This is a genomic window from Paenibacillus psychroresistens, assembly GCF_009728935.1.
Lineage (GTDB): Bacteria > Bacillota > Bacilli > Paenibacillales > NBRC-103111 > Paenibacillus_AC > Paenibacillus_AC psychroresistens.
This window is the reverse complement of sequence record NZ_CP034235.1, coordinates 5,051,286-5,108,956: the sequence shown is the minus strand read 5'-3', so window position 1 is coordinate 5,108,956 and position 57,671 is coordinate 5,051,286. Positions and strand designations below refer to the sequence as shown.

Sequence of the window (57,671 nt, the reverse complement as noted above, 5' to 3'; positions counted from 1 at the left end):
CGGCTTCGTCGGTTTTGCGTTCGGGATTATCTTCTTGTTGATCCATTTGGTAACGCTTGAATCCTTCGGAACGCCATACTTGAGCCCTATAGCCCCATTCGACGGCAAACGGATTAAAGATATTATTATTCGCTATCCCTTCTGGATTAAGAACGGCCAGAATAGAAAAGGGCGTCAGAGATGATTCGATTCATATTTATAACATCCGTCTCTCTAATCGTTATTATGTCCTCTTTCGGCTGTACTGATTTTGTCGAACCCAATCAATTGGCTTTCGTCATCGGTTCGGCGATTGATGACGCGGGTGACGGAGAGATTGAAGTTAGCCATCAGATCGTTATCCCTTCAAAACTGAATAGCCCTGCCAAGGGGGGAGGCTCCAGTGAATCGGAGAGTTTTGTCGTCATATCGGCCAAAGGCAAGGATATATTTCAAGCCAGTCAGAACATCCAGAGGAAAATGTCCCGCAGATTGATGCTGAACCATCGCATTCTTATAGCGATAAGTGAAGAATATTTCAAGAAGAACGACGTAAGCAAGTTATTCGATAAACTGAATAGAGATCCTGCAAACAATTTAAGGGATATCTCCATTCTGATTAAAGGGGGAAGCGCCAAGGAATTCCTTATGCTCAAGCATCCCTTGGAACATCTCTCAAGCATAGCTGCTGGAAAAGAGCTGCAGCTCAACGGAATGAGAAGCTTCTCTTCGAGGCAACTCGCAATCGAATATCTCTCTGAAGGGATCAGACCTCTTATACCGGTTCTACAAATCGGGAATTCCAAGCCGAACAATAAAGAAATGTTGCCGATCGCGGTGTTCTCCGGTTTCGCCGTCTTAAACAAAAAGCTTAAAGTTAGAGGATTTCTAGATAATGTCGAAGGTACAAGAGCAGCCTGGATGTCGGGGAAAGGAACCCTTCAAGGGGTAACGATTCCATGGAAGGACGGAAATGGCACTTTATCATTTAGATTTACTCATCTTCAACGCCGGGTTCAATCTGTTCGCGGCAAGGATCCCACACATATTGTATTATCCGTTAAAGCGCAAGCGTATCTGCTTGAAAACACGACCTCACTAGACATGTCTGATGTAGATAATATGATTAACGTCCAGAAGTATTTAAATGAGCAAATGCAGAAAGAATTGCAGCTTACGATGGATAAAGTTCAGCATTGGGGACCTGATGTATTTGGAATTGGTGAGCACCTTCATCGTAAGTATCCTTACTGGTGGAAGTTACAAAAAGATGATTGGGATGAAAAATTCAAGAAAACCGATGTTAGCATTAAGGCGAATATTCTACTAAGGTCAATCGGAACAAGCGGTGAGCGCTTAAAATGAATTAAGGAAAGAAGTGGCAACGAAGTATGAAAATAAGTGGCTATCAAATGTTCTGGTTGGTTAGCATCTCCTCTATGATCATGATATCCTACCTTCCCATTAAATTAGCTGCGGAGGAATCACTTCAGGACTGTTGGATTTCCATTTTGCTTGGGGGCATGATCATGATGGCCATTACTTGGATTATGCTCCGGGTATGCATGCAGAATAAGGACAAAACGATAGTTAATTTCCTGAAAGACCTTTTAGGTACCGTGTTTGGCAAAATAATTGTCATCTTTTATTTCTTGGCTTGGTTTTTGCAGATGGCCACGACTGCAAAAGGCTTGGCAGATTTTCAAAATTTAGTACTGCTCCATAACACGCCAATGATTATCATCCTATTGTGTATGTTGTTTCTCGTTACTTATGTGGTGTATAGAGGGGGGATTACGGCAATTAGCCGCTGCGCGGAGGTAATTGGACCTTTTTTCGTCTTCATTTTATACGCGCAGCTATTTCTAACTCCACAGGACATGGATATGAAGAGAATATTGCCCATTTATGCGGATTCAGGCTGGTTTCACATCCTAAAAGGCACATTAAATTCGTTTAATTATATGGTAGATCCTTCGATCATTTTTATGCTGTTCTTTTTTGCTGAGAACAAGCGAACTATTTCGCGAGCGATCCTATGGGGAACAGCGGTTGCTATGTTTTGGGGAGTTTTAACCACTCTGGTTCTTCTATCCGTAACGGGACCAAGCATCACTGCTCAATTGGTAGCTCCTGTATACTCACTTACGAAGTTCGTATCCATCCTCAATTTCGTTCAGAATATTGATGCCCTTTTTATCCCCTTTTGGCTGCTCGGCGCCTTTATTAAATTATCGGTATGTTTGTTTATCCTTAGCTACGGATTATCCGAATGGGTCGGTTTCAAGAAATGGAAGCTTACCGCTTGCCTTATAACTTTGGTCTTGCTGGCGTATGTGATCTATAGCACGCACAATATACGGATTTCGTATACACTTAAAGACTTGCTTTTAACAGGCTTCTTTTACCCAATCATTTATATTGTTATTCCCTTGATTTTATGGATGATAGGCAGTATACGGCAACGCAGGAAAGCTTCGAGCTTACTTGACAAGAGTTAAGAGAATCTATATTATTAAATTATTAATAGTTAATTAGTTAATTGTTTTAAGGGAGGTTATTGTATCGAGAAATGGGATCCATTTGAACAACCTGATCTCACGGTCGATGTTTTTCTAACACTCTATAAAACCAATCACCATTTGGTAGTACAGTTAGAGGAACAACTTGGAAAGTTCGATTTAACACTTGGAAGATGGTGCTTACTCGTAGCCCTCAGGCTTAGCGGAAGAGCAATGCTCCCTTCGGAGTTAAGCGATGATCTTGCTGTAACAAGAGCGAATATAAGTAATTTATTAAGTGCTCTGGAGCAAGCAGGCAGGATCAAAAGGGAAATGGACACCACCAACAGGAGAAGAATCTTTGTTCGTTTAACACCTGATGGTCATGATGTCATCTCGAAGGTATGGCCTGTCTATGAACAGACAATCACCCAAAATGTAGGTAGTAAGCTTAACCTGCAAGAACTGGAGCAGTTAAAGGGATTACTGAAAAAGTTGTTTTAGATGAAAGGCTAACCGTTCTGTTAAATGGACGGATCTCCCTTGATAGTTAATTGATTAATTATTAATTAGTAAACAGTATGGTTTAAATTGTTTCTGCATATGGAAATGAGGGCATAACACATATGGGTATGAAACAACAATCATAGAATATAAGGAGACGATATGAATATGTTCAAAGATAAGGTTGCAATCATTACAGGCGGCGGTGCCGGAATCGGACTTGCAACGGCTCAGTTACTTGCGGCAAAGGGAGTAAAAGTGCTCATAACAGGACGACGAAAAGGCGCATTGGAGGAGGCTGCAGCAAGCAACCCGAACATCAGGGGCTTTGAGGCAGATGCCAGTGATCCGGAAGCAGCGGCTCTGACGGTTAAGGCGGCGCTCGAGCTTTGGGGACGTCTCGATATCCTGGTCAACAATGCCGGTGGCGGCGTGATTCAGCCGCTCGCCGATATAAACGCGAAATCGATATTTGATATTTTCGCCGTTAATGTAGCAGGGCCGACCTTGCTTGCTGCTGCAGCGATCCCGCACCTCGAAGAGACTAAAGGGACAATCATCAATATGTCCAGCACTTACGGCAGTAAGGCGGCAGCAGGTCTGTCGTTATATGCAGCGAGTAAGGCAGCTGTTGAGCATTTAACGCGCTGCTGGGCACTTGAGCTCGCTCCAAAAGGCATTCGCGTGAATGCAATTGCGTCTGGACCGGTTGAGACGGCATTTCTACGTGACCGTATGGGACTTTCCGAAGAACAAATCACTGCGGTTAAGGAACAGGAGCGTGAGGCAATACCACTCGGTCGCCGTGGTGAGCCAGACGATGTAGCACGCTGGATTGTAAATTTAGCCGATTCAGAAGCGAGTTGGATCACGGGACAAATCATCGCGGTTGATGGAGGTTTAGTGATTAGCTGACTTGAATCGGCAGGGTAAACAAATATCGCCCGAGGGATATCCCTCGGGCGATATTTGTTCTTTAAATCTGATAGAAGGAGATCTCGTGTTTTATTTTCATCTTCCAACATGTTTCAACTTATCTGGATTCCGAATAAAATAAATGTTTCGAACTAAATTTCCCTCGACATGAAGCATCCCCACCGTATGAATCCCTTTGCTTGAGCGAAGGATAAGCCCGGGTTGTCCATTAATTTCGCCAATTTCAATAACCGTATCGCCTTCAACGGCAGATAGCTTAAGTACAAGACCGAGAAGAAACTGTGCAACAAGATCTTTTGTTTCGATTGGATCGACGGCTGCAACCGCTTTTCCTCCCCCATCGGAAACCGATACGACATCCTGATCAAGCATAGATACAATTTGATTCAGATTACCTTGTTCAAGAGCTATCAGGAAGCCGTGAACCCACTCATGGTTTGCTGACTCAGGAGAAATGAGCTCATCGGGTGTAATCCCCATCTTTGCTCTGGCACGACTGAACAGCTTGCGGCAGTTCGCATCGCTTTTTTCGATAAGCTCTGCTATTTCATGATACTCAAAGCCGAGTGCCTCACGTAGGACGAAGACCATCCGTTCCGTTGGAGACAGCCTCTCCAATAACACGAGCATTGCATAAGACAAGGTATCGCCGCGGACGACAGAATCCATGGAATCATCAAAGGAACCGAGAAGAGGCTCTGGAAGCCATTCACCGTAATATTGTTCCCTTCTATTGCGTGCCGATTTATGCAAGTCATGACAGCGATTTGTGACCATTTTGCACAGATAAGCCTTCGGTTCAGCCAAACGTTCCGGTGGAACGTCATACACCTTTAGAAAAACATCCTGCACAACATCCTCCGCATCGGATACCGATCCAGTCAGCTGATAGGCGAGTTTAAAGAGAAGTCTTTTATACTGCTTATATAACTCTTGCATTATTCCACTTCCATCCTTATCCTTTTTTACTCGTTCTAATTAATTATAGTATGTGCTATTAATTAAACGATATATGAAGGCAATTTGTGACATTAGAGTTTATTTTACTTTTTATTCGTTTATTCGACCTATCGTTGACGAGAATAAACCTTGTATGATATTATTTATTAAACACAGTTCAATTAAAAGGAGGGTTTAAATGTCGCCTAGGAAAGCTGTCGACCATGAGTTAAGCAGAGAAAGAATACTTGAAGTTGCAAGAGCGCAGTTTGTGCAGCATGGTTATCGTGATGTATCTATGCGCGGTATCGCGAAGGAGCTCGGATATTCGCCAGGCTCACTTTATTATCATTTTCGGGAAAAGGCAGATCTATTCAGTGCGATGACTACCGCAGATTTTCACGAGTTGGATGGATTGCTCAAAGTAGCTATAAGCACATCACCAAATCCTGGAAGAGATCGCCTTGGGTTGATTTTTTTGTATTTTATCCGATTCGGCCTTGAGAACAAACGATCATTTGAGCTGATGTTTTTAATTCAAGAACCAGGACTTGACTGTTACACGACGCAAGCAAAAGCGGACAGCTATGAGAAATTTTTCAGCGCTGTGAGGGAATCGTTGCAAGTGATTAATGTAGATAGGGCAGAAGATATTGAGCTCATTTGGGTCTTATTTTTGTCTCTTCATGGATTTGTCAGCTTTTATATTCATAGTAATCAATCATTTGACGATATTGCCAAATTGGCTGATGTGCACACTCAATTATTGCTGCGTGGTCTTGCATAATTTTTTTGTCCATTAATTGAACAGTGATCAATTAATTGGCGGCGATTAACTAAATTAAAACTAACGGAGGAGTTGTGATTTCAATGGGAGTAAAGATCATTAGAGCACTTATTTTTATATTAGCATTTTCAATTGCGGGGTATGCAATTGTACAATATGGGGTCTTTCATGCAAAAGATGCTGGACTGGTCGCTTTCAAACTGACAAAACCGGATTTTCATCTTACACCTTGGGTGTATGTACTATATGTACATATTGTAACGGCCATGTTGGCTTTAATTATCGGACCTTTTCAAATTTATCAGAAGCAAACGAAGATTAGAGGACGCCAGCACAGAATACTTGGTTATATTTATATAATCTCCATTACATTAAGCGGGATCGTAAGTGTATATTTATCCATTTTTGCCACTGGGGGTTGGATTGCTAGCCTTGGTTTCATATCCTTAGATGTAATGTGGGTAACAACCACATGGGTTGCTCTGCGTAAAATTATCGGTAAAGACGTAAAGGCTCATAAAGCATGGATGCTGCGCAGCTATGCACTTACTTTTGCGGCTGTAACTCTTAGAATCTGGTTAGCGCCGCTTGGCCTGCTTTTTGGAGATTTCGAATCAGGATATCGGGCTGTAGCATGGTTTTGCTGGGTTCCTAACCTGCTTGTAATAGAGGCGGTGATTCGTATGAGAACTTTCAAGAAGGCCAGGATTGAAGAGTTACCTCAATGACTTCCTGTAATTCAGCGCGGCTTACACCATCTGCTGCTTGAATGGACATTCCTTCGGCAATGGTTAGGATAAAGCGTGCGAGCGCAGCTGGATTAGAGTGGACAGGCAAGTCACCGCTTGCTTTAGCTTGGTCGTAATGGAAAAGACTATGAGATCGCCAGTATGGTTGCTTACCTTGCTTCTCCTGAAGCAAGCTTTGTAACAGGTGCAACAATTAATGTTGACGGCGGCGTTGTGATCTAATAAGGGTTTTTGTTAAAAATAAAGTGAATTGTGTAGAGGAGAATTTAAATGTCTATTGGATTTATCGGAGCAGGGGCAATTGCCCAAGTGATTGCAAAGCATGCCGTAAAAGCAGGTTATGAAGTGCTGCTAAGTAATATTCGTGGAGCAGAATCGCTTACTTCACTTGTCAAAGCACTTGGCGGCAATACCAAAGCTTCGACCGTTCAAGAAGCTGCAGCGGCCGATATTGTTGTGATTGCTGTCCCTTGGAAGCATCTTAAAACGGCACTTGCAGATGTTCCGGCATGGAATGGACGAATTGTTATCGATACAACGAATCCACTTGGACCCCCCGACTTCAAAGTAGCCAATCTCGTGGGAAGAACCTCAAGCGAAGTCGTTTCCGATCTTGTTCCGGGTGCACGCTTAGTAAAAGCATTTAATACATTAAGCCCAAGTGTTGTAGGTGGAGATCCGCAAACTGCTGGTGGACGCCGAGTTATCTTTATTTCTGGAAATGATGCTGGAGCCAAGTCTGAAGTTAGTCGGATGAATGATAAAATGGGCTTCGCAACCATTGATCTTGGTGAGCTTGCGACTGGAGGAATCTTACAGCAATTTCCCGGAGGTCCTCTTCCGACGCTTAATCTGATCAAGCTTTCTTAACTATACTCAGTGAATATAAACAAAACCAACTCCTAGGAGTATGGTTTTGTTTAAGTTTATTAGACTGTTGCATAATACGACTTATTCTAGTCCTAAGGTAGACTTGGGCTTTTTTTGTTTTTTCATCTTTTAAAACTTGAGATTTTGTAAAAACGATTTATATTTCACGAATTTTTGCATGAACTGATCCAGATTGGAGTATTTTTGTCAAAATAGAGGCTTGTTTTGGGTGAAAGTTATAAGTAACCTTAGCACAAGCCAAAAATCAAGCGCTTTCATTTTGGGCTAACCAAGAATGTGAACAATAAGGGGGGAAAATGAGGAAATAAATTATTATGGGAAAAGGACTTTGAGTAAGATCAAGAATCCAGTTTCAAAAATACGTGTAATTAAGGAGCTATTCCTGTAATGAAGTAATTTGAGCTTTGAATGAAAAATGCACCTCTTGTATACTAGGAATTGTTCCAGCCAGAACAAAAACCTATACGAAAAGAGGCGCACAAATGAAGTATAAGATGAAACAGAAGCAGAATCAACGGATTACACGAATTTCTGAAAATACGTTGGTTGTAGGTGCAGACATTGCTAAGAAAATTCACGTGGCACGTGCTGTAGATTATCGTGGTATTGAGCTAGGTAAGGACTGTGAGTTTTACAATGATCGAGAAGGCTTAACGAAACTAGCTGGATGGATGAAGGGTCTACAACAGGATCATGCCAAAAGTGAAATTGTTTTTGGTGTCGAACCTACCGGACATTATTGGTTTCCGTTAGCGGCTTATCTGCAAGGTGAGGGAATTAAGGTTGTGCTCGTCAATCCGCATCATGTCAATAAGACAAAGGAAATAGAGGATAACTCTCAAACCAAGAGTGACTACAAAGATGCAAAGGTTATTGCAGATCTCGTTCGCAATGGAAAGTATACGGAACCGAATTTGCCCACAGAAGCCTATGCAGATTTACGTATTTTAATGAATTTGCGTGAAAAGGTCGTGGTGAATCTAACTCAGGTTCAGGCACGTGTACACAACTGGATTGACCGTTTCTTTCCTGAATATCTACAGGTGTTTAAGGATTGGACGGGTAAAGCTTCACTCATGGCCTTGCACCAATTTCCTACTCCGCAAGAAATTGTCTCTTTGGGCGCCAGAGGCGTTCTTGTTCATTGGAAGACGGAAATTAAGCAGGGTGTGGGCATCAAGAGAGCTGAGAAACTGTATGAGACTGCTCTATCTTCCATCGGGCTGACCGAAGGGGCGGTTGCCGCTCGGATAGAGCTAGCCGCTTTGTTAGAGCAGTTTAACCTGTTTTCTAAGCAAGTAGAAACGATCATGCAAGAAGTTCTGAAAATTCTTGGTGAGATCCCAGGAACAGCGCAAATGCTGGGCATTCCAGGAGTGGGTATTACAAGCGTGGCAGGATTCCTAGCAGAGGTAGGAGACCTGAATAAGTATGATCATGGACAACAGATTATTCGTTTAGCTGGCTTGAATCTTAAAGAAAACAGTTCTGGCAAGAGAAAAGGCAAGACGGGAATAAGTAAACGAGGACGATCGCGTCTTCGGGGATTACTCTTCCGTTGTATCATGCCAATGGTAGCGAAGAACGCAGAGTTTAAAGCACTACACAAGCATTATACAACGCGAAGCCAGAATCCGTTGAAAAAGAAGCAATCGCTTATCGCATTATGTGGAAAACTGGTACGTGTACTCTTTACACTTGGAACAAAGCAAAAAGAATATGACGCCTATGATGTAATAGGACCTGTTCGCTTAGTGCAATTACAAAAAGATGCTGCATAAATTGAGATGTTCACTTATTCACATGTGGACAGAAATGAATCAATAATAAGAAGTGTGAATTCTCACTTTATTAACATGTTTACAACTTGACAATTGAAGCACAGGAGAAGCCGAAGTTAATTTTCCATAAGGGCCATGACCCAGTTAAGGAGCAAGAATCGGCCTCCACCCCTTGAGAGGTAGAACGAAGGAATGTAAGGGCATAGACCCAGCGTGATATGGGAGGGTAAACCCCAAGGGTGAATGTGGAGATCCACTGTGCGATCATAAACAATATTCACAGTTTGGATGAAAACGAGTCCAAGCCCTGTTCCCGCAACGACCCTTATAGAAATATATGGTTCTACAACAATTTTCCTCCATTCTCCTCAAGGTGTCAAAGTTGAAAAACTAAGAATAAGCGAGAAAACAGGCGAAAACAATACTTTATAGTGGGAGTGAATAATCAATGCTCATTACAGAAAATGTTCCAAATATCAACGGCTCAAATAACGTAAAACGTGTGGTTTTATTGAAACTAATTGTACTATTGGTGTTCGCATGTTTAGCAGGAATCTTGGCAGGTATTATACCTATTACTAAAGCGAATGCTGCATGGTCAGGTGTTCCCAAAATACTTCGTGCTTCCGATGCGGTAAAACAAGGTGAAGCATTCAGTATCAATGGTGGCGGCATGACAGACAACGTTAATCTAGATGTAGCCATGGAGCTGGATACAACAGGCACATCTCCTGCAACTCCATCTGTTGGCGCTCTGCACCCAAGCATTGTACAAAGGGATAGAAACGGCAATTATGTCGTTGCTACATTTCCTGCTGCTGCGCCAAACGGCGTTTATAATGTTTGGGTTAAGAATAGTTCTGGCTGGAGCTTACCGACTAAATTAAATGGAGCCCGTCCACTTTATATTTCAGAATATGAAGCTTTTAACACTTTGAAGATCAAGCTGGTGGGGCGGAATTTTCAGTCATCTGAATTTGGAGCGGTGAATACGACTAGAGTTCGTTTAAATAATGGCAGCGGAGGTACATATGAGCTGCCTATTTCAACAATAAATCCCTATTTAGCTGAATTTACAGTGGATAGTACTCCTCCGATCGGGAATTATTTTGTGGAGATAACCAATGATAACCGGGTCAATTGGATTCGATTATCTAATGAAAGCAATCAAAAATTAAATGTTATAGCTCAACCGAGCGGCGGCGCAGGAGCTTATGATCCACTGGGTCTTGGTGTAGCTTGGGCTAAAAACTTTAATTGGGGAAGCGTGTATAACGTTTCATCCTACGGTGTGTCACCAAACACGGGGGTAAATGTAACGACAGGAGTTCAGAACGCGATTAATGCAGCTGGAACCGCTGGCGGCGGGGTCGTCTATTTTGTGGACGGAACTTATAAACTCGGTAATATTGCCCTTCCAAAAGGAGTCATCCTGCAGGGACAAAGTATGGCGAATACGATCCTGGAATACAATGGAACCGGCGGCAACGTCTTTATTAGTTCTACAGGAACCGGATCTTCGGATGGACGCTTGGGGATCGCCAAACTGACCATTAAGGTTCCTACTGGCTTCACCCCTAGACCAGATATCTTTATTGGACTAGGCGGCGGAGGGTTTAATGATACTACCCAAAGAACGACTAAAGAAATATTCATTACTAGTGTCAAAATAGATGATTCTTTATCGTATGAACCGACAACTCCCGGTCAGAGGGGCTTGTCGCTAGTCTTGACGGCCAAAGAACGCATAATGGTCTCCAATAATAACTTCAAGGTTTTTCATTCGGCAAGCTTTAATTTTATTAACGAGTATGTAACTTTTAAGAATAATGTTTTTGAATACAGTCAAGGCGACTATATTATCCTTGCTAATTATGCATTTGTGGAGAATAACCAACTGATAGGCAATACGGCTGTAAACCGTGAAAAACATGGATTTATGCTGCGAGCTAATGTGTACGCAGCCGGAAATTCTGTATCAGGCATGGGTTCATATGAAGGCGGTGGAAACGATAATTGGAATGATGGGGAAGCCATCTGCTCAGAAGTGCCGGGAGCCAATTTCAATTTCGGGACTGTCAATAGTTCAACCAACACATCGATCACCGTTACACCGCATACGACATTGGCATGGCCAGTGGCCGAATTTAATTACGTTTCTGTGATGATTGTGGATGGGACAGGAGTAGGGCAATTGCGCAGGGCTTCTTCCATCTCAGGCAATACGATCAATATCGCTAAAGCCTGGACGATAAACCCTGACAGTACCAGCAAATTCTCGTTGTTACTGCCGAATGACAATCTCACTTATTATCAAAACACGATAACGAATAACACCAAAGGATTCTATTTATTCGGAAATGTTATTGATGGTGTTGTTGCCGACAATACGAGCATCAATTCCGAGGGCGTTTACCTATGGTCGGTTCATAATTTTGAGCAACATTGGGTTATCCCTAATTACTTTGTCTCGGTAAAACGCAACACCATTACTGGGGTATCGCCGAAATCCCAACATGCTGGTGTCGGTTATGGCGGCGGCCGTTTTGATGGCATTGGAGGAGTGTACTATGCGATTCAAGACTATGCCAATGAGTTTAGCGACAACACGATTACGGGAGTGCCCTCAGCCGTTCCAATCCAAGGGAGTACAGAGGCCCCGCCATTATCGGGAATCTTTGCATCAGCAGCCAAATACAGCAGTGCCTATGATAACTTAAATGTAACGGGTGACGGTACTAATACAATCATTGAGAACAATAGTTTAAGTTCCTTAAATGTGGGTGTCACATTAACTCGCGCCAATTACGGTCAAGTCGTAGTGAATAATAAATATTGTAATACAGTAACGACGTTTTTGGATAATACGGATGGAGCTCAAAATACGTATACGGCAGGAAATGTCTTGCAGTGTGGATCTTCAACTCCAACACCGACACCGACACCAACGCCTACGCCTACTCCAACTGCGACACCAACGCCGACACCCACTCCAACTGCGACACCAACACCAGCTCCGGGCACGTGGGTGACAAATCAAACATTGAATACTTTGCGGAATGATTATACGGGTGATGTTGGGTTGAAATTTACAACAGCTGGATCTGCTATGACCGTAACGGAATTAGGTCGTTGGGTGGTTTCCGGCAACACTGGAACGCATACGATCAAGATCGTCAATGCTTCCACATTATCGGTTGTAGCCACAGTCAGCCTGAATACTTCGGGTAAGCCAGTAGGATTTAACTATGTTGCACTTGGTTCTGGGGTCACACTCCCTGCGAACACAAGCTATTATCTAGTCAGCTCGGAAACAAACGGAGGAGACCAATGGTACAATTCCACGACCAGTATTGTGACGACTTCAGTAGCTGCGGCTAATTATCCAGTCTATTCGGTTGGAGCGACGTATGTAGCAGATGGTTCTACAGCCAATCGATCGTTCGTGCCAGTTAGCTTAAAATATTCAACAACTCCCGTACCAACACCAATTCCATTCGTGACCGGTCAAACATTGAACACGCTGCGCAACGACTATACGGGTGAAGTCGGCAATAAATTTACGACTGCGGGATCTTCCGTAACTGTGAAGCAATTAGGTCGCTGGGTGGTTTCCGGCAATACCGGAACGCATACAATCAAGATCGTCAATGCAACCACATTAGCCGTTGTAGCAACGGTCAGTTTGAATACAACGGGATTACCAGTAGGCTTTAACTATGTGACGCTTGCATCTCCAGTTACATTATCCGCCAGCACAAGTTATTACTTGGTGAGCTCGGAAACAAACGGGGGAGACCAATGGTACAATTCGACGACCAGCGTCGTGACGACTTCAGTAGCAACGGTTAATAATCCTGTTTATTGGAGCGGAACGGCGTATGTAGCAGATGGTACTACAGCTAATAAATCATTCGGCCCGGTTAGTTGGAGTTACTAGTTTATCATGGGTAAAACAGAGGGTGTTGAGCAATTTGCTCAAACACCCTCTTTTTCTCGCGCGTTGGGAAATTATACAAACTGTTACCCAGTGGATAACGATTAGGGTGTTTTGCCATCCAAATCATTCGTAATAATAGGAGCCGTCATTTCCTTACATAGGATCCACTATTTGTAGAATAATCTGGTTTGTGTGAATCTAACGGACATGAGCGCGGCTATTCAAGGTTTAACACCTCGGTATACCCTTGTTTAGCAGGAATAAGGTCTCTGGTGTCCATAATACTTAAAAACCACATCAAATTCTTCCTATCAACGGCTCTGATGTCCGTTAGAAAGAATGCTTAGAAACGTGCAATGGAAATTGTAAAGCTGAAATGAATGAAAGCAAATATATCTCTCCGACGAAATACCTTTGATATAAATGTTCATTAATCCCGCTTAGGTTTCGAAAGAATAAGGAAAAAATTTCTCTATTACATACTACTTTTTCGCAATAATAGTCGCTATTGGTATTTTAGGGAGGGTATATGGAAGTTTTATCGTTAATAACGAAGCTCTTTTCTTTATTAGCGCCATTTTTTCGCTAATTTATTAAATACCACCTAAACCAAGCAATAATAAGGAAAAACATAACACTAATAACGAATTTATTTCGCTAAGGTAAGCTAGTAGCTAGTCAGCTGCTTATAGGGCATTAAGGATAAATGTAAAAGGGTTACTCTCAATGCTACCCGTAAGCAGACATATTTGTGCTACTTCTGAGTACGCAACACCGCTAACCCACCAGACGGAACGTCGATTGCATGAAAACCTTGCTTTAATTCCATGCTAATTTTAGCTACCGTTTTGCCTGAACTATCCCTGATGTGAACGGAATTCTTGCCTAGATCTTTTAATGCTTCGATGACGACTCGATTGGTGCGGGTTCCATTCACGACCACAATTTTCTCCGGTAGGATTCCGTCCAATTTCACTATTGTGTCATGATAGACGGCAGCAATTAAGGTATCCTTATTCCTGGCAATGACAATTGGATATAATAGCTCAGGGTGATGCGGTTCCAAATGGCCGTTTAGCAGTACATCACGATGTTCTTTCCAGAAGGATAGCCAAAAGCTCAGCATTTCTTTGTGCGATTCAGGCAAAGTATCCAGACGAACAGAAATTTGTGGGACGGAGAACAGAACATTGATCAGCTGCAGCGCTGCACTGTCTGTCGGTTCTTCCACATTCCACATGATCATATCCGAATGGGCCGCCGTATTTCCGCAGATCAGCCGAATATCAATTGTTCTCATCCGGTTCTGTATGGCATCATTCGGACAATCAGCCGCGCGGAATAAGTTGCCGTACTTGCGCATGAGCGGGCTAATGTAATTCTGCCGGAACTCGATCATAATATCCGGCTTTAGCGCTCTTAAACGATCCATTGTCTCGCTTAATAGTACGTCTACTGCTTGCGCTACGGAGAGATAATCGCGACCGTCGCCTTCCACTGCGTTATCATTGTCTGGCTGACTGAAGACATCGACAAAGTCCAACTTGAATCCGTCCAAGTTCCAATCTAGTAAAGCCTTTTCGTAAGTTCCAATGAGGTATTCGCGTACATCGGGATAACGTGGATCAACCACGCCGGTTTCCAGATAGTCCATTGTAAAAAGCAGCTTGTCCTTGTACTTAGCCCAGCTATCGCTATTTCGACCGATGAAAGGCACGGAATACCATAAAATATACTTCATACCGATTTTATGGACCCGTTCGACATGCGCTTTCATGTCTGGGATTTTCGCTTCGCATACGAGCCAGTCACCGCAATAAGCGTAACCTCTTGCGTTATCTGAAGTCTGCCAGCCGTCATCAACAATAACGGTTTCGCAGCCTAGCGTTTTAGCCAAGCGGCATTGCTCCTCGATTCCCTCGGGTGTTAATTGCTGATGGAACGTATACCAGGTTGAATACATAGGCTCGACTGCCGAAGGCGGTACTTCGGCCGGGGTATTCGATTCATAGCTGCACCACCACTGACTTACTTCATCAAGCACGTCATAATAGGCAATCTCCCGCGTGTCAATCCGAAGAGATGCTTCATAATGCGATAAAGGTGTAGTAGGTGTATCGAAAAGAGAGACATAACAGATAAAGGTGGAGCTCTCCTCATTTACTCCAGCATCGTATTTAATGAGATTAAGTACGTCCGAGAAAGCGAACGTCAGCCGATTCAAGCCTGCAGCACTGAAAAGACAGGCTACTGGGGCTGAATAGGTGGATTTGGATTCGAAGGGGGTGGACCAGTCAGCTCGCAAGCCTTTATTATAAATCGCGGTCGGATGCCACAGTCCTTGAACGTCGATGATGGGATGTTTCCAGTGTAATTTGAATATGGGGGGTACCGCGGGAGCATCAGCTTCGATCATCACATGAATGATTTCTACACCATCGTCTTTTCGCTCCACTCTCAGCGACGCGCGAAAAGGGGAATCCTCACTTTCCAATTGATACTCATAAAATCCAGATGCAGCAACTCGCATTGTTTAGGTTCCTCCTTGGTTTTGTCTTACTTAGTATAAGTCCATAAACCAATAGAAATGTAGAGGTGGATTGTGTCATATATTCACCTTTTTGTGTTATTATCATTCATAACTAGTGCAGAATGGATCATAATAGTAATAGAATTGTGTTTAACTTAGGGAGTTGGCTTAGTTGGCGAATCACTATATGGAACATTACATAAACGGGGGATTAGAACTCGGATTTAACCTGCATTATTGTGGTACTGAACAATGCGTTCCATCCCACTCGTACGGTCCTGCAATGCGCGATCATTATTTATTGCACTATGTCGTGTCAGGAACAGGCATATTCTCCACGACTGATTGCGAATATCGGTTGAAGCCTGGAGACAGCTTTTGCATGTTCCCTAATCGGCCCGTTTCTTACCGTGCGGATGGTGATGATCCATGGACTTATTATTGGATCGGTTTTGGTGGAGAAAATGCGGCAAATCTCTTGAAATTATCTCAAATCACGGAATTGTCACCTACCCATGCCCATGCTGAACCGAAACGAGTGGAAGCTCTGTTTGCTGAACTTCTGCGGGTTTCCGAAGATGACGGCCTTGCCTCTGAAGCAAGCTGTTTAGGTTTGCTGCTCCAAGTGTTTGCGACTTATCTTCAATCGCAAGCAGGTACCTCCCTGCCAGCACGTCGCCACACCAAGGGAAGAAGAGATTTCTATATAAGTCAAGCTATTCGGTTCATCCAAGATAACTATCAGAAACATATTACCGTTCCGCTGATTGCGAAGCAAGTCGGTTTAGAACGCGCTTATTTCACTAAACTGTTTCATGCCCATGTGGGTATTGCTCCATATGAATTTCTTTTGCGTTATCGGATTGAGAAAGCAATCTTGCTTCTGGGCCAAACTAATTTACCGATTCAAATTATTGCCAACAGCGTTGGATTTGATAATGCTGCCTATTTCGGCAAATTATTTACCCGTCATATCGGCCAGTCTCCTTTCGCCTTTCGCAAACATAACCAAACTCTGCTTTAAGCAATAATAGGAGGAACCACAACGCAATATCTTTTTGAAAAAAAGGGTTGTATTAAACTATCACGGTCAAACTGGCCAAAGTAGTTTGGTGCAGCCCTTATTTTCGTATGTCATATTAACAAATCCTATTGTGCCAGTAATCTCATCCAGTTCGGACTATTTTTGGGCAGTATCGAGCTTGTTGAGGATATGTGAAAAAAGTATTCTTAAAATGAAATTAATAAAACGCTTTCAATTTAGACGAGGTGGTGAGTCAAGAGTTGGTTTTATAACGGTTATTTTTAAAAATAAAAGCAGCATGGAGGATAAAATGAATAAATTCATCAAAAAAAGCTTAGCGTCCACACTAGTCCTATTGATGGCATCATCTAACTTATTAATCGGTACACCAGTTGCGAAGGCAGATCCTGTGGTATCAAGCGCATCTTACTCTGGGATCGATAAAACGACAAAAGGTCAGTGGAATAATAAATATGGCAAAGACGGATATATACTTTTCGGATACGGAGCGACTGCCCCTTCCGTGGATGTCTTAAGAGTAGACAATTACGTAAATGATATCGTGAAGAAGCCTGACTATATTGAAAATATTGGCGATAATGCGTATCAACTGAATAATGGAACCGAAACCAAAGTGAGGCCGCTGCCTGTAGATCCTACTTTGCTCGGGAACATTCTGGATATCCCGGCAGGTGCGGAAGGAACGGGGCTAACAACCAAGGTTGAAGCAGCGATTGAAATCGGTGGAGATGCGCCAGATATTCCTTTTAACGGTGGTTTTGCGAACAATGCGGGGCGTCGAACGCTTACCTTTCATTTGGATGATACCGAGGAGCATTTGTTCACGGTATACAGCACCAAACAACTTGATGATCGCTGGTTTGGCATTGAAGATCTGATTGGAACTGATTTACTACCCTTAACGAAAGGTGCGACATTGTTCGGTTCGAACGGTTCCGATTCCACCTATGTTACTTTCAAAGTGAAGGGAAGCTTCCAATTCCATTATGACGGCGGTTGGGAGAATATTGGCCTTCAGGGTGTATTTTTCGATTCGGAACCGGAGCCAGAAGTAGCTCCAGAGCAACAGAGGACGATCCTCGGATTGGATTCACAAACGAGTGGACAGTGGCATAACAAATATGGCGGTGATGGCTATATTCTTGTAGGCTACGACACAAGTGTGGTTCCGAAGGTAAATGAATGGTCTACAATCGCAGCTACACCAAGCAATGACATCAAGTCTTTGCCGTCTTACGTCGATTCTTATCAGTACGAGACAGAGAGTCAAGTGGTATTGCCGCCTCTAACAGATTCGGATCGTTATTATAATTATGTCATTGACATGCCGCCTGGCAATACTGCGGATACAGATCTAGTCGTGGTAGGTCAGCCTAGAAAAAAATACAGGGCTTATGCACAAATGAATAGGCTTTCAGGTGCGTATACGTTTACCTTGAACGATGATCAAGAGCATGTGTTCAGCTTCTATTCAAGACAGACCGAAACGGTCTCCGTACAATTGACTGATTTGCAGAATAATATTATCGCAGAGCGGTCGGTTCTTGATTCCACTTTTAACAATGGGGGCTATGTCTCGTTTCTTGTGAAAGGCAGTTTCAAAATCGTCATTGGAACTCCGTCGAAGGATTTTGGCGCAACGAGCTTTTTCTTTGATGCTCCGGTAGCAGCTAAACCGATGAATCTAGCTGTAGAGGCACTGCCGGGCAGAAAAGCGGGATTGACTTGGACCAATGCGGGTTCGCCTGACAAGCTCATTCTGGAGAGACGGCAAGGCAACGACAAATATACACAACTTGCCGTATTAAACGGCACAGCTGTGCAATATGAGGACGTGAATCTGACAGGAGGCCAGACCTATTCTTACCGGCTGCGGAATGTAACAGGAACAGGCTATAGTTCAGCGACAGAGTCTGTAAATGTTGCAATACCGCTCATGACGGAGACGGTGCTTACACTCACTGATACGGAAGCGATCCAAGCGGTAGTTGGTACTACTGTTGCAGAGAATGTGTATGCTCAAGTCAACTATGAGGGATTAGGCTTATCTCCACTTAATGGAGCAACAGTTAAACTACGCCTTCATGGCGAACATGTAGGAGATGGAATCAGCTTCGGAGAAGAAATCCCGGAAATAGTGGCTACAGGTATCACTGATATAAATGGGATGGTGGCTCTCAGCTTTACAACTGAATTTGCCGGAACATATACGCTGGATGCAACAATGGATCCGGACGATGTGAACAAACTGGCAGAGGCGAATTCTGCTGCAGTTGGATTGACCGTTGACAATGTCGAGGAGAACAATGCTCCTTTTATATTGAAACTGTCAGATGCAGTTAAACCGGGCAAGCTATTTACGGTTAACGGCTATGGGATGGATGAGGATACGGTGGATATCGCGATTGAGTTGGATTTGGCAGGAACTGCTGCTGATCAGCCTTCGATCAATGCGATTCATCCGGTAATCGTGCAGAAGGATCGAAGCGGCTTTTTTACAGTCGCGGAGTTTCCCCTGAATGCACAGCCTGGTGTCTACAATGTTTGGGTGAAGAACTCACATGGTTGGAGCGCTCCTTCCAAGCTGAATGCAGCAAGACCGCTATTCATCTCAGATTATGAAGCATATAGTGGGATTGATATTGATTTAGCAGGGAGAAATTTTGATCAGAGCGAGTTTGGTGGTTCGACTCATACGAAAGTCAGATTAAACAACGGAGAAGGCAGCATCTCAGCGACTACGGTCAAGAGCCTGAATCCTTATGGCATAACCTTTACAGTCGGTTCGGCAAATCCAGATGACTACTTCGTGGAAGTATCCAATGATGACGGAATAAACTGGTCTAGGCTGGATAATGGCCAGAAGGTTACAGTTGTCGCGGCGGGTGAGGATCCTCTCGGACTTGGCGTGGCATGGGCCAGCGATTTCAACTGGGAAAATGAATATGATGTAACAAATTTTGGCGCTACACAGAATGACCAAACGGATGATACGAATGCTGTACAAGATGCTGTCGATGCAGCTGAAGAAACTGGAGGCGTCGTATATTTCCCTAAGGGCAGCTATTATATCGAAACGATTAATCTTCCATCGGGTGTAGTTTTGTTAGGAGAGGATACGGAGCTGACAAAGCTTTATTACACGGGTACGAACAAAAATTTCATCGATTCAACAAATTATGAAGGTGACAACATACCGGAAAGACAAGGCGTAGCAAATTTGAGCCTGCTATTGACTGATGCAACCATGCGTCCGGATTCCTTCATTTGGATCGGAGAAAAATGGGGCAATAATTTTGGTGATATGAGCTTGCGTCAGAGTAACCGTTTGTTCGTTACAGGCGTTAAGATTGATTACCCGACTGACTCCACCGGAGGAACTGGCAGCGGCCGCGGAATCGGAATCGAATTTATTGCGAAAGAACGTATTTTGATTCAGAATAACCATTTTGTGGGTTGGCATGCACAGCCGTTTATAACTTCGGTCAACCAATACTATACACTTAAAAATAATTATTTTGAATTTACAGAAGGCTTTATTGTTGGGTTGTCTACTTATGCTTTCTTTGAGGGAAATCATGTTAAGGCTGTTAATCCGGCTGCCAATAGGGAATCTCATGGATTGTTCGCAAGAAGCAATGCTTATATTGCTGGCAATATAATCGAGAACATGGGAGATCACGCCAACGCTCAAAACGATGGTGAAGCGATTGCTCTGGAAATTCCAAACGCCTTATTCAATTATGGAAAGGTGCTGAAAGCGACTTCGACAACCGTCCTTGTTGCACCAGAGAAACCAGTCTCCGATCCTGTGCTGGAATTCGGCGCTTTGTCACTGCTTATTACTGATGGTAAAGGCATGGGGCAAATGCGTAAAATAAGCAGCCGTACTAATAACACCTATCACGTGGGAACACCTTTCGAGGTTGTGCCGGATAATACGAGTCGTTTTACGCTTATCACGCCAAACGATAATGCAACAATTTATGATAATACGATAACGAACAATGCTAAAGGGATCTGGTTGTTCGGTAATTCGTTCGACAGCGTTGTTGCAGGTAATACCAGTGTAGATTCCGAAGGTATATTCATGTACACGGTCCGTAATAATCAGGGCATTTCACCAGGCTATTATACGAGGATTGCCGATAATCACGTCGAGGGCATTTCGCGCCGCAGCGATCATGGCGGTATTGGATTCAATACCTCACGCAATACTAGTGATCGCTACTATTCGATTGATGTTTACTCAACCGAAATACTCAACAATTCTGTATCTGGAGACAATACCGTCCAACCAACTGGCGGTAAGACAGAAGCGCCAGGCTATGGCGGCATTTATGCCATTTCGGCTTCGCACAGCTCTTCATACGACAATGTGCCTGGGACAGGGGATTCTACGAATACGATTATTGAGGATAATAGCCTTAGTAATTTGGGTACAGGCGTTGACCTGACACACTCCTCCTATGGACAGATCGTTCGGGGAAACAGCTTCGATGAAACGGTGTTGAAATTTATCAACGATACGGGCAGTATGAATACCATCGTCGATAATAATAATATAGCTGCACCAAGCGTGACATTAAATGATGTCACGAATATCGTAACGGGCTTAACAACAGCGATGGAATATAAGCTCGATAGTGCTGAATACATCATGTACGACGCAGCGGTATTCAATGCTTTAAACTTAAGCGGCAGCCATACGTTGTTAGTGCGTATACCGGCAAATGTGATTACTGGAACGCCAGCGGGGTTTGTAACAAAATTAATTTTTACATCAACACCGACATCGCCGACACAAGCGCCAACATCAGTTCCAACACCAACACCAACACCAACACCAACACCAGCACCGACGCAAGTACCTGGCGTAATGGATGTAGAAGTGATCACGGATGCTAACGGTCAAGCTGTTGCAAATGTAAATACGGATGAGTTCAAAGCGCTTGTTAATTCAGCAAAAGAATCCCGTGTATTGATTGATGTTCATGGTACTGAATCTGCTAAGGGAATCACCGTCAATATTCCTAGCGAAGCCTTTAAAGCAGCGTTAGAAAAAAATATCGAGCAGATTCAAATCCAAAGCAGTTTTGCTACGGTATCTCTTGCTACAGACTTATTGGAGAAGGAAGGCGGAGCTAGCGGATCTATCCAGCTGTCCGTGACGACTGTAGATCCATCGACTTTATCGGATAAAGTCAAACAAAGCATCGGAAACAATCCAGTTTATGACTTTAATCTCATCGTCAATGACAGAAAAGTCAGCAAGTTTGGCCATGGGGATGTTAAAGTTCAGCTAGACTATACGTTAAAGCCTGGAGAAAATCCGCATAAGATCGTCATCTACTATTTGGATGATAAAGGCAAGCTGGTAACCGTGAAGAATGGCAAATATGACAAGGAAAAGGGCAAGATTACTTTCGGCCCCATGCACTTCAGTCATTATGTAGCGGCTTTTAACGGAATAGACTTCAAAGATATCGCGGTTGTAGCCTGGGCAAAAGAGAGTATAGAGGCTTTGGCAGCTAGAGAGATCGTGATGGGAGTTGGAGAAGCTAGCTTTAAACTGGAGAAGCTGCTTACAAGAGCGGAGTTCATTACGATGCTGATGAATGCATTCGATTTATCAGACATTAACGACAAATCATCGTTCAGCGACGTTAAAGAAGGAGCTTGGTATTATTCATCTGTGGCCTCTGCAGAGAAGCTCGGGATCAGCAAAGGAAATTCTAATGGAAAGTTCGGGATCAATGACTTGATCACCAGACAAGAAATGGCCGTTATGATTTATAAGGCCGCTCAATTGGTAGGCGCGAATCTAAATGGCAATAGCCAACTGATAACCTTCAAAGATCAGTCGGCAATAGCTGACTATGCATCGGAGGCAGTAATGGCTATCCAGAAAGCTGGCATCATTAATGGCTTAGGCGATGGTAACTTTGCTCCAAAAGGTGTAGCAACAAGAGCTCAAGCAGCAGTTGTCATCTGGAGATTATTACTTACCGTTCAGCAATAACAGTAATCATTAAATCGACAAGCCCCTTCAAGATAGGGCTTGTCGATTTTTTCATTGTCTAGGAGATTATGCACGGTGTGTTACACCACAAATCGAGTAACTGGATAACCTCATGTTAATATTGCAGTATTCGGGCAAATTCAGTGAATAACTGGAATTGCTCCATGTAAAATGTGTCTTTAGTTGTTTCAAGGCAATTTCAGCTTAATTACCTGGAGGAAATCCATGTAAATCATAATAACAAAGTTAAATCCATTTTTTAACGGGAGGAAATCCATTTAAATAATTTGAGCACTTAAAAACTGAGGTTGTTCTTTAACTAACCGATTATTTGGAACTCAACCAGATTGGGTTGTTTTTTGTCAATATCGGACTTGACCAAAGTGCAGGTAAAAAGTACGCTTCTGATATAGGCTATTTTAAGCGCTTACAAAAGTTTTTTTATCTAGCTGACAGGTTCAAATCAATATATAATAGATTAGCAGATGCTTCTAGACTAAAGGGAACGAGGGGATTATACATGCTTACAATTCTAATAGTTGACGACAACCTTTTGGATCTGAACGGAGTCTCGGAGCACATAGATTGGGATCATCTTGGCATAAAAGTGGTTGGAGTTGCTGCGGATGGATCTGAGGGTTATCAGAAGGCGATGGAATTAAAGCCTGACATTATTCTGACGGATGTAGATATGCCTATTCTGGATGGGCTTAAGATGGCGAATATGATTCAAAAAAATGTCACTAATACGAAATTCGTTTTTATGAGCTGTTTTGATGACTTTAATTACATCAAGGAAGCCATGGATCTGGATGCGTTCAGATATGTCTTAAAACCAATCAAGTTAGATGAATTGACTGCGGTTATCATTAAGATCAAACGTGTGATTGAGCTTGAATTAAATAAGGATCGTGTACAAGAAAAACTACAGCAGCAGCTTCAGGTCAGCTTGCCGGTTTTACAGGAACAATTTTTTAGAGATCTCCTTTACGGCAAATGGTCTCTTGAATCGGAAGCAAACGAGCAGCTCATATCTCATGGGATAGAAAATATCCATGGGCAATACTCGGTAGCTTTTATTGAAATCGACAGCTATGAGCTCGCGTACTCACACTATTCCAAAGAACAGAAATATGCGATTATTCGAAAAACAATCGATTATTTGGCAGAGATTTTGCCGCAAAACGTGACTCCATATCTATCCAATCATGGATACCATTGCATTGTTATCGTATTAGCAACTAATGTGAATAATAGTCCTGACTTAATGGAATTATTAAACAGCTGCAAAGCTGAGCTGAACGAAAAGATGAAGTTTCAGGTAACCATTGGAATTAGTCATTCCTCGGATCGTTTGACCCATATTACGGAGCTGTTCTACCAAGCTGAATATGCGGTAAAAAACAAGTTTTACGGGAGTGGCAATTGTATTATTGCAGCATCCGAAATGCCAGTAATAGATCAGATTCTGGAATACGATCTTCAAGCCATTAAGAAAGAACTGCAACTTATGATGGAGAACGGCCGGCCAGAGGATGCCATGAGATTTATCGAAAGTCATTATGGTAAAAACAAGCATTTCATTGAGTCACATGTGAAGAGCTTTACCGTTTCTATTGTGAATACATTGCAAATGATCTTATTAGAGAAAAATGTTAATTTAGAGGAAGTATTCGGGGAGAAGTTTATACTCTGGGATAAACTATATCAGTTTGAAACGGCTGATCAAATCAAGCAATGGCTGCAGGATTTAATGAAGGACGTCATCAAGCATTCGAATAACCTGGAAAACAACCGACATAAAAAAGTGGTTGAGGATATTAAAAAATACATTGAAGAAAATTTCAATACAGTTGAAAGCGTAGAACAAATTGCAAAAACTTTTTATTTCAGTGCAAGATATGCCAATCATATTTTCAAGCAAAGTACAGGTAAAACCATCTTTGATTTTCTCATTGCCAGTCGAGTAGAAGCGGCCCAAACCTTATTGCTTGAACCCAATGCCAAGGTATACGACGTATCGGAAAAAGTCGGCTATCTTAATAATTCGTATTTTTGTTCCTTGTTTAAACAGAACACTGGACTGACACCTAAGCAATATATTGATCGATACGGCAGATCGTCTTAAGGGAGGCGGCATCGTTTTCATGCGGTTTATTCGTTTCATGAGCAGTTATTTTAATATGAACAATAAGATAAAAATCAGCTTATCGTTATTTACGTTGATTCCTTTTATCCTCATCTCGATTTACATTTATATAACCGTATGTGCGACCATCAAAAAGGATTTTGTTAACCAAATCAATGAACAGCTTACCACAAACGTTAATTTAATTAACCGGGATTACCTATTGTTTATTAATAAAAGCCGTTATTTTCACATCAACAGTTATGTCGTTTCAGGGATTATTAGTGCATTGGAGTGGGATCCGCTCACCTCGTATGATTTTCAAAGCTATATGAGGTCGTTAACACGTGATCTTGAATTCTCAGATCCGAATACGCGCGCATTCACTTTTTATGTTGCAAATTACTCCAGCAATAGTGAATATATTGCAAATATAAATGAGCTAACCAACAGCAAGCTAGTTGCGGAAATATTAGAAACCCCTGTGATGGAAGAAATATGGAATGCGCAATTGAAGAGCGGTTCGATTAATAAGAATTTCATTTCCTTTTATAGAAATATTACGAGTGCAATTGGAATTCCGTGCATTTTGGAGGTCAATATCCCATACTCCGACATTCAGAATTATTTGTCCCTGATGCGACTACCAGAATCAGCCATTCTCATTCATGCGTCCGCCTCTGGAGAAATTCTCAACTCCGGTGCTCTTGTATCAACTGCTAATCAACCATTAATTGAGAATAGCGAGAAGATGTTTCTCATCCATAGCAAACCATTGTTAGATGGCAGTTTAATTACAATTACTATCCCAAAAAACATACTCTATTTAAAAAACCTCCATGTATTGCTATCTATTCTTGCTGGCTTGATTACCCTTGGGATTCTGGTTATATTCGCATCGAATTTTACCTCGAAGAAAATTACTGGCAGCTTGGGCGATTTCATGACCTACCTAAAAAGAAACAACATTCGCGGAGACTACTTATCCTTGGATCCCGATTTGGAAAATGCGAGGAATGTAGATGAGATTTCTGTTATTAAGCAAAAGTTTATTAATATTATCAACACGATGAATGAGACTCATAGCGATTTACTATCATCGAAAAGCCAGAATAATGAACTGCAAATCAAGCTGCTCCATGCGCGGCTAAATCCTCACTTGCTGTACAATTCGCTTTCCGCTATTAAGTGGTTTGCCATTCGCAATAAGGATGCGAAGACGGCGGAAATGATTGACTCGATGTCTTATTATTACAGAATCGCTCTTAATGAGGGTGAGGAAATTATTCTAGTGTCCCATGAGTTAAGATTAATCAAGGAATATGTGCAAATTATGCAATATACGAATTCAAACCCTTATCAATTGGTATTTCAAGTAGCAGAGGAAATGCAAAACATCTACATTCCGGTACATTTACTTCAACCAGCCGTTGAAAATGCTATTCTACACGGGTTGAAAAAGATGTCAGATGGCGTAATTACGATTAGAGGGAATCAGCAAGGTGATGATCTTATATTTGAAGTGATCGATAATGGCTCTGGGATGGACGCGGAAACGATTGATAAGGTATTAAAAATTCAATTCAAAAAAACTCGGGGAGGATACGGCATTAAAAATTTAATTCAAAGAATTAAATTGTATTACGGTGATTCGTATGGAATTAATATAAACAGTGAGAATCAAAAGGGAACAACCTTAACGATAAAAATCAAAGCTTTTACACAGGAAGAGCTGGAGCAATACAAATCCAAATAAACATCTATTCAGAAAACCGGAGATTTTCGTCTCCGGTTTTTGAATGCCATTTTACAGCCTTATAGACCTAGAAAAGATGCAGATTGATTAAAGCCATATTCGACTATTTTTCTCTATTATGTCTCTATAATTAATTGGCTGATTCACTATAATTAACTTATGGCTCAAACGAAGTTAGTCATAATACACAAGGTTAGGAGAGTCGAATACATGAGAAAAAATACCCGGTCGGGTGTCGCGTATAATACTAAGTTTTCCTCGATTTATATTCTGTATCTCTTTCTTATACCGGCAATCGGATTAACTTTTTTCTTTAATTACATTCCGATGTTCAGCAATGTAATCGCCTTCATGGATTACGATTTTACAGAAGGCTGGATGGGAATGGGTAGTCCATTTGTCGGGTTTAAGCACTTTGCGTTTCTTCAAGAATCATGGTTTTATGAATTAGCTATTCGCACCATAACCTATAGCTTCTTTATTCTTATCACGAGCTTTCCGCTTGCCTTAATCTTTGCCTTACTTATCAATGAATTAAAAAGCAGCAAATTTAAGAAAATAACGCAAACGGTTTCATATATTCCTCATTTCGTTTCCTGGGTAACCGTATCGGGTCTTGTCTACATCTTTCTAACTGTGGATCCCAGCGGGCTCTTGAATAATTTGAAAGTGCTCATCTTCGGAGGAGAGCGAATTTCCTATATGCAAGACTCGGGTTACTTTCTTCCACTGCTTATCTTGACGCAAATATGGAAGGAAACTGGTTGGGGCTGCATCATTTACTTAGCAGCTTTAACGACAATTGATCCAAGCTTATATGAAGCGGCTGTAGTGGATGGGGCAACCCGCTGGCAAAAGGTTTGGTATATTACGCTACCTGCGTTGATACCAACTACAGCTATACTACTTATCTTTTCGCTTGTTGGTCTGTTTTCATCTAATTTTGACCAGATATTTAATCTGCAGAACTCAGTTATTCGACAAACAACGGACACGATTAATATTTATACATTCTATGTCGGGGTACGTTCCCAACAGTATTCTCTGGCTGCTGCAGTCGGTTTGTTCCAAGGAGTAGTCACATTTATTCTGGTCATGATCTCCAATTACACAAGCAAAAAAATGAGCGGATCCGGGATCATCTAAGGAGGACAATATGGTTAAGTCAACAAAAAGCGAAAAAACCTTCGACCTATTTAACATTATACTAATGATTTCGATTTGCCTTCTGACTATTTATCCGTTCTGGTATGTGTTTGTGACCTCACTTAATGAAGGTGCAGATGCCGCACAAGGCCCAATCTGGCTCTGGCCTCGGGCTTTTACATTAGATAATTATAAATATGTCATGGCTTATGATACTCTTTTCTCAGCTTTCACTGTTACGGTCGCACGCTGCATCATCGGTTCTGTCTTTAGCGTTGGTGTTTGTTTGCTGGCAGCCTATGCGTTGTCCAAAAGACATCTGCCGGGAAGAAAAGTGATTTTATATTATCTGATTATGCCTATGTTTATTGGGGGCTCACTTATTTCCAACTATATTGTCATTGCTAAGCTAGGACTCATAAACAACTTTATGGTGTATATCCTGCCTAGTGCCTTCATTTTCTTCAGTATGATTATTATTCGTACCTTTATCGAGCAAGTGCCGCTTGAAATCGAAGAGTCAGCGATGATAGACGGGGCCAATTATTGGAAGATTTTCGTTAAAATCATCGTGCCTTTGTCCAAACCGATTATTGCAGCTTTTCTGTTCTTTACTGTAGTAAGCGGCTGGCTGGATTTAACGACTACATTGCTTTATGTGACTAAAGAAAAACTCTTTACCTTGCAGTATGTTTTGTATAATGCGCTGACTTCCAGCTCGACAACATACATGGTGGACGCTTCGACTATGGAAGATCTTAGAAGATCCTTTAGCCGAGGTACGGTGCCGACACCACAGGTCATTCAAATGACAGTTATGGTAATCGTTACTTTTCCGTTATTATTCATTTATCCGTTTTTTCAAAGATATTTTGTTTCGGGTATGATGCTTGGTTCGGTAAAGGCTTAGCCCATTCAGTAATTGGTTTAATTGGCTTCTTGAGAGCGTAACTTAAGCATCGCTTAGAGAGAAGCTGTTTAAATAGAGTTAACAAACATTATCAAGGAGGAATTATATCAGATGAAAGCGCTAAGAAAATCTTCTGCGTCAATTTTGACAATTGTATTGGGGGCAACACTCGCTCTATCTGGCTGTACTAAGGATAAGGAAGCAACACCATCCAGCAGTCCGGCTGCAAGTACAAATAGTACGGCATCCGCAAGTCCAACACAAAGTCCTGCTCCTGCTGAGACTACAGGGGGCAAGCTCGGACTTGATCCGGCTAGCTTAACAGACCTGAATATTTCGGTTCTAGGTAACCTGCAAACAGGGAACAAAAACCCTACAGAGGATGCACTGACCCCGATCTGGAGAGCAAACACAAAAGTTATTCCTAAAATCGTTGAAAAACCGAAAAATATTGAGAGCTTTACACAGTATCTGCAATTGCAAGAGGTAGCGGACACGGTGCCAGATATCCTTGCACCTGCGTCTGGTGTATTTAACAATCCCGAAGTATACAATTACTTGAAAAAACAAGGCACTTTGCGGGAGATCACGCTAGATGACATAAAGAAATACATGCCTCGTACGGCAGCAAGATATGCAGAATACGGGGTTACCTTGGATGATTGGTACAATGCGAATGTAGATCCAGGTGATGGCAAGTTATGGTATATACCAGGCAATTTTAGCGTAGGGTTTAATCCAGAACTGAGAGACAGCTCTGTTTTTGCCGAGAACTTCTCGATCAGTCCAATGACTTACTACTTCAGAGACGATATTCTTAAGAAGATTTATCCTGATGCGAAAACCGAAGCTGAATTGAGACAGCTTTACGTGGATAAAGGCGGCAAGCTGACTATAGAGGACTTGACAGCTGATGTGCCGATTAAGAACTACGAGGATTTGACTAACTATCTAAAAAAAGTAAAAGAGCTTGGCACGAAACAAGGCGACAAAACAATTATTCCTTCACACATTCAATTCTCGAATACTGCTGATGCATTATGGTGGGCTAACTTCAATTTGACAGGCTTCTGGTGGGAAGATGGCTTGAATGATCGTATTACAAGTCCAACTTCTTTGGAATATGTCTTTGGAACGCCAGAATGGAAGACGTTCACCAAGTTCATGAATGGATTATATAACGAAGGCTTATCCGACAAAGAAGTTTTCATCCAGAAAGAAGATCAGAAAAATCAAAAGGTCATTAATGGTGAATATGCCGTATTCCACCCATGGCTTCCAGTTAATGATGCAAGAGAAAAAGCCAAAACAGAGAACAGAGGTTACGGATTTAGAGCCATTCCATTATTCATGTCAAGCTTCAAAAATGATCATCAGGATTATTCAAGACGGGTTCTTACATTAGTTAATAATCAAGGTGCTGTAGGAATTACGAAAAGTATCACAGATGAGCAAATTCCACAAATCCTCAACTGGATCGATTGGAACCTTGGTGAAGAAGCCGGAACATTAAGAAAATGGGGTCCACCGGAATTCTCTACTGGTGAAGGCGCAGATAGAAGATTCAAACCGGAATATAAAGAACTAGAAGCTTGGGCTGTTTCAGGTGCAAAATCAGAAAAAGATGGCACTTATTATGGGATGTATAATAACGAAACCGAGCATGACAGTGCATGGAACCAAGAAACGAACGGGATTGGAAACTATCTAACGGTAGTTGATTCACCAGCCCGGGTCTACGTACAGGATAAAGATTCAATTAACATAGATAACGTAATTTCGGCGGTTATTAGAACAAATGGCCTAAGTCAATCGACTCTTTGGGAACAATTACCACTTGGTCAAGATGCTAAAGATGCAAAAGCTGCCTTCGACAAAATTGTAGAAGAGTACGGCAAAATTACTAAGGTTGCCAGCTTCCAAGCAGATGGCGCCAAGAACGCAAATGTTAAAGCAATTATCGATAAACCGGATAACTTTGATAAAAACTATGCAGCGATTGAAAAGTTCAATACTCCAGAGCTGTTGGCAAACATTAAGCTGCAAAATGAAGCATGGATCAACTACCAAAACGTGCTTCAAAAATATCTAAAGCCTTTGAAATAGGCTAAATTTATCACACAATACGGCAAGCTGGAGCAGCCCTCGGGATTTCCTGCTTGCCGATTTTTTGTCAAGAAAGGCAGAGAGATATAACTATGAAGCATACCGTGAACAGAGGAATTATATATGCAGAGACAGGAATTCCTGAAACGCCAAGATGGTTTTCAGACAGCAGATTGACCTTCCAAATGGACGAAAACTCCGTCACGCAAGTGGATTATCGCAATCCATTGCAAACCAGAGGCAGCCATACGATATTCTTACAAAGGCTTTGGGATGGGTTTAGGTATTATCTGGAACGCAATAAAGTGATCTACAAGCTGCAGCATAATCAAACGAAAATATGGCCATTTGGGATTGAAGCACAATGTGATTTTGAAGGTTCGTTGTTGAAGCATCAGATATTCGCAGTCGAGGAATCGATTGTTATCCAGCTTATTACGCCAGCTGAACTACCGGCTGGGCTTAAATTCGATTTTGAATTTTATGAGAATTTTGGATTAATTCCCGTTGATTCACAGGATTTGCGTTATAGCGGCGGCGGTGCTGACCGCAATTGGCAGGAGTGGGAATTTAATAAAGCCAATAACTTATTACATGGAGTCCTAGAAGATAGGTATAAAGAGCATGTGGATGAGCATAAGAAATTGAATATTAATAATCAAGATATTGATCATAATGATGATCAGGCTCCAATTGCCCTGCATATCGGGATAAGTGCCAATTTTCCGTTACAATTCGTGAAACGCCCGATCAATACGAAATTTATACTCGTCAGCGATGAGTTTCTGTTACCTAGCACAGCTTATAGCTTTGTGATTACCTTTGCTTCGACAAAAGCGGAGCTGCAGGAACGAATCAGCGGATTAACTGCCAATGTAGAGCAGCTGGTAGCCAAGCAATTCAACCGTTATCAAGCGGTGATCGATCGAGCTCCGGTATTGGTTAGTCCTTATGAGGAATTAAATAACTTTATTAGCTTGGCCCCTCTATACCATGAATCCTGTAAGGTAACTGATACGCCAGGTGCAATTAAAGCCAAAACAGCGAACTATTGGGTATGGGGCTGGGATGGAATGACGAGCAATTATGCCTCGCTTTATTGGGGGGATCAAGCGTTTATCCAAGAGATGCTGCAATTCTACGAGGACACAGCCGACGCTGAGTTCGGTATCGGCCATAGCTTCAGGCATGATATGGGCTTGAATAGCATTAGTGCACTTCCTTCTCAGAGCATGTATATTTCCTTGCTTCATCAGTACTATATGATTTCAGGCGATTTGCAAGAGGTGAAGGAAAGATACGCCTTTGCCAAGCGAATATTTAAGCTAATTAAAACTAATGAGGTTCAAGGGACTGGCTTTTGCGATGGGGCTTCACTTTTCCCTGACTTTCCTTTGTTTATGCACGAAACTGGCAACGATATTAGCGGTTTGAACAATACCATTTTCTATTGTGCTGCGAGATCAATGGAGTATTTGGCCGAGCTCACAGGTGATAAAGAAACGAAACTGTCTGCGAAAACAACCTTTGCTAACATCGAGAAAAACTTTCTGCCACTTTTCTATGATGAGCAGAAAAATTTTATTGTCAGCTCAATCGATTCTAAGACCCTGGAGCGGAGAAATTCATTTAACTCGAATGCTGTCAAATGGGAAAACGGTTATTGCAGCGAGCTTTTGGATCCGATTAGTACCCCTAGTCTAAAGTTTTTTGAAGAAAATGTTGTCTGTAAAGCGGGATTAAGGGAAATTCCCGTCTGGTCGGATGCTTATGACAAAGATGCCAATCAATTGCATTGCTGGTGGCCGGTGACCGGAGAGTATTATATGCGGCTCATTAACAGCCAGAATCGTCCGGATTTAATCGAGCAGTGGATTGGTTGGGTGAGCTACTGGACGAAGAAGCTGACTATTCCAGAAGGGATCCCTTGTTATATTGACACGGATGAGCCGGAATTAGATCGTTGGAATACTTCCAAAGGCATGTGGCATGGCTATTCCATGCGCGGCTGGTATCAAGCTGCCATTCATGGTGTCGTTGGTGTAGGAATGGAAGCCGGTGGATTAACGTTCTATCCCTATGCTGGAGAAGAAATGACTTTACAGGGGCTTCACTTCCGCAATAAAATCCTCGACATTGAGATGAAAGGCAGCGGACCCTACATTGAGAAAATAGAGATTGGCGGTCAGTCGCTGTTGGCTACGAACAAACTGCCCGTTGACTTAGTGGATGGAGAGAACCCTGTGACTATTTCTGTATACAGAGTTCATGAGTGTTTATACCCGGTAACCATCCAAGAAGCATACGGATTGGATTTATTGAATTATCGATATGAGGATGGAATCATTCGAGCGAGCATTCAAGGAGCGGGAACAAGTCGGCTTAAGCTGATAGTCTCCCAAAAACCAAGCATTAGAATAAATGGAGTATCCGTTGAAGTCCACTACGATTCTGCTGAAGAAACAGCTACAGTGGAGCTTGAAATGTCTCTTGGACAAGTGGCAGAGTTGGAAATTCAGTAACTAACTAGCAGAAAGGAACTACTAACAACGATGACAAACAGAGAATCACAAATAGAATCAATAATAGAACCCAAGACCATTTATATTCATTGCAGCAATCATTTTGACCCGATTTGGCGTCGTGGCTTTAAAAAGCCATTCTATTATAATAACGAGAAGTTCGTAAGCTGCAGCGTCATTCAAGAAGCTTGCATTGAGGATTGGGTGACCTTATCACAGGGCAGCGATCTGAAATTTGAGATTGAATGCTCACTTGTGTTAAGAACCTACCTGGAAAAACATCCAGAACACTTGGAAGTTTTCAAACAGCTCATTAAAGAAGGCAGATTCGAATTGCTGGCAGCAGGCGAAATTATTCCCGATCCTAATATGCCGATAGGGGAAACGCTTGTCCGCAATCTGGTATACGGCTTGCTATGGGCAGAGGATACTTTAGGTGTTCTGCCGACAAGCGGCTGCGTCAACGATGGATTCGGTGCTTCGGCGCAGATGCCGCAGATTTTCCGCGGGTGTGAGATTAAATGGCTGACTGGCTTATCTTATAAATTCCCGACCAAGGAATATTGGAAAGGGCTAGACGGTACCTTTCTTTATATTCAGCAGGATTTCCGAACGAAGAACATGAAATACCTTGGGCGTACACCGTATTACCGACCATGCCCTGATTGTCATGGCTATGGCTGCAAGACTTGCCTTGATCGCGGCTTTGACCATTCGTACCGGATGGGTATGGATACCGAAATAGATCCTTCAAAGCTTAATATGATCCATCATCCTTTTGGTTTGATTGCAGCTGGAGGCGAAGAAAGTCTCGTCGTCATGAATTTGGCAGAGAAAGTTGCGGCAGCTAATGCAAGTCAACCAGACTATGACTATACATTCATGCTGATCCAAGATTTAGCGGAGCGTTACAAGGAGGATATTAGGGCTGTCGATTCACCCGATCCTACTCGAGTCTCAGAGGAAGTGGATGGCAATCCGGTGAGTACAGGCTGCCTCGTTTCGCGGATTAAAACTAAGCAGGAAACGAGACGATTGGAGAACAAAGCAGAGAGCATCGAGAAATGGGCTGCCCTCGCAAATTTACAAGGCTTAACGTATCCTAGCCAAGACTTAACGGAAAGCTGGAAGAAAATCGCTTTTGCTGCATTCCATGATTCCATAACGGGTACCCATATTGATGTAGGCTATAAGGAATTACTAGAGCTTTATGCAGAGATAGATGATCACTTAGCAGATGCTTTGGAACAGCTCAAACAGGTAACTATTGAGCAGGATGATCATACAATTTCTGTGTTTAATCCACATAGCTACGAGGTTACCCAGCATGCGGAGGTTTACATTGCAGGAAGCGGATCTTTCACACTCTTGGATGAACAGGGGAAACAAGCGACACTCTTTGAAATCACAGAGCAAGCGGAAGGAAACAAGATTACTTTCCAAGTGGAGGGTATTGCTGGTTTGTCTTGGAAGGAATATCGCATTCAGCGGATTACCAATCCAACCCATGTTCCAGAAACCTCACTTCCGTTTCCTACAGAAAGTCGCTCTATTGAGAATGAATTTTATAAAGTGACTACTAATGATCATGGAGTTATTAGTATCTTTGATAAGAAGGCAGGTCAAGAGCTGGTAAATTCGGCAAAAGGCTACGCTAACGAGCTTGTCCTTGAGCATGATGTAGGCGACCCTTGGACAACCCGGGAGCTGAATAGACCTCGCCTGAGATTAGGCAATGGAAATAAGCTGATTAGCGTTGAGAAGTTCGCGGATCATAGCGTATTGACATACCGCGGCCAATTGGCGGGTAATGAGGAAATCCAGAACCCAGTGGATTATCGTGTAATGATCTTGGAATGGGAACAAAAAGTAATCCTCAGAAACGGGATTCCGCGCGTCGATTTCGAGACGAAGATTGATTGGGACGCCTTCGACCGTCGCATTCGAATTTCATTCCCAACCCCTGTTGTTCTCAAGAACGATAGCGGTCATTATGCTATTCCCTATGGAACATTGACAAAGTCTCGCTATGAGATGTCCTTCACTGGATGGGAGAATCCGAACGGTGATTGGGCTGCAGTGGAATGGGGATCAACTGGTGCCATCTCGGGTATCAACGTCGCGATCTTCAATCGCGGTACGCCAAGCTACCGAATTGAACGCGGTGAAATTCTAATGTCCGTGCTGAGGAGTCCAACATTTCCGAACTGTTTGTTGTGGCCGCGAGAATATAACGCGCCGGTGTACGATGGGATGAGAGATCAGGGAGAGCATGCTTTCAGTTACTCTTTATACAGCTATGAGGGTCATTGGCAGGATAGCGATGTTGTCAAACAAGCCTACACCTACAATAAGCCGCTGCTTGCTTACCCCGGGAAATTAAAGCAAAAGCTTCCAGCTATCGAGCTATTCGCCAAGCATACCTTAATATCAGCAATGAAAAAGGCGGAGCGGAGCAACGGTACAATCATCAGACTATTCGAACACAGCGGGCAAGCGGAGACGATCAAATTGCAGCTTCCAGATCATATAAAAGCAGTAATCGAAACGAATTTGCTAGAGAAGGATATGAGAATGCTTCCGCTCCTTGAGGGGAATATGATCGAGTTCGAGATGACACCTTTCAAAATAATAACGTTAAAAATGCTATAGAAAAGCGCCAAGCAATGGGTCGTTGATCTGTATTCACTGGAGGAACTAAAAATGAACAAAAAAGTTAAAGTTACGATTTGGAACGAATACCGTCACGAGAAAACGAACGTTGCTGTAAGTGACATTTACCCAGAAGGCATTCATGGTGCGATTGCTCAAGGATTAGGCGAAGAGTTCGATATTAGAATTGCGACGTTGGATGATCCCGAGCATGGACTGACGAAAGCTCGTCTCGATGACACGGACGTACTTCTCTGGTGGGGGCATACCGCTCATCAGGAGGTTGCGGATGAGATCGTAGATCGCGTGGTTAGCCGGATTCTGCAAGGAATGGGCGTGATTTTTCTTCATTCGGCGCATCATTCTAAATTGTTCAAGAAACTAATGGGTACTTCCTGCGATTTGAAGTGGAGAGAAGTTGGGGAAAAGGAGCGGCTGTGGGTTATAGCACCTGGCCATCCTATCGTGGCGGGCATCGGCGATTACTTTGAACTGGAGAAGGAAGAAATGTACGGAGAGTTTTTCGACGTGCCAGAGCCGGATCAAGTTGTGCTTCTCAGCTGGTTCGAAGGTGGAGAAGTGTTCCGCAGCGGTTGTTGTTATACCCGTGGGCAAGGGAAAATTTTCTACTTCCGCCCCGGACATGAGGTATACCCAACGTATCATAACAAGGATGTCCAGAGAATTATCCGTAATGCTGCTCACTGGTGCGCTCCAGTAGATAGACCGCCTACTGGATTCGGAAACGCGGAGCCTCTGGAGGTTCTAGCGGCAAACAAGAATTAGTAACTATTTAAAGGAGTGAACTAGATGCAATTGACGTTTGATCAGAAAAAGCAGTTACTGGAAGATGGGTATGTCAAAGTACCTGGTGTAGTTCCGAAGATTATGGTACAAGAAGCCATGAAGGCGATTAACTATGCCATTGGACAAGGGATACCTGCAGAACGTGGAGGTCTAAGACCTTATCAGAAGCTTGAATCGCAGGAAGTTATCTCAAATTTGATTAATAAAACGCCAGCCAAGGATCTATTGGATTCTCTTCTTGGAGAAGGGATGTATCATGAGATCAATTATGGTCAGGTTGAGCCGCGTTTTCCGGAATATGTGGAAAATCCTCCTCAGGACCATGGGGCTCATATAGACGGAGTATTACATTTGCATGAGGGTACGCTGGACAATTTTACTGCACTATTCGGGATCATTCTAAGCGATCAAACCGAGCCGAATCGCGGGAATTTCACTGTCTATCCGGGAACCCACCGAGCTTATGCAGATTATTTCCAAGAGCATGGGCCTGAGGTTTTATTCCAGGAAGAAGCTTTTCAGACGCTCAAGCGCTCACCTAATGTACCACTGCCTGAGCCTGTGCAGATTGTTGGAGAACCAGGAGATTTAATCATTACACACTACCAACTCGTGCATGCCGGCGGCACTAATAGCTCGGATAAAATTCGTTATTCCTGCTACTATCGAATTGATCACAAGGATCGCAAAGAGAATTGGCAGACGCCGCTGGTGGATCTATGGCATCATTGGTCGGGTATGCAATCGTTTAGTATAGGATGAACTATTCAGCGAATACAGATAGGCATTCTTCGAAAACCATATTACCTCTAACTAAGCATGGGTTTGCTGCGAGTCAACTCGTGCTTGGTTTTATGGCGCATGGCGGAGGGTGGAACGATAATCCGGTCACGTTATCGGAATTGAAGCGGGCGCATGATGCCGTTGAAACGGCGCTTTCCGTGGGAATCAACATGTTTGATCACGCTGATATTTACTCGAAGGGTAAAGCGGAGCTCTTATTCGGACAGGTGTTGAAAGAGCGTCCAGAAATTAGGGATAAAATCATCATTCAATCCAAATGCGGCATTCGCGCGGCGGAAGGTCCGATTCCATCGCGATTTGATTTCTCTAAGGATCATATTATTGCGAGCGCAGATGGCATCTTGAATCGCCTTGGTTTGGAGAAATTAGATATTCTCCTGCTTCACCGGCCAGATCCATTGATAGAACCAGAGGAAGTAGCAGAAGCTTTCCGACAGCTTAAAGCAACGGGCAAGGTGGATAGGTTCGGCGTTTCCAACATGAGCGCAGGGCAGATGAAGCTTCTAGAAGCCTATCTGGACGAACCGTTAGTCGCCAATCAATTGGAGCTTAACTTGCTTAAGCTGGATTGGCTAGAAGCGGGTATATATATGAACCATTCAGAAGGAAAAGACTACTCCTTCCCTGACGGAACAATTGAGCATTGTCGCTTGCTTAATGTTCAATTACAAGCTTATAGTCCATTGGCCCGTGGTTTGTTCTCTGGCGGAGATAGGTCGAATGCGAGTGCAGCTGTACAGGAGACGGCTGCTTTAGTAGCCAGAATGGCGGAAGAGAAGGACACTACCAAGGAAGCGATCGTGCTCAGCTTTTTGCTCCGTCATCCTGCCCATATTCAACCGGTTATCGGGACAGCTGATCCAGACCGGATTCGTGCTTGCAGCGAAGCTATGAAAGTGAACCTAAGCCACGGAGAATGGTATCAGCTATACGTGACTTCTCGCGGACGCGGAATGCCATAACATTATTTCTTGAAAGGAAACTATTTATGAGAGAGAAGTGTTTATTCGATAGGGATTGGAAGTTTTTCAAAGGTGATATGCCTCCTTATAATGATACGGATGATGGAGGGCGTATTAAAACAGGCGCTTATTGCTTTGGTGCCACAGATCTAACATTGGATGATTCGGATTGGGTTTCGCTCCATTTGCCTCATGATTATGTACTTGAGGGAGAATTTACTTATTCCAATGAGAAATTTAAAGATAAAAATGCGATTCCAGCCATGGAATCTATTGATAATTATTTGGTTACAGCTGGATCATTGCCTGGAGGCATTGGATGGTACCGCAAAAAATTCGAGCTTTTAAAATCGGAAGAAGGCAAACGTGTATATATTCAACTAGACGGCATTTACAGAGACAGTACGGTTTATTTAAATAATTTTCACGTCGGTCACAAGGATAGCGGTTTTACTGGGGTGGTCTACGATGTCACCGATTTTATCCGTTTTGGCGGAGAGAATCTAATCTCAGTAAGAGTGGATGCGACAGGGCATGAAGGCTGGTGGTATAACGGAGGAGGTATTTATCGGCATGTATGGCTTATAAAAACGGATTCGCTTCATATCGCGCCTGGTGGAACGTTTATTACTAATTATTTTCAAAGAAATGAAGGAAGTATAACCGCTGAGGTTAATATCGAAATAGACGTTGTTAACAAATACTTTGAGGAAAAGAGCTTTAAGGTTATATCGCGAATATATGATCAGGAAAACAAGCAGGTTGCCCAAGTGGAAACCGATGCGAGCATAAAGACTTGGCGGGATACAAAAGTTGAGCAGAAAGCGTTCATTGATGATGCGAAGTTATGGTCGCTAGAAAATCCCATCTTATATAGAGCGGTGACTACAATCGTGTTTGCAGACAGGGAAGTGGATAGCTATGAAACGATTTTTGGCGTGCGTAGTATTCGTTTTGATGTAAATAACGGATTTTATCTCAATGATGAGCCTGTGAAAATAAAGGGTGTATGCTGCCATCAGGATCATGCTGGAGTTGGTGTAGCCGTAACAGATAGAATTAATGAATTTAGAATGGAGAAATTGAAGGAATTGGGCTGTAATGCTTATAGAAGCGCCCATAATACTCCAACTCCAGAGCTGCTGGATTCGTGCGACAAATTAGGGATATTGGTGGTATGTGAAAATCGGTTTTTTAGCAGCTCCAAGGAAGATTTGGAGAATTTACAAAATATGATTTTATTGAACAGAAATCATCCCTCCATTATATTGTGGTCATTAGGCAATGAAGAGACTAGCCTGCAATTTAAACCAGAAGGTGGACGTATTGTCAGATCAATGAAAGCGATTGTGAGAAACCTTGATACTACCAGACCTGTCACAGCTGCGAATTGCTTCTGGGATAGTGAAAATCAAGTACATTATGAAGATGTTGATACTTTCGTCGATTCGATTAAAGATCTGGATGTCATGGGTTTTAATTATGCGCATGAAATATGGGACAAGTACCATGAATATATGCCCAACCAGCCTATTGTCGTATCGGAAGCCTCAACAATGTTTAGCACTCGGGGAGGTTATGAAACGGATGCGGATAAGAGTGTCATCTATTTAATGGATTCTAAAACGGAGCTTGATCACAGGGGAGAGCTTCAGTGGAAAAAGGTAGCGGAGAACCCTTATTTGAGCGGCATTTTTGTCTGGACAGGTTTTGATTACAGAGGAGAGCCTTCTCCTTTTTCATGGCCATCTGTTAGCTCACAGTTCGGCATTCTCGATAGCTGCGGTTTCCCCAAGGACTTCTATTATTACTACAAAGCTTGGTGGAGCAATGAAACAGTTTTGCATATATTCCCACATTGGAATTGGCCTGATAAGTTAGGTGAGCCTATAGATGTTCATTGTTTTAGCAACTGTGATGTGGTTGAGTTATTTCTCAACGGCGTAAGCCTAGGAAAAAAAGATATGCAGCCGAATTGGCATTTAAGCTGGGAAGCTGTCTTATATGAACCAGGTACACTTACTGCGAAAGGATATAAGGGGAATAATCCAGCTTATGAATGTAAGGTTGAGACTACAGGGTCATCTTATAGGCTGGAACTGTTGCCTGATCGAGCTGTTATCCAAGCAGATGGTATAGATGTTTCAATAATCACCGTTAGAATTCTCGATGATCAAGGTAGAGTTGTGCCGACTTCCGCTAATTTAATTGAATTTACGGTGGAGGGTAATGGCAAGATTTTAGGGGTTGGAAATGGGAATCCAGGGAGTCATGAAAGTGATAAATCCCACGACAGACAAGCTTTTAATGGTCTATGCCAGCTAATTGTACAATCCAATGTAAATTCAGGAGCGATCACGGTCCATGCTATTTCAGAAGGGCTGATAGCAACTACAGTAAAGATAGAAGCTGCAGGAATCAGGGGATTACTTCCATAATCATTATCTATTTAAGCAAAACCAGCTCTTAGGAGCCTGGTTTTTTTATTTTTTTAAGATTTTACAATAGCTTTACAATTCGACTGTTTAGGGTTTACAAATGGTTGCTATGATAAGTGAGAAATAAAAAACAAGGAGGACATACTAACATGTCAAAACAATTTTTCAGAAAAGGCTTCAGCTTAGCAATTGTCGCAATACTTATCGTGGGGGTTCTGGCTGGTTGCGGTAAAAAAACAGAAGATGCAACCGACTCAACTACATCAATCGCACCATCAACTGAAGCAACAACTTCAGCAGCACCTACAGAAACAGAAGCAGCAAACGCAGGCGGAGAAGAAATCACAGGAACAATTACAGCTTCAGGGTCAACGGCATTACAGCCATTGGTACAAAGAGCAGCAGAATATTTCATGAAGGATCACGACAAACTAACAATTAATGTTACTGGCGGCGGTTCAGGTACAGGCGTTAAGAACGTACATGATGGCGTTTCAGACATTGGTAACTCAGATGTTGAAGCAGCAGCAGAATTGAAAGATGGTTTGGTTGATCATATTGTTACTATCGCACCATTTGCGCTTATTGTTAATCAAGGTGTAGGTGTAGAAGATCTTACGCTAGCTCAAGCTACTGATATCTTCACTGGTGTAACTACCAACTGGAGTCAAGTAGGCGGTAAAGACTTGAAAATCGTTTTAGTACACCGTCAAGAAAGCTCAGGCTCACGTAAATTAGTTAAGAAAATCGTATTAGGCGACAAGGATTTTACAAAAGAAGGCTTAACACAGGATTCAAGCAAGCTTGTAGCTACAACGGTTGGAACAACTGACGGTGCCATTGGTTATGTTGATGTTCCTTATCTTGCCCCAACTTACAAAGTAAATGCACTTAAAATTGGCGGCGTGGCATACTCAAGCGATACGATTAAAGACGGTACTTATCCGTTATTCGGATTAGAGCATATGTACACGAAGGGTGAAGCAACTGGCGCTACTAAAGCATTCTTAGAATATATGATCAGCAAAGAATTCACTGAAAAAGAAGATGTATTGGCACTTGGTTTCTTGTCACCAGATTTGTTAAAGAAATAAATCTTTATTAGTGCAATGTAATTGGAGATCGACATGAGCAGGATAGTGTCGTTCTCTATTTTTTTGTGCATATGCTCAGACTCATCTAAATAAAATCATAAATTTACAATCCCTTAACAATTCATTTATTTAATGTTAACAAAACTCTCCTATGATAGAAGGACAACATAGATTTTATTAATGTGTATTTCGCCTTAGGAGGGATTTAGTTTGTCAGCTATTGTAGAGGATTACCCGCGAGGCAAAGATAAAGTCAAAAAGCCGTTAACTAGTAAATGGACTAAGCGACAGAACCAAACGGATTCATGGATGCGTTGGGTTTTTGTGGGAAGTGCAGCTTTTGTAGCGATTATCATTTTCTCAGTAATAGTGTTTGTAGGCTTACAAGGAAGTAAAACGTTTGCTAGTATATCGATTCATGAGTTCTTCTTTACGACAGATTGGAGCCCGGATGCTGAAGTTCCTAAGTTCGGTGCATTTTCATTTTTATACAGTACCTTGCTGCTAACCTTGCTTTCCGTAGTGATGGCTATCCCTTTAGCGCTTTCAGGAGCTGTCTTCATGGCTGAAATCGCGCCTAAATGGATGCGGGAAATATTACGGCCTGCTGCTGATTTGTTTGTGGGTATTCCATCTGTGGTCTATGGCTTGATCGGGATCACAATCATTATTCCCTTTTTATCGGATGTGTTTGGTGGACCAGGTTATGGTATATTCCCAGCGGCATTGATTCTGGCGATTATGATTATGCCAACTATTATGTCTATCTCTGAGGATGCGATGCGTGCATTGCCTGGGAATTTAAAAGAAGCTTCTTTGGCTCTGGGTGCTACAAGATGGCAAACCATCTGGCGCGTATTGGTACCTGCGGCTCGTCCTGGAATTATCACAGGAGTTGTACTAGGTATGGGAAGAGCGATTGGCGAAACGATGGCTGTATTCATGGTAATCGGAAACTCACCTAAGATTCCGCATTCTTTACTGGATTCAACTACCGTTTTAACTACAGCAATTGTCAAAGATATGGGTAACACCTTCTACGGAACACCTTGGAACAATGCGTTATATCTAATGGCGCTTCTCCTGTTATTAGTTTCGCTATCGCTGATTATTATCATCAGAGTCGTGTCTAAAAGGAGCGAGCTTAAATGAGATTAAGTAAATTAACAGATAAAGCAGCCACGATTTTCTTCTGGGTTGCAGGCTTATCAATTATTGTCATTTTAGCTTGGTTCTTAATTCAGATACTCGGTGGCGGATTAAGTCATCTTTCCTGGAGCTTTATTACGGGTAAACCCTCTGAATCCATAGCAGGTGGAGGCGTTGGTCCTCAGCTATTCAATTCCTTCTATATATTATTTCTTTCCTTGCTCGTTTCATTGCCCATTGGTATTGGTGCAGGGATCTACATGGCGATTTATGCCGGGAAGAATAAATTTACAGATTTGATTCGAATTTCTGTAGAAGCCTTGTCATCTGTTCCTTCCATTGTACTGGGACTATTCGGTGCTTTGTTGTTCGTCAACATCATGGGCTGGAGCTTCTCCATCCAAGCAGGCGCTGCAACATTAGCTTTGCTTAATTTACCTATCTTGGTTCGGATTACGGAAGAATCGATTCGTGCTGTACCAAGTTCTTATTGGGAAGCTTCACTAGCACTCGGTTCAACGCAATGGCAAGCCATTCGCAAGGTGCTTATTCCAACAGCTATGCCTGGTTTAATAACAGGAATAACATTGGTATCTGGTCGTGCACTGGGAGAAACAGCCATTCTTATCTATACGGCAGGGACTTCAGTTGCTAGACATTCGCCTTTCGACTTGCAGAATATGGGTGAGACGCTTGCGGTTCACTTGTGGTATGTAGGCGGGAGCTCGTTAGCACCTGATGCAGCCGAAATAGCTAAGGGCAGTGCTGCCTTACTAATTATAGTTGTATTGGTATTCAATTTATTCATCGCCTTACCAAGCCGTATGATTCAAAAAAGACTATCTGGAGGGAAATAATCGTGGCAGAGTATAAAATTAAAGCAGACAAGTTGAATTTGTATTACGGAGATCATAAGGCGTTACATGACATTCAATTGAACATTGAGCAAAATGGGATTTATGCATTAATTGGTCCTTCTGGCTGCGGCAAGTCAACCTTTCTTCGTACCTTAAACCGGATGAACGATTTAATCGACGGTGTGAAAATTGATGGAAGTGTTGTTATTGATGGACAGAATATTTATGACACAGAAACCGATGTTGTATCCTTGCGTAAGCGTGTAGGAATGGTTTTTCAACGTCCGAATCCATTTCCAATGAGCATTTATGACAATATTGCTTATGGTCCCCGCATTCATGGGACTAAGAACAAAGCTACGTTAGATGTAATTGTTGAGAAGAGCTTAAAGCAAGCTGCGTTATGGGAAGAAGTGAAGGACCGTTTGAACAAGTCTGCACTTGGTTTATCAGGTGGTCAACAGCAGCGTTTATGTATCGCTCGTTTGTTAGCCGTTGAGCCTGATGTTTTATTGATGGATGAGCCTACCTCAGCACTAGATCCGATTTCTACACTTAAAGTCGAAGAGCTGTCCCAAGAGCTGAAGGAACGTTATACCATCGTTATTGTGACTCATAATATGCAGCAAGCTGCCCGTATTTCAGACTATACTTCCTTTTTCTTAAATGGCTATTTAGTGGAATCCAACAAGACGGACAAAATATTCACCAATCCAACTGATCAACGTACGGAAGACTATATTACAGGACGTTTTGGATGATCAATGAGCAACAACCATCATAATAACGAAAAAGGGGATCTAACAAATGGATACAAGATTGGGCTATCATCAATCACTTATTGAGCTGCAAACCGATTTATTAAAGATGGGGCGTCAGGTTGAGGTACAGATTCAATCTGCAGTAGATTCACTTTCCACATTGGATGAACAGAAAGCCCGTGAAACAATTGGCAACGATGATCAAATTGACGATATGATGCTTAAAATTGAAGAGCGCTGCTTGCGCCTAATCGCCTTGCAACAACCTATGGCTAGTGATTTGCGGATTATTGGTACGGCCAGCAAAATTGCCGTGGATCTAGAACGGATCGCGGATCATGCCGTAGATATTGCTAAGATCACCAGACGTTTAGCTGGAGAAGAATTGGTTCGCCCTTTAGTAGTTATTCCCAAAATGGCTGAAATCGCGATTGAAATGCTGCGTGAATCCTTGCTTGCTTATACATCGCAGGACGTTAATCGCGCCGCATCTTTAGCGGATCGTGATGATGAAGTAGATCAATTATATGGATCATTAATGCAGGATATGACTGGATTAATGAGTACGGATATTCCTCATAATCGCCAGTTGTTTCATTTAATTATGGTGGCTCAGTTCCTAGAACGTGTTGCCGATCATACTACGAATATCGGTGAAGGCGTTATCTATATGGTGACGGGGAAAAGGAAGGATCTGAACGTTTAACATGCTCACTCCAATGACGCAGCTTGATGAATTCAATCATATACTTGATACACAGAACATCAGGATGGTCTACCAACCTATTGTCTCCTTATTCGACGGTAGCTTATTCGGATATGAAGCCTTGACTAGAGGGCCAGATAATAGTACCTTTCATTCCCCGTCCGTACTTTTTGAATTCGCAGAGAAGAATGGATATCTCTACGAATTGGAGAAGCTGGCTCGCGAAAAAGCAATTCAGAATTCGATCCTCCAGCATAAGCAGCAAATGTTATTCATCAATATTTCCTCACCGGTCATATTCGATCCTAAATTCAAAGCCGGGCAAACGCTTGAGGTCCTTCAGCAAAGAGGACTTAGTCCAAGCAATGTTGTCTTTGAAATTACCGAGCGAATCTCAATCGAGGATTTCACATTGGCGAAAAAAGTTTTGGAGCATTATCGCAATCAAGGCTACAAAATTGCGATCGATGATGCGGGAGCTGGTTATTCTTCGTTGCAAGCGATTGCGGAGCTTCAGCCGGATTATATTAAAGTGGACCGTTCGCTCGTTCAGAATATTCATAAATTCAAGATCAAAGAATATATCATGGAAACCTTTGTGACCTTTGCCCAGAAAATGAATATCCATCTCATTGCAGAGGGGATCGAGAACGAAGAGGAAATGATGAAGTTATCGCGGATGGGCGTTCATTATGTGCAAGGCTTTTTATTGGGAAGGCCTGAGCCTCATGCTGCAGTAATCAGTGAACGATTAACGACCATGATCACACAGCAAAAAGCTGATTATTCGCCAGCTGGCATGACTTGGACAATAGGTGATATCAAAGCACCCATCCAAACCTTCGAGCTTTCGACGAAAATATCGCATGTTGCCGATTATTTTACTTTAAATGAAGTTGCTTCAGGTGTTGTAATTACTTCGGCTAATAAACCTATTGGCTTGGTAATGCGAGAACGGCTTTTTCAACAGTTAGCTGGCCAATATGGGTTCTCCTTGTTTTGGAAGCGGTCGATTGAGTCTGCCATGGACCCTGAACCACTTGTAGTTGATGAGTTTCTACAAGTCGAGCAGGTTTCGCAAATGGCCATGTCGAGGTTACATAATAAACTTTATGATTATGTCATTATTACATCGAATGGTTTTATGTCTGGCGTTTCCTCTGTCCAATCCATCCTTGCCTGTATAACCAATGTTCGCTTAGAATCTGCTCGGGTTGCAAGTCCATTAACAGGACTGCCTGGCAATATTCAAATTCACCGAGAGCTGCAAAAAAGAGCAAGCTCTAACCAGAAATTCTCGGTTATTTATGCGGATTTGGATTATTTTAAATGGTATAACGATCTATATGGTTTTCAAAAAGGGGACCAGTTGTTGCAATTCACAGCTGATATTATTCAGCAATCGGTTATGGCATTTGCACATTCCCAGGATTTTGTTGGACATATTGGTGGGGATGATTATATTATCCTATCGCATAATGATAAGCCTGAGCTGCTATGTGAGGAAATTATTCGCAGATTTGAGCAGGGTGTTCACTTGTTCTATGAAGGCACAACCACTCGTGGTGTTAAGGATCGTCAAGGCAATGCTGTAAACAGTGATGGAGTAACGATATCATTGGCGCTGGTAATCTGTGATTGCAAGTATCAGCCCATCACTTTAGAGCAAATTTCAGAAGCAGCAGCCCAACTGAAAAAGCAGGCTAAATCGCAAAAAGGCAGTGTATATTGCTCTTGCGATTTACTTAATGGTCAGGCGGATTACAGGCCTGTAACTGAGATTAAAGAAGTGAATTCAGCTCACTGAAATGGCGAATAATCATTACTTGTCGGCTCCCAAGCTTCCGCTGGGGGCTTTGTTTGTGATTGTGGAGCGGTCGAATCCAAATGGCATCCATTCCTGAGCTAACTGCACCAACAATGTCATTGTTCCAAGAGTCGCCGACCATGATTGCTTGTGCAGCTGGGATGCGCAAGGTCTGCAAGGCATGACGAAATATTTGCGGATTTGGTTTACGCACGCCACCTTGCTGAGAGCTGAATAAATGCTGCTCGGGAATAAGCGATTGCAGCTTTAAAAGCTTTAGCTGCTGTTCTTGCTTAGGCTTACTGCCATTGCTAATAATAGCGAGCTTGTAGGATTTGTCACTTAGCTGTTCCAAGGTTTCACGTACATCCTTGAACAACCTTGGAGATTGGTCTTGTTTGGACTTTGTTTGCTGCCAAAAAGTTCGGAGGAAACGTTCCTTATTAGGAATAGGCAAAGGTTGAAAGGCATGGGTTAAACAAGCAAGACGAATTTGTTCTAGCGGAACTTTGGTATTCTTCTTTGCCCGCCTTTGTTTTTGCCATTGCTCGGTGTAAGCTTGAAAGACCTTCTCGGGTGAAAAAGCATCGTTCTGCTGCCATCTTCCCGTATATTCTTGCAGTGTTTCGTGAAAGCTGTCACGAAATGACTGCTGGGGATCCAATAAGGTTCGATTCATGTCGAAGAAAATAACCTTCTTCAGCTCTGGCGAATACAAACGCGTCATCTGTTGCTCACACCTCCTGTATAATCACTCTCTATATGTATGCAGAGCAAAAAGGTTTTATCCGACCGTCTACGTGTGATATGATAACCATATGCTTATCGCTGAAGGGGTGTCCAATGAGTAAACTGATTTTGATTGATGGAAACAGTATTGCTTTTCGTGCTTTTTTTGCATTACCGTTACTTAGTAATTCGAGCGGCCTGCATACGAATGCGGTTTTCGGATTTACAACGATGCTTTTGAGATTGATGGATGAGCAGAAGCCAACGCATTTTCTCGTTGCATTCGACGCGGGCAAAGTGACGTTTCGACATAGTGAATATAAAGAGTATAAAGGTGGGAGAGCTAAGACTCCTCCTGAGCTTTCAGAGCAATTTCCTCTAATCAGAGAATTGCTGAAAGCGTTTAGTATCCCGCAATATGAGCTTGCTGGTTATGAGGCCGATGATATCATTGGAACCTTGACGCGGATGGCAGATGATCAAGGGATGGAGGTCATTGTCGTATCCGGAGATAAGGATATGCTTCAGCTTGCTTCCGATAATGTAAAAATTGCCATAACCCGCAAAGGGATCAGCGAGGTTGATCTTTATGATAAGAATGAAATCAAAGAGAAGTATGGCTTAAGTCCGCTGCAAATCATCGATTTAAAAGGGTTAATGGGTGATAAATCCGATAATATTCCAGGAGTGCCTGGAGTCGGCGAGAAAACAGCCATTAAGCTTTTGCAGGAATATGGATCAGTTGAAGAGGTTTTAGCACATGTTGGCGAGATTACAGGCAAAATGGGCGAGAAAATAGCTGAGCATGCGGATAATGCGCGGATGAGCAAGTCGCTGGCGACTATCTTTCGTGAGGTGCCTCTAGAGCAGACCTTGGAACAGCTTCAATATGATGGGTATGATGGGCAAGCGGTAGCGACGCTCTTTCGTAAGCTTGAATTTAGATCATTAATTGATAAAATGGACTTGTCTGGTGGCGTTTCGGACGAGCTCGATGCAGAGCAAGAGAGTTTAACTTGGGCTACAGCAGCTTTAAAGCCAGATCCAGCTATAGACTTTGAAATTAGCCTAACTGATCTCGTAGCAGCCTTGCCTAAGGTGCAAGCAATCCATGTTGAATCGATTGGCGATAATCCAAATGCGGCAGAATTGATCGGACTTTCATTTTACTCGGAAGCTCAAACCTTCTATTTACCAGTTTCTTTATTGCTTTCAAATGAAGCAACAGAGATTAGGAAATGGTTGGCAGATGACAAGATTCCCAAAAAATTATATGATTTACATCGCTCTGAAATTGTAATGGGCTGGAAGGGTATTGAGATTAAAGGCGTTAAATCCTGTATTTTGCTTGCTGCTTATTTGTTGGATCCAACGGAGACCAGTCATACGCTGCACTCCATTTGTTCTAAATACGGAGTATCCGGTATACGAGCCGACGAGGATATATACGGGAAGGGTGCTAAATTCATTCTTCCACAGCAGGCTGCGCTTAGCGAACATCTATGCCGCAAAGCAAATGTGATTTATCAGCTTGCTGATATTCTCGAGAAAGAGCTGGAGAAGAATGAAATGAGCCAGCTTTACCATGATCTGGAGCTTCCGCTTTCTACTGTACTTGCTTCCATGGAGCTAAAGGGCATTAAAGTTAATAAAGATGAGCTGAAAAAGCTGGGTGAACAGCTTGCTATTAAGCTGGATGAGCTTATTATTCAAATTCATCAGCATGCAGGCGGAGAGTTTAATATTAATTCCCCTAAGCAGATGGGTGAGATTTTATTCGATCGCTTGAAGCTGCCCGTATATAAGAAAACGAAAACAGGCTACTCGACCAATGTTGAGGTTTTAGAATGGTTGGAATCGAAGCATGATATTGTTAAGCACATCTTGCTTTATCGGCAGCTTGCTAAGCTTCAATCGACTTATGTTGAAGGACTCTTGAAAGAAATTAAACCGGCAACCGGAAAAATTCATACTTATTTCAAACAAACCATCGCGGCAACCGGTCGCTTAAGCAGTCAATTTCCAAACCTGCAGAATATCCCTGTACGTCTAGAAGAAGGACGCAAAATACGCAAGGTATTCGTTCCTCATCAAACGGGCTGGTCGATACTCGCAGCGGATTACTCGCAAATTGAATTACGTGTGCTTGCCCATATTTCACAGGATGAGAACATGATGGAAGCCTTTCATACAAATTTAGATATTCATACGAAAACAGCGATGGATGTGTTCGGAGTTGAGGCATCAGCCGTTGATTCCAATATGCGCAGACAAGCTAAAGCTGTTAATTTCGGGATTGTGTATGGCATTAGTGATTATGGTCTTTCACAGAATTTAGATATCACCCGAGCCGATGCTGCGAAGTTTATCGAGCAATATTTTGCCGTATTCCAAGGGGTACGCCGTTATATGGATGATATAGTTAAACAAGCCCGTCAAGATGGTTTTGTAACGACCATGCTCAAGAGACGCCGTTATCTAACCGACATCGCCCATTCCAATTTCAATTTACGTTCGTTCGCGGAACGGACAGCAATGAATACGCCGATTCAAGGTACAGCTGCAGATATTATTAAGCTGGCCATGGTCCAGATGGACGAACGGCTGCGTCAAGAAAAACTGGCAAGCCGTATGCTGCTTCAAGTCCATGATGAGCTTGTTTTCGAAGTTCCATTGGAAGAGATGGAGATTATGCAGCGGATTGTACCTGAGGTTATGGAGCATGCTCTTGAGCTTAGTGTGCCCATGAAGGTGGACGTAAATTCGGGTGCCAGCTGGTATGAAGCGAAGTAATTTAAAAGGAGTTTACAAATCATGCCTGAATTACCGGAAGTAGAAACCGTAGTTCGAACCTTAAACCAACTCGTTGGCGGCAAAAGAATTCAACGTGTCGAGGTATTACTAAATCGGATCATTCAACGTCCTGTTGAGCCCGAGCAATTTACAGCAGCACTTGAGAATCAATTAATCCATCGAATAGAGCGTAGAGGCAAATTTATTCGATTCATTCTCGATGAAATTGTAATGGTATCCCATCTAAGGATGGAAGGCCGTTATGGCTTACACCAAGAGGATGAACCCATAGAGAAGCATACGCATGTTGTGTTTTATTTTACAGACGGTACTCAGCTGCGCTATAAGGATGTACGGCAATTTGGAACCATGCATTTATTCGCAACAGGCGATGAATTAATTATGAAGCCCTTGCATAAGCTTGGACTGGAACCACTGGATGAGTCGTTTACTTATGAAGTTTTTCATGCTCGAATTGCTCATCGTTCCACTAAGATTAAACCGCTTTTGCTGAATCAAGAATTTATTGTTGGATTAGGTAATATTTACGTGGATGAGTCACTATATAGAGCAGGGATCTTCTCAGAACGAGAAACGAATAAGCTAACCGAGTTAGAGCTGCGCAAGCTGCACACTGCGATTGTTGTGACTTTACAAGCAGCAGTAGAAGCAGGAGGCTCCTCGATCAAATCCTATGTAAATGGACAAGGTGAAATGGGGATGTTTCAGCAGCAATTGCAGGTTTATGGACGTAAAGGGGAACCTTGTGAAGAATGCGGCAGCTTGATCGAGAAAATTGTGGTAGGTGGACGGGGAACCCATTATTGTCCTCAATGCCAGCCTAAGGAGCCGAGCTAATGAATATCGGACTTACTGGCGGTATTGCCTGTGGGAAAAGCACAGTAGCTTCCATGCTGGTTCATCTAGGAGCTAAACTCATTGATGCCGACCAGCTTGCGCGCGAAGTAGTTATGCCAGGACGTCCTGCTCTACAACAAATCGCAGATCGATTTGGGCCCGAGGTCATTTTCCCGGATGGTACATTGCATCGTAAAGCATTAGGGGCAATCATTTTTAATGAGCCGACAGCACGTAAGGATTTGGATGATATTACACACCCAGTCATACGTCAAGCCATGTGGGACCAAATGCACAAAGCCGAAGAGGCAGATCCGGATAGACTAGTCGTTGTGGATGTTCCCTTATTATTTGAATCCATGCTGCAGAGTTATTTTCAGAAGGTTATGGTCGTTTATGTATCTGAGAAGCTACAGCTTCAACGTTTGATGGAGCGGGACAAGCTTACCTTAGAAGAAGCAAAGCTGAGGCTGAAAGCGCAAATGCCGATCGAGGAAAAGAAGCAGCTGGCTGACATAGTCATTGATAATTCGGGGGATTTGGCTGAAACCGAAAAACAAATCCAAATGTTTTGGCAGAGAAAGGGAGAGCGATGAAAGCTGTACCTAAAAAGTATATACTAACCCTACTCTTAGTAATCTTGCTTGGTATTCTCTATTATCAGAGCAATTGGCTGGCCAGAATAATGTATCCGATTAAATATCGGGAAGCAATCGAAGCTAACGCGGCCAAATATGGCGTAGATCCTTTATTGGTTGCAGCGATTATACGTGTAGAAAGCAACTATAAGCCGGAGTTGATTTCCATCAAGGGTGCTGTTGGCTTAATGCAGATAATGCCAGATACGGCAAAATGGATTCTTGAGATGGAGGGTTTCTCTAAGCTATCGATGGATTCCTTGTACGAACCTAAATCCAATATCATGATGGGCACTAAATACATCAACTTATTAAACAAGCAGTTTAATAGCAATATGGCTGAGGTATTAGCTGCTTATAACGCAGGTCCTGGCAATGTCAGTAAATGGCGTGAATCCAACATATGGGATGGTAAATTGGAAAGCATCGACCAGATTCGCTTCTGGGAAACTAGGAAATATGTGGATCGAGTCGTTTATTATTATAAAAAATACCAGAAAATCTATATGTAACAATCTTTTTCCACAATTATATGTAAGAAAGCACCGGACAAGCATTAAAAATGCTTGCCCAATGCTTCCAAATGCTTCACAATAGAAAAGAACTATTTAAATTGACCAGCTAGTTGTTGCTCAGCGATTTGTACAAGACGACGTGTGATGTTACCACCAATCGTACCTGTGTCACGAGTTACCATGTTCCCATAATAACCATCTTGTGGGATCTGGATTCCTAACTCTTGAGCCACTTCGTATTTCAATTGGTCTAAAGCTTGACTTGCTTGTGGTACAACTAGTGAATTGCTGCTGCGATTTTGTCCTGAAGCCATGTGTGTTTCACCTCCTTATCGGTTGGTAAATGTATTATGTGCAATATTCGAAACTCAATACAGGAAACCTTTGGAATTCTAAATATGAAGGAGTGAAGGCAAAAGTGAAATGCCCTTATTGTGATTTTGCAGGCACTAAAGTTTTGGATTCCCGTTCAGCTAATGAGAACAAATCAATACGACGTAGAAGAGAGTGCGAGCAGTGCTTTCGCCGGTTCACTACATTTGAAATGATTGAAGAAACTCCATTAATGGTCATTAAAAAAGATGGCAGCCGTGAAGAATTCAGTAGGGACAAGCTTATGCGCGGTCTCATTCGTGCCTGTGAGAAGCGTCCAGTAACCGCTGAGAACTTAGAAGCTATTGTAGCCGAAGTTGAGAAGCAAGTCCGCAACACAGCTCAAGCCGAAGTAGAAAGCCGTGCCATTGGCGAAATTCTTATGGAATTGATTTATGTAGTAGATGAAGTCGCTTATGTTCGTTTTGCATCCGTCTACCGTCAATTTAAAGATATCAACATGTTTATGAAAGAACTCACACATATTCTAGTCAAGCATCAAACCGAATAAGCAGCCGTTGAACCATCGGTGAGCCTATATTTACCAACTCATTGACAGATGCTTTCACCCTGTGGTATCATCGGTTTTGTCGCTTCACGCGACATTAGAATTGTATTACCTTCCACGGTAATATTCGGGGTCTTAGCTCAGCTGGGAGAGCGCATCGCTGGCAGTGATGAGGTCAGGGGTTCGATCCCCCTAGACTCCACCAAATATTAATTGACACGAACCCTTAGTCTATAAGGGTTTTTTTGTTGGGAATAATTAGTTTGTGGATATTAAAATTAGCTTTGAGTTATTTGCGGTAACAATACGGTAACAAAATTTGAAAGTGATACTGAAGATGATGGGGAGTACTTAAAGAAAACAGAAGATAACAGGAGATAATCTAAACGGGAAAATAAAAAAAGAAAAACGAAAAGGTCTTGTTCTCCTTAAATATTCTTAGGCAAATATTTATTACCGCTTGTAGCAAAGATTTGGTTTAATTATTACTTAAGCTTTCATTCCATCTATGCAATGATGCGTGAAGTTGTTCATCCTGAAAAAGCCTATGTCCTATTAAGCGACTAATCGTATTTAGTGAATGCAGCAAAGAGTTTGCCGATAACCGTGTTTTAAAGATAGTTAGTGGCATCCCAGTAGATGTAATTACATGGAAGGACGTTTATGATTATTCCAAGATTGCTTATAGTGATAGTACACATGCTGAAAAACGGTTACTACTTGAATTGAATGTTTATTTAGGAGGTCTGATGACTATGCAAAAGCATTCATCACATTGAAAATTATGAAATTGTCACTAATATGAGCAAGGTTTTTCCTGAGGCAAAGGACGAAGAATGGAGCCCTAGTTTCATGTATCATTTAAGGTCTGGTTTTGCCCCAAGCAAAGAAGTGAAAACCAGGAATGTTTACCCATCCAATCAAGTGTGGTGCATGTTAGATACATTATTTACGTGCTCTACAATGGGGGAAGCTAGGGACATTACAAAACTCCGATTGGGTAATTAATTTAAGTTTGGAGACGATTTAGTGTTGCCTCTTTTTTTTGGTAATCAGAGATAGTACTAGCATGGCATAGACTTTATCTTCTTCATTCTGGAATATACAATAGAAAGCAGAGCGTTACTATGTCGAATTGACTAAGTAACGTTTTTTTTAAAAAATAAAAACTACAAGTTTAAAAGTTAATATACCGGAACAAAAAGTTATCTTTTTAATACAAAATGTTAATTTAACTTTACATATTGTTATTGAATATGTACAATGTAATTGAAAGGAGTGAATTACAACTTGAATCAAAGTGGTTACACTAGGAACACAATTTACGTACTTCGTGCAGAGCATCGTTGGACACAATCTGACTTAGCAAAACGGTTGAATGTAACGAGACAAACTGTTGCTGCTATTGAAAACGACAAGTTTTCTCCTTCTCTTGATCTAGCTTTTGAAATTGCCTTTGTATTTAAAAGAGATATCACAGAAGTATTTACATTTACCCCTTATGATAACAATGAAGAAGTGGAGGATGAGAAAAATGAATGATGTGATTGATTGGTTTAAAATGAATGATGTGATTGGTTGGGTAATTGCGGTGATTTCTGGTTTTAATATTATCTATATGTTACGAGAAGGAAGAGATGATCGAGGTAAGATGATTCTTTATCACCCACTTATGATTGCATTTACTTACTTGATAGCAGGTTATGTATTCGTAAGAACACTTAATAAACATTACATATTTGATTCAAACTTCGCATTGGATATACTATTTGGTTCAGCGTTAGTGATCTATGTTGTGATTTTATTAAGAACTAGAAGATGGTATTCATAAAAATCTAAATGATTGGGGTTCTCAATGACCCGTTACTGGACTAATCAAACAATAGAAGGCTGGGAGCATGCTCAAAAGGTAGGTTATTTAGTCGGGAACTCTGAATTTATTTGGGATGAGCTTCTTGAATCATATCAGTGGATGATGCTCCAAATGGAAAAGAAGCTTCCTAATTATTCTAATGAATATCCAATATGGCTGTGGACAGAGAAACCAGACTTACGTAAGAGTGGACATTTCAATGGCGGAACTCAAGCGGTTAGTCTTGAAGTGGAAATTCAGAGTGATCGTGTCCTTTTATCTGATTTTGATGCTTGGCATGTCATTCTGAACAATGGGTTCTTTGCATTAAACGAGGAAGAATTTGATTCGTTTTATCGTGGGGAAGTTAGTATCACAAAAGAAGAAAGCTGGGAAAGATTATTTAATCAAGAGCTATTAACTGATTCACCATGGTGGAATAATGCTCCGTTGTATTTTCAAGGTGTTACAGGGAAAATAGAAATTGCAGCAATAAGAAAAGTGAGGACATTTGTGGCTAGAGGTATTAAGCTCTAGCTTTTTTCATTCCCAAATCTTACTAAAGGGTATCCGCAAGAAGTACATGTTCCCTTAGATCCTTAATTTAATACTAGATAATTGATAATGAAACATGCTACTAGATCAATCTTCAATCTCTTTGCAGAAAGAATTCTTCCTTACACAAATATTCTGGTGGGTAAATATCGTCTCTTGCTGATATTAAAGCTTTGAACAAAGCTATTGGATGTCGGTCCTTACTGTCCGAGTATTGATATCCGAGCTTCTCTGGTTCCACAAGCTGGACAATAACAAAAGCATCTTCTTGATCAGTCAACTTATAAATTATGTTACCTTGTTTAAACACATTTTCCAAATGATCGAATGTTATCAGATGATACTGATTGTTTCTCCACACAGTTTTAATTAGCTTAAAAGCTTCATTTTTAATAAGCTCAATAAATCGTTCATGATTTAGGTTTAATTCAATTCCAATAATATAACCTTGTTCATCCATATCATTGCCATATTCGGTATCATACCTTTCTTCATGGTCAGCTTTAAAAGTATTTACTGCAAAGGTCATCTTGTCCAAATAAGAAGCGATTTCTAAATCTGTAATATAGGGTATATTTAATTGGTCAGAGTCCACATATTTAGTAATTTCGTTTTTGCTTAGTTTATATTCATCATATTGTATTTTTGGTGGCTTCAAATAAATATACCCCATATCTGAATATTCACTGTAATAGCAAGTAATTCTCACTTAATCCGCTCCCCTAAACTTGATAATTAAATAGACGCATAATTTACATAAAGGTTTCCAAATAATAATTATAATATAGCTTTTATCATTCAGGACATGAGCCACCAGTGTTTTACAATAATTCGAGATTTTACAACATTTATATGTTAAGATAAATGGGTATAAAGTGCTACTACAAAATGTGGGGGGCTTGAGTTGAGGAGATGAGTGATCCTAATGAATTTTTTATTAAGGCTTTTTCTTACCTTTAACGCGACTTCTTTAATTGTTGTTGTGTATCTAGTAAAAGAACAATATGTGATATGTAAACTTTCTTCTTTACCTAATTTTATTTCATATGCCATTTATTTTGCATTGCCGCTTATTTTTACATTTCTCAGCATATTTATTGCGAATTTCCTGGATAATGACAGTATTGAGATGCTAGATAATAAACAACCTGTCATCAAAGAGGTTGAACAGGCAAATAACGCATTTTTACCAAGTTATTTAGGATATTTCTTTGTAGCATTAAGTGTGCCACATTTCGAAACGCTTATTTTTATTTTTGTAATCCTATTTGTTTTCACCTTTCTTTCACAGACACTTTATTTTAATCCTCTTTACTTATTTTTTGGCTACCATTTCTACTATCTTACAACCGATACAAACATAAAAATTTTTCTGATTACTAGACGTACACTTAAAGATCCAAGTACTATTAGCTTTCCGAAGTTAAAAAGAATTAATGATTTTACATTCATAGAGAAAGAGGTGTAAAGTGAATCATTTAGTTGCTAAAACAAAAGGCAGTAATAGTGGATACTATAAATTGATTTCGGATGTTGAAATTTTTACGATTCCTGATGATTTGGACAATCGTGTAACATATGAGGCAGCCTATAAACTGGAAGATGATGAATGGTTTGCAATAGACGACTTTTCCACAAAAGA

The 57,671-nt window shown here is 41.9% G+C and carries 46 protein-coding genes and 1 tRNA gene (2 of these 47 cut by a window edge); 41 read left to right on the top strand and 6 right to left on the bottom strand.

Annotated features, from left to right (window positions below; all coding sequences use genetic code 11):
- From EHS13_RS23425 to EHS13_RS23405, 5 genes are all read left to right on the top strand, one after another.
- On the top strand, positions 1 to 184 hold the 3' portion of the coding sequence (locus tag EHS13_RS23425) for a spore germination protein (RefSeq protein WP_155702712.1). Its footprint begins 1,265 nt before the window's first position; the window shows 184 of its 1,449 coding nt (coding positions 1,266-1,449); the start codon falls outside the window, past its left edge; the stop codon is at positions 182 to 184.
- Positions 181 to 1,344, top strand: a complete 1,164-nt coding sequence (locus EHS13_RS23420) for a Ger(x)C family spore germination protein (RefSeq protein ID WP_155702711.1) — start codon at positions 181 to 183, stop codon at positions 1,342 to 1,344. Before EHS13_RS23425 ends, EHS13_RS23420 begins: the two co-directional genes overlap by 4 nt.
- Positions 1,345 to 1,370: 26 nt before the next feature.
- Positions 1,371 to 2,480 (top strand): GerAB/ArcD/ProY family transporter, encoded by a 1,110-nt coding sequence (locus EHS13_RS23415; RefSeq protein ID WP_155702710.1) that lies wholly within the window; start codon positions 1,371 to 1,373, stop codon positions 2,478 to 2,480.
- 141 nt (positions 2,481 to 2,621) lie between these two features.
- Positions 2,622 to 2,984 (top strand): MarR family winged helix-turn-helix transcriptional regulator, encoded by a 363-nt coding sequence (locus EHS13_RS36270; protein WP_227013494.1) that lies wholly within the window; start codon positions 2,622 to 2,624, stop codon positions 2,982 to 2,984.
- A gap of 168 nt (positions 2,985 to 3,152) precedes the next feature.
- On the top strand, positions 3,153 to 3,899 hold the full coding sequence (locus EHS13_RS23405; RefSeq protein WP_227013493.1) for an SDR family NAD(P)-dependent oxidoreductase: 747 nt from the start codon (positions 3,153 to 3,155) through the stop codon (positions 3,897 to 3,899).
- Between the two features lie 96 nt (positions 3,900 to 3,995).
- On the opposite strand, the gene sigJ is transcribed toward EHS13_RS23405, so the two are convergent.
- A complete protein-coding gene (gene sigJ / locus EHS13_RS23400; protein WP_155702707.1) occupies positions 3,996 to 4,859 on the bottom strand; it encodes an RNA polymerase sigma factor SigJ in 864 nt (287 codons plus the stop codon).
- Positions 4,860 to 5,058: 199 nt separating this feature from the next.
- On the opposite strand from sigJ, the gene EHS13_RS23395 reads away from it, so the two are divergent.
- Together EHS13_RS23395 and EHS13_RS23390 are read left to right on the top strand one after the other, a co-directional pair.
- A complete protein-coding gene (locus EHS13_RS23395; protein WP_155702706.1) occupies positions 5,059 to 5,646 on the top strand; it encodes a TetR/AcrR family transcriptional regulator in 588 nt (195 codons plus the stop codon).
- Between the two features lie 83 nt (positions 5,647 to 5,729).
- Complete coding sequence (locus EHS13_RS23390; RefSeq protein ID WP_155702705.1) at positions 5,730 to 6,374, top strand: DUF2306 domain-containing protein; 645 nt, start codon at positions 5,730 to 5,732, stop codon at positions 6,372 to 6,374.
- Here the strand turns inward: EHS13_RS23390 and EHS13_RS36880 are convergent.
- Positions 6,340 to 6,567 (bottom strand): hypothetical protein, encoded by a 228-nt coding sequence (locus tag EHS13_RS36880; RefSeq protein ID WP_227013492.1) that lies wholly within the window; start codon positions 6,565 to 6,567, stop codon positions 6,340 to 6,342. The two genes, EHS13_RS23390 and EHS13_RS36880, sit on opposite strands and share 35 nt — an antisense overlap.
- Between EHS13_RS36880 and EHS13_RS37395 the strand changes: the two genes are divergently transcribed.
- The 4 genes from EHS13_RS37395 (at position 6,537) to EHS13_RS36450 (ending at position 13,007) form a co-directional block, all read left to right on the top strand.
- Positions 6,537 to 6,617, top strand: a complete 81-nt coding sequence (locus tag EHS13_RS37395) for an SDR family oxidoreductase (RefSeq protein WP_319633436.1) — start codon at positions 6,537 to 6,539, stop codon at positions 6,615 to 6,617. The genes EHS13_RS36880 and EHS13_RS37395 overlap by 31 nt on opposite strands.
- A gap of 48 nt (positions 6,618 to 6,665) precedes the next feature.
- On the top strand, positions 6,666 to 7,265 hold the full coding sequence (locus tag EHS13_RS23380) for an NADPH-dependent F420 reductase (protein ID WP_155702704.1): 600 nt from the start codon (positions 6,666 to 6,668) through the stop codon (positions 7,263 to 7,265).
- Positions 7,266 to 7,768: 503 nt separating this feature from the next.
- Positions 7,769 to 9,067, top strand: a complete 1,299-nt coding sequence (locus EHS13_RS23375; protein WP_155698944.1) for an IS110 family RNA-guided transposase — start codon at positions 7,769 to 7,771, stop codon at positions 9,065 to 9,067.
- A 448-nt stretch (positions 9,068 to 9,515) separates the two neighbouring features.
- Entirely contained in the window at positions 9,516 to 13,007 is a 3,492-nt protein-coding gene (locus tag EHS13_RS36450) for a hypothetical protein (protein ID WP_193571440.1), read from the top strand.
- Between the two features lie 754 nt (positions 13,008 to 13,761).
- On the opposite strand, the gene EHS13_RS23365 is transcribed toward EHS13_RS36450, so the two are convergent.
- Positions 13,762 to 15,537 carry a glycoside hydrolase family 36 protein gene (locus tag EHS13_RS23365; RefSeq protein WP_155702703.1) on the bottom strand — a complete coding sequence of 592 codons (1,776 nt, stop codon included), beginning with the start codon at positions 15,535 to 15,537 and terminating at the stop codon, positions 13,762 to 13,764.
- A gap of 172 nt (positions 15,538 to 15,709) precedes the next feature.
- Here EHS13_RS23365 and EHS13_RS23360 point away from each other — a divergent pair, with 172 nt between their 5' ends.
- The 19 genes from EHS13_RS23360 to EHS13_RS23270 all read left to right on the top strand — a co-directional run bounded on the left by EHS13_RS23360 (position 15,710) and on the right by EHS13_RS23270 (position 47,209).
- Positions 15,710 to 16,561, top strand: a complete 852-nt coding sequence (locus EHS13_RS23360) for an AraC family transcriptional regulator (RefSeq protein WP_155702702.1) — start codon at positions 15,710 to 15,712, stop codon at positions 16,559 to 16,561.
- Between the two features lie 310 nt (positions 16,562 to 16,871).
- A complete protein-coding gene (locus EHS13_RS23355) occupies positions 16,872 to 22,604 on the top strand; it encodes an S-layer homology domain-containing protein (RefSeq protein ID WP_162463217.1) in 5,733 nt (1,910 codons plus the stop codon).
- A gap of 520 nt (positions 22,605 to 23,124) precedes the next feature.
- A complete protein-coding gene (locus tag EHS13_RS23350) occupies positions 23,125 to 24,732 on the top strand; it encodes a response regulator transcription factor (RefSeq protein WP_155702700.1) in 1,608 nt (535 codons plus the stop codon).
- A gap of 19 nt (positions 24,733 to 24,751) precedes the next feature.
- Entirely contained in the window at positions 24,752 to 26,488 is a 1,737-nt protein-coding gene (locus tag EHS13_RS23345; RefSeq protein ID WP_162463216.1) for a sensor histidine kinase, read from the top strand.
- A 210-nt stretch (positions 26,489 to 26,698) separates the two neighbouring features.
- Positions 26,699 to 27,634, top strand: coding sequence for an ABC transporter permease (locus tag EHS13_RS23340; protein ID WP_162463215.1), 936 nt, complete (start codon positions 26,699 to 26,701; stop codon positions 27,632 to 27,634).
- A 10-nt stretch (positions 27,635 to 27,644) separates the two neighbouring features.
- Positions 27,645 to 28,544, top strand: coding sequence for a carbohydrate ABC transporter permease (locus EHS13_RS23335; protein ID WP_155702697.1), 900 nt, complete (start codon positions 27,645 to 27,647; stop codon positions 28,542 to 28,544).
- A gap of 111 nt (positions 28,545 to 28,655) precedes the next feature.
- Entirely contained in the window at positions 28,656 to 30,650 is a 1,995-nt protein-coding gene (locus tag EHS13_RS23330) for a hypothetical protein (protein WP_155702696.1), read from the top strand.
- Positions 30,651 to 30,754: 104 nt separating this feature from the next.
- On the top strand, positions 30,755 to 33,172 hold the full coding sequence (locus EHS13_RS23325; RefSeq protein WP_227013491.1) for a glucosidase family protein: 2,418 nt from the start codon (positions 30,755 to 30,757) through the stop codon (positions 33,170 to 33,172).
- Positions 33,173 to 33,202: 30 nt separating this feature from the next.
- Positions 33,203 to 35,824, top strand: a complete 2,622-nt coding sequence (locus EHS13_RS23320) for a glycoside hydrolase family 38 N-terminal domain-containing protein (RefSeq protein ID WP_155702694.1) — start codon at positions 33,203 to 33,205, stop codon at positions 35,822 to 35,824.
- A 51-nt stretch (positions 35,825 to 35,875) separates the two neighbouring features.
- Complete coding sequence (locus EHS13_RS23315; RefSeq protein WP_155702693.1) at positions 35,876 to 36,610, top strand: ThuA domain-containing protein; 735 nt, start codon at positions 35,876 to 35,878, stop codon at positions 36,608 to 36,610.
- Positions 36,611 to 36,634: 24 nt separating this feature from the next.
- Complete coding sequence (locus EHS13_RS23310; protein WP_155702692.1) at positions 36,635 to 37,393, top strand: phytanoyl-CoA dioxygenase family protein; 759 nt, start codon at positions 36,635 to 36,637, stop codon at positions 37,391 to 37,393.
- The gene (locus tag EHS13_RS23305) at positions 37,390 to 38,397 is read left to right on the top strand and encodes an aldo/keto reductase (RefSeq protein ID WP_155702691.1); all 1,008 of its coding nucleotides are present in this window, start codon (positions 37,390 to 37,392) and stop codon (positions 38,395 to 38,397) included. Before EHS13_RS23310 ends, EHS13_RS23305 begins: the two co-directional genes overlap by 4 nt.
- A 26-nt stretch (positions 38,398 to 38,423) precedes the next feature.
- Positions 38,424 to 40,835, top strand: coding sequence for a beta-galactosidase GalA (gene galA, locus EHS13_RS23300; protein WP_162463214.1), 2,412 nt, complete (start codon positions 38,424 to 38,426; stop codon positions 40,833 to 40,835).
- Positions 40,836 to 40,984: 149 nt separating this feature from the next.
- Complete coding sequence (locus tag EHS13_RS23295; RefSeq protein ID WP_155702689.1) at positions 40,985 to 41,929, top strand: phosphate ABC transporter substrate-binding protein; 945 nt, start codon at positions 40,985 to 40,987, stop codon at positions 41,927 to 41,929.
- Positions 41,930 to 42,238: 309 nt separating this feature from the next.
- The gene (gene pstC, locus EHS13_RS23290; RefSeq protein WP_155705485.1) at positions 42,239 to 43,081 is read left to right on the top strand and encodes a phosphate ABC transporter permease subunit PstC; all 843 of its coding nucleotides are present in this window, start codon (positions 42,239 to 42,241) and stop codon (positions 43,079 to 43,081) included.
- Positions 43,078 to 43,935: a phosphate ABC transporter permease PstA gene (gene pstA / locus EHS13_RS23285; protein WP_155702688.1), complete on the top strand. Its 858-nt coding sequence runs from the start codon at positions 43,078 to 43,080 to the stop codon at positions 43,933 to 43,935. The genes pstC and pstA overlap by 4 nt, the downstream gene beginning before the upstream one ends.
- Before the next feature lie 2 nt (positions 43,936 to 43,937).
- A complete protein-coding gene (pstB, locus tag EHS13_RS23280) occupies positions 43,938 to 44,696 on the top strand; it encodes a phosphate ABC transporter ATP-binding protein PstB (RefSeq protein ID WP_227013489.1) in 759 nt (252 codons plus the stop codon).
- A 46-nt stretch (positions 44,697 to 44,742) separates the two neighbouring features.
- Positions 44,743 to 45,402, top strand: a complete 660-nt coding sequence (gene phoU, locus EHS13_RS23275) for a phosphate signaling complex protein PhoU (RefSeq protein ID WP_155702686.1) — start codon at positions 44,743 to 44,745, stop codon at positions 45,400 to 45,402.
- Between the two features lie 13 nt (positions 45,403 to 45,415).
- On the top strand, positions 45,416 to 47,209 hold the full coding sequence (locus EHS13_RS23270) for a GGDEF domain-containing protein (RefSeq protein WP_227013488.1): 1,794 nt from the start codon (positions 45,416 to 45,418) through the stop codon (positions 47,207 to 47,209).
- On the opposite strand, the gene EHS13_RS23265 is transcribed toward EHS13_RS23270, so the two are convergent.
- Positions 47,184 to 47,936, bottom strand: a complete 753-nt coding sequence (locus EHS13_RS23265; protein WP_155702684.1) for an HAD family hydrolase — start codon at positions 47,934 to 47,936, stop codon at positions 47,184 to 47,186. The two genes, EHS13_RS23270 and EHS13_RS23265, sit on opposite strands and share 26 nt — an antisense overlap.
- Positions 47,937 to 48,052: 116 nt before the next feature.
- On the opposite strand from EHS13_RS23265, the gene polA reads away from it, so the two are divergent.
- From polA to EHS13_RS23245, 4 genes are read left to right on the top strand one after another with little or no spacing between them, the layout of a single operon-like run.
- Entirely contained in the window at positions 48,053 to 50,731 is a 2,679-nt protein-coding gene (polA, locus tag EHS13_RS23260) for a DNA polymerase I (RefSeq protein WP_155702683.1), read from the top strand.
- A gap of 21 nt (positions 50,732 to 50,752) precedes the next feature.
- Positions 50,753 to 51,589, top strand: a complete 837-nt coding sequence (mutM, locus tag EHS13_RS23255) for a DNA-formamidopyrimidine glycosylase (RefSeq protein WP_155702682.1) — start codon at positions 50,753 to 50,755, stop codon at positions 51,587 to 51,589.
- Positions 51,589 to 52,185 (top strand): dephospho-CoA kinase, encoded by a 597-nt coding sequence (gene coaE, locus EHS13_RS23250; RefSeq protein WP_155702681.1) that lies wholly within the window; start codon positions 51,589 to 51,591, stop codon positions 52,183 to 52,185. The genes mutM and coaE overlap by 1 nt, the downstream gene beginning before the upstream one ends.
- A complete protein-coding gene (locus EHS13_RS23245; RefSeq protein WP_319633388.1) occupies positions 52,161 to 52,739 on the top strand; it encodes a lytic transglycosylase domain-containing protein in 579 nt (192 codons plus the stop codon). The genes coaE and EHS13_RS23245 overlap by 25 nt, the downstream gene beginning before the upstream one ends.
- Positions 52,740 to 52,831: 92 nt before the next feature.
- On the opposite strand, the gene EHS13_RS23240 is transcribed toward EHS13_RS23245, so the two are convergent.
- Entirely contained in the window at positions 52,832 to 53,056 is a 225-nt protein-coding gene (locus EHS13_RS23240) for an alpha/beta-type small acid-soluble spore protein (protein ID WP_155702680.1), read from the bottom strand.
- A 104-nt stretch (positions 53,057 to 53,160) separates the two neighbouring features.
- On the opposite strand from EHS13_RS23240, the gene nrdR reads away from it, so the two are divergent.
- The 5 genes from nrdR (at position 53,161) to EHS13_RS23215 (ending at position 56,011) form a co-directional block, all read left to right on the top strand.
- Complete coding sequence (nrdR, locus tag EHS13_RS23235) at positions 53,161 to 53,625, top strand: transcriptional regulator NrdR (protein ID WP_155702679.1); 465 nt, start codon at positions 53,161 to 53,163, stop codon at positions 53,623 to 53,625.
- Between the two features lie 126 nt (positions 53,626 to 53,751).
- Positions 53,752 to 53,827: transfer RNA gene (locus tag EHS13_RS23230), tRNA-Ala, on the top strand.
- A 1,085-nt stretch (positions 53,828 to 54,912) separates the two neighbouring features.
- Positions 54,913 to 55,164 carry a helix-turn-helix transcriptional regulator gene (locus tag EHS13_RS23225; protein WP_155702678.1) on the top strand — a complete coding sequence of 84 codons (252 nt, stop codon included), beginning with the start codon at positions 54,913 to 54,915 and terminating at the stop codon, positions 55,162 to 55,164.
- Positions 55,157 to 55,453 carry a hypothetical protein gene (locus tag EHS13_RS23220; protein WP_155702677.1) on the top strand — a complete coding sequence of 99 codons (297 nt, stop codon included), beginning with the start codon at positions 55,157 to 55,159 and terminating at the stop codon, positions 55,451 to 55,453. Before EHS13_RS23225 ends, EHS13_RS23220 begins: the two co-directional genes overlap by 8 nt.
- 24 nt (positions 55,454 to 55,477) lie before the next feature.
- A complete protein-coding gene (locus EHS13_RS23215; RefSeq protein ID WP_155702676.1) occupies positions 55,478 to 56,011 on the top strand; it encodes a DUF3841 domain-containing protein in 534 nt (177 codons plus the stop codon).
- A gap of 112 nt (positions 56,012 to 56,123) precedes the next feature.
- Here EHS13_RS23215 and EHS13_RS23210 read toward each other — a convergent pair whose 3' ends face one another.
- On the bottom strand, positions 56,124 to 56,687 hold the full coding sequence (locus EHS13_RS23210) for a hypothetical protein (protein ID WP_155702675.1): 564 nt from the start codon (positions 56,685 to 56,687) through the stop codon (positions 56,124 to 56,126).
- Positions 56,688 to 56,954: 267 nt separating this feature from the next.
- Here EHS13_RS23210 and EHS13_RS23205 point away from each other — a divergent pair, with 267 nt between their 5' ends.
- Positions 56,955 to 57,497: a KwaA family protein gene (locus EHS13_RS23205; RefSeq protein ID WP_155702674.1), complete on the top strand. Its 543-nt coding sequence runs from the start codon at positions 56,955 to 56,957 to the stop codon at positions 57,495 to 57,497.
- Position 57,498: 1 nt separating this feature from the next.
- A protein-coding gene (locus EHS13_RS23200; protein WP_155702673.1) for a hypothetical protein crosses the window boundary here: on the top strand, positions 57,499 to 57,671 show its 5' portion. The gene runs 649 nt beyond the window's last position; only the first 173 of its 822 coding nucleotides appear in the window; its start codon is at positions 57,499 to 57,501; the stop codon falls past the right edge of the window.

Excerpts from the sequence above, each read along its gene's own strand:
- EHS13_RS23205 (WP_155702674.1), top strand. The coding sequence starts at position 56,955 with ATGAATTTTTTATTAAGGCTTTTTCTTACCTTTAACGCGACTTCTTTA.
- pstC (WP_155705485.1), top strand. The coding sequence starts at position 42,239 with ATGCGTTGGGTTTTTGTGGGAAGTGCAGCTTTTGTAGCGATTATCATT.
- EHS13_RS23295 (WP_155702689.1), top strand. The coding sequence starts at position 40,985 with ATGTCAAAACAATTTTTCAGAAAAGGCTTCAGCTTAGCAATTGTCGCA.
- EHS13_RS23340 (WP_162463215.1), top strand. The coding sequence starts at position 26,699 with ATGAGAAAAAATACCCGGTCGGGTGTCGCGTATAATACTAAGTTTTCC.
- EHS13_RS23395 (WP_155702706.1), top strand. The coding sequence starts at position 5,059 with ATGTCGCCTAGGAAAGCTGTCGACCATGAGTTAAGCAGAGAAAGAATA.
- polA (WP_155702683.1), top strand. The coding sequence starts at position 48,053 with ATGAGTAAACTGATTTTGATTGATGGAAACAGTATTGCTTTTCGTGCT.
- EHS13_RS23380 (WP_155702704.1), top strand. The coding sequence starts at position 6,666 with ATGTCTATTGGATTTATCGGAGCAGGGGCAATTGCCCAAGTGATTGCA.
- EHS13_RS23320 (WP_155702694.1), top strand. The coding sequence starts at position 33,203 with ATGACAAACAGAGAATCACAAATAGAATCAATAATAGAACCCAAGACC.
- EHS13_RS23265 (WP_155702684.1), bottom strand. The coding sequence starts at position 47,936 with ATGACGCGTTTGTATTCGCCAGAGCTGAAGAAGGTTATTTTCTTCGAC.
- EHS13_RS23375 (WP_155698944.1), top strand. The coding sequence starts at position 7,769 with ATGAAGTATAAGATGAAACAGAAGCAGAATCAACGGATTACACGAATT.
- EHS13_RS23420 (WP_155702711.1), top strand. The coding sequence starts at position 181 with ATGATTCGATTCATATTTATAACATCCGTCTCTCTAATCGTTATTATG.
- EHS13_RS23330 (WP_155702696.1), top strand. The coding sequence starts at position 28,656 with ATGAAAGCGCTAAGAAAATCTTCTGCGTCAATTTTGACAATTGTATTG.
- EHS13_RS23310 (WP_155702692.1), top strand. The coding sequence starts at position 36,635 with ATGCAATTGACGTTTGATCAGAAAAAGCAGTTACTGGAAGATGGGTAT.
- EHS13_RS23215 (WP_155702676.1), top strand. The coding sequence starts at position 55,478 with ATGACCCGTTACTGGACTAATCAAACAATAGAAGGCTGGGAGCATGCT.
- pstA (WP_155702688.1), top strand. The coding sequence starts at position 43,078 with ATGAGATTAAGTAAATTAACAGATAAAGCAGCCACGATTTTCTTCTGG.
- EHS13_RS37395 (WP_319633436.1), top strand. The coding sequence starts at position 6,537 with ATGGTTGCTTACCTTGCTTCTCCTGAAGCAAGCTTTGTAACAGGTGCA.
- sigJ (WP_155702707.1), bottom strand. The coding sequence starts at position 4,859 with ATGCAAGAGTTATATAAGCAGTATAAAAGACTTCTCTTTAAACTCGCC.
- EHS13_RS23270 (WP_227013488.1), top strand. The coding sequence starts at position 45,416 with ATGACGCAGCTTGATGAATTCAATCATATACTTGATACACAGAACATC.
- EHS13_RS23345 (WP_162463216.1), top strand. The coding sequence starts at position 24,752 with ATGCGGTTTATTCGTTTCATGAGCAGTTATTTTAATATGAACAATAAG.
- EHS13_RS23415 (WP_155702710.1), top strand. The coding sequence starts at position 1,371 with ATGAAAATAAGTGGCTATCAAATGTTCTGGTTGGTTAGCATCTCCTCT.
- EHS13_RS23405 (WP_227013493.1), top strand. The coding sequence starts at position 3,153 with ATGTTCAAAGATAAGGTTGCAATCATTACAGGCGGCGGTGCCGGAATC.
- EHS13_RS23365 (WP_155702703.1), bottom strand. The coding sequence starts at position 15,537 with ATGCGAGTTGCTGCATCTGGATTTTATGAGTATCAATTGGAAAGTGAG.
- EHS13_RS23315 (WP_155702693.1), top strand. The coding sequence starts at position 35,876 with ATGAACAAAAAAGTTAAAGTTACGATTTGGAACGAATACCGTCACGAG.
- mutM (WP_155702682.1), top strand. The coding sequence starts at position 50,753 with ATGCCTGAATTACCGGAAGTAGAAACCGTAGTTCGAACCTTAAACCAA.
- phoU (WP_155702686.1), top strand. The coding sequence starts at position 44,743 with ATGGATACAAGATTGGGCTATCATCAATCACTTATTGAGCTGCAAACC.
- EHS13_RS36450 (WP_193571440.1), top strand. The coding sequence starts at position 9,516 with ATGCTCATTACAGAAAATGTTCCAAATATCAACGGCTCAAATAACGTA.
- EHS13_RS23305 (WP_155702691.1), top strand. The coding sequence starts at position 37,390 with ATGAACTATTCAGCGAATACAGATAGGCATTCTTCGAAAACCATATTA.
- EHS13_RS23220 (WP_155702677.1), top strand. The coding sequence starts at position 55,157 with ATGAATGATGTGATTGATTGGTTTAAAATGAATGATGTGATTGGTTGG.
- coaE (WP_155702681.1), top strand. The coding sequence starts at position 51,589 with ATGAATATCGGACTTACTGGCGGTATTGCCTGTGGGAAAAGCACAGTA.
- EHS13_RS23335 (WP_155702697.1), top strand. The coding sequence starts at position 27,645 with ATGGTTAAGTCAACAAAAAGCGAAAAAACCTTCGACCTATTTAACATT.
- EHS13_RS23355 (WP_162463217.1), top strand. The coding sequence starts at position 16,872 with ATGAATAAATTCATCAAAAAAAGCTTAGCGTCCACACTAGTCCTATTG.
- galA (WP_162463214.1), top strand. The coding sequence starts at position 38,424 with ATGAGAGAGAAGTGTTTATTCGATAGGGATTGGAAGTTTTTCAAAGGT.
- EHS13_RS23390 (WP_155702705.1), top strand. The coding sequence starts at position 5,730 with ATGGGAGTAAAGATCATTAGAGCACTTATTTTTATATTAGCATTTTCA.
- EHS13_RS23350 (WP_155702700.1), top strand. The coding sequence starts at position 23,125 with ATGCTTACAATTCTAATAGTTGACGACAACCTTTTGGATCTGAACGGA.
- EHS13_RS23240 (WP_155702680.1), bottom strand. The coding sequence starts at position 53,056 with ATGGCTTCAGGACAAAATCGCAGCAGCAATTCACTAGTTGTACCACAA.